The organism is Microbacterium sp. bgisy203, assembly GCF_057706945.1.
The window spans coordinates 617190-674009 of record NZ_JBYIPF010000001.1; the positions used below are offsets into that span (position 1 = coordinate 617190).

General features: G+C 70.8%; 52 protein-coding genes (2 of these 52 running past the window's edge). 23 read left to right on the forward strand and 29 right to left on the reverse strand.

Annotation, left to right across the window (positions count from 1 at the left end):
* The 7 genes in view from hemB to hemE are tightly spaced (at most 10 nt apart) and all read right to left on the reverse strand, a layout consistent with a single transcriptional unit that may run on beyond the window.
* On the reverse strand, positions 1-643 hold the 5' portion of the coding sequence (gene hemB / locus AC3ENQ_RS02990) for a porphobilinogen synthase (protein ID WP_431801521.1). 353 nt of this gene lie to the left of the window's left edge; the window shows 643 of its 996 coding nt (coding positions 1-643); it begins with the start codon at positions 641-643; its stop codon lies beyond the left edge, outside the window.
* Positions 640-1560, reverse strand: coding sequence for a uroporphyrinogen-III synthase (locus tag AC3ENQ_RS02995; RefSeq protein ID WP_431801523.1), 921 nt, complete (start codon positions 1558-1560; stop codon positions 640-642). The genes hemB and AC3ENQ_RS02995 overlap by 4 nt, the downstream gene beginning before the upstream one ends.
* Positions 1557-2513 (reverse strand): hydroxymethylbilane synthase, encoded by a 957-nt coding sequence (gene hemC, locus AC3ENQ_RS03000; protein ID WP_431801525.1) that lies wholly within the window; start codon positions 2511-2513, stop codon positions 1557-1559. The genes AC3ENQ_RS02995 and hemC overlap by 4 nt, the downstream gene beginning before the upstream one ends.
* Complete coding sequence (locus AC3ENQ_RS03005; protein WP_431801527.1) at positions 2510-3757, reverse strand: ferrochelatase; 1248 nt, start codon at positions 3755-3757, stop codon at positions 2510-2512. Before AC3ENQ_RS03005 ends, hemC begins: the two co-directional genes overlap by 4 nt.
* On the reverse strand, positions 3757-4446 hold the full coding sequence (hemQ, locus tag AC3ENQ_RS03010) for a hydrogen peroxide-dependent heme synthase (protein ID WP_431801529.1): 690 nt from the start codon (positions 4444-4446) through the stop codon (positions 3757-3759). The genes AC3ENQ_RS03005 and hemQ overlap by 1 nt, the downstream gene beginning before the upstream one ends.
* Positions 4447-4456: 10 nt before the next feature.
* A complete protein-coding gene (locus tag AC3ENQ_RS03015; protein WP_431801531.1) occupies positions 4457-5905 on the reverse strand; it encodes a protoporphyrinogen/coproporphyrinogen oxidase in 1449 nt (482 codons plus the stop codon).
* Entirely contained in the window at positions 5902-6984 is a 1083-nt protein-coding gene (hemE, locus tag AC3ENQ_RS03020; RefSeq protein ID WP_431801766.1) for a uroporphyrinogen decarboxylase, read from the reverse strand. The genes AC3ENQ_RS03015 and hemE overlap by 4 nt, the downstream gene beginning before the upstream one ends.
* A 145-nt stretch (positions 6985-7129) precedes the next feature.
* Here hemE and AC3ENQ_RS03025 point away from each other — a divergent pair, with 145 nt between their 5' ends.
* Together AC3ENQ_RS03025 and AC3ENQ_RS03030 are read left to right on the forward strand one after the other, a co-directional pair.
* Positions 7130-8419: a glutamyl-tRNA reductase gene (locus AC3ENQ_RS03025; protein ID WP_431801533.1), complete on the forward strand. Its 1290-nt coding sequence runs from the start codon at positions 7130-7132 to the stop codon at positions 8417-8419.
* A gap of 13 nt (positions 8420-8432) precedes the next feature.
* The gene (locus AC3ENQ_RS03030; protein ID WP_431801535.1) at positions 8433-9425 is read left to right on the forward strand and encodes a LacI family DNA-binding transcriptional regulator; all 993 of its coding nucleotides are present in this window, start codon (positions 8433-8435) and stop codon (positions 9423-9425) included.
* 71 nt (positions 9426-9496) lie between these two features.
* Here AC3ENQ_RS03030 and AC3ENQ_RS03035 read toward each other — a convergent pair whose 3' ends face one another.
* From AC3ENQ_RS03035 to AC3ENQ_RS03055, 5 genes are all read right to left on the reverse strand, one after another.
* The gene (locus AC3ENQ_RS03035; protein ID WP_431801537.1) at positions 9497-10009 is read right to left on the reverse strand and encodes an NUDIX hydrolase; all 513 of its coding nucleotides are present in this window, start codon (positions 10007-10009) and stop codon (positions 9497-9499) included.
* A 2-nt stretch (positions 10010-10011) separates the two neighbouring features.
* Complete coding sequence (locus AC3ENQ_RS03040) at positions 10012-10911, reverse strand: TatD family hydrolase (RefSeq protein ID WP_431801539.1); 900 nt, start codon at positions 10909-10911, stop codon at positions 10012-10014.
* 8 nt (positions 10912-10919) lie between these two features.
* Positions 10920-12482: a methionine--tRNA ligase gene (metG, locus tag AC3ENQ_RS03045; RefSeq protein ID WP_431801541.1), complete on the reverse strand. Its 1563-nt coding sequence runs from the start codon at positions 12480-12482 to the stop codon at positions 10920-10922.
* Entirely contained in the window at positions 12479-13012 is a 534-nt protein-coding gene (locus AC3ENQ_RS03050) for an ArsR/SmtB family transcription factor (RefSeq protein WP_431801543.1), read from the reverse strand. Before AC3ENQ_RS03050 ends, metG begins: the two co-directional genes overlap by 4 nt.
* 511 nt (positions 13013-13523) lie before the next feature.
* Positions 13524-14537 carry a LacI family DNA-binding transcriptional regulator gene (locus AC3ENQ_RS03055; RefSeq protein ID WP_431801545.1) on the reverse strand — a complete coding sequence of 338 codons (1014 nt, stop codon included), beginning with the start codon at positions 14535-14537 and terminating at the stop codon, positions 13524-13526.
* 202 nt (positions 14538-14739) lie between these two features.
* Between AC3ENQ_RS03055 and AC3ENQ_RS03060 the strand changes: the two genes are divergently transcribed.
* The 5 genes from AC3ENQ_RS03060 to AC3ENQ_RS03080 all read left to right on the forward strand — a co-directional run bounded on the left by AC3ENQ_RS03060 (position 14740) and on the right by AC3ENQ_RS03080 (position 22258).
* Positions 14740-15984: a sugar ABC transporter substrate-binding protein gene (locus AC3ENQ_RS03060; protein ID WP_431801547.1), complete on the forward strand. Its 1245-nt coding sequence runs from the start codon at positions 14740-14742 to the stop codon at positions 15982-15984.
* Between the two features lie 93 nt (positions 15985-16077).
* Positions 16078-17706 (forward strand): ABC transporter permease subunit, encoded by a 1629-nt coding sequence (locus AC3ENQ_RS03065; RefSeq protein WP_431801549.1) that lies wholly within the window; start codon positions 16078-16080, stop codon positions 17704-17706.
* Between the two features lie 25 nt (positions 17707-17731).
* On the forward strand, positions 17732-18679 hold the full coding sequence (locus tag AC3ENQ_RS03070; protein WP_431801551.1) for a sugar ABC transporter permease: 948 nt from the start codon (positions 17732-17734) through the stop codon (positions 18677-18679).
* 34 nt (positions 18680-18713) lie between these two features.
* Positions 18714-20183: an alpha-amylase gene (locus AC3ENQ_RS03075; RefSeq protein WP_431801553.1), complete on the forward strand. Its 1470-nt coding sequence runs from the start codon at positions 18714-18716 to the stop codon at positions 20181-20183.
* Between the two features lie 110 nt (positions 20184-20293).
* Positions 20294-22258: a glycoside hydrolase family 13 protein gene (locus AC3ENQ_RS03080; protein ID WP_431801555.1), complete on the forward strand. Its 1965-nt coding sequence runs from the start codon at positions 20294-20296 to the stop codon at positions 22256-22258.
* Positions 22259-22289: 31 nt separating this feature from the next.
* On the opposite strand, the gene rsmI is transcribed toward AC3ENQ_RS03080, so the two are convergent.
* Positions 22290-23105, reverse strand: coding sequence for a 16S rRNA (cytidine(1402)-2'-O)-methyltransferase (gene rsmI, locus AC3ENQ_RS03085; RefSeq protein ID WP_431801557.1), 816 nt, complete (start codon positions 23103-23105; stop codon positions 22290-22292).
* A 23-nt stretch (positions 23106-23128) separates the two neighbouring features.
* On the opposite strand from rsmI, the gene AC3ENQ_RS03090 reads away from it, so the two are divergent.
* From AC3ENQ_RS03090 to AC3ENQ_RS03100, 3 genes are all read left to right on the forward strand, one after another.
* Positions 23129-24778: a dolichyl-phosphate-mannose--protein mannosyltransferase gene (locus AC3ENQ_RS03090; protein WP_431801559.1), complete on the forward strand. Its 1650-nt coding sequence runs from the start codon at positions 23129-23131 to the stop codon at positions 24776-24778.
* Between the two features lie 39 nt (positions 24779-24817).
* On the forward strand, positions 24818-28744 hold the full coding sequence (gene hrpA / locus AC3ENQ_RS03095; RefSeq protein WP_431801561.1) for an ATP-dependent RNA helicase HrpA: 3927 nt from the start codon (positions 24818-24820) through the stop codon (positions 28742-28744).
* Between the two features lie 64 nt (positions 28745-28808).
* A complete protein-coding gene (locus AC3ENQ_RS03100) occupies positions 28809-29750 on the forward strand; it encodes a quinone oxidoreductase family protein (protein WP_431801563.1) in 942 nt (313 codons plus the stop codon).
* A gap of 34 nt (positions 29751-29784) precedes the next feature.
* On the opposite strand, the gene AC3ENQ_RS03105 is transcribed toward AC3ENQ_RS03100, so the two are convergent.
* Positions 29785-31134, reverse strand: a complete 1350-nt coding sequence (locus AC3ENQ_RS03105) for a M20/M25/M40 family metallo-hydrolase (RefSeq protein ID WP_431801565.1) — start codon at positions 31132-31134, stop codon at positions 29785-29787.
* A gap of 72 nt (positions 31135-31206) precedes the next feature.
* On the opposite strand from AC3ENQ_RS03105, the gene AC3ENQ_RS03110 reads away from it, so the two are divergent.
* From AC3ENQ_RS03110 to AC3ENQ_RS03125, 4 genes are all read left to right on the forward strand, one after another.
* Positions 31207-32217 carry a Gfo/Idh/MocA family protein gene (locus AC3ENQ_RS03110; protein WP_431801567.1) on the forward strand — a complete coding sequence of 337 codons (1011 nt, stop codon included), beginning with the start codon at positions 31207-31209 and terminating at the stop codon, positions 32215-32217.
* Positions 32218-32219: 2 nt separating this feature from the next.
* Positions 32220-33116, forward strand: coding sequence for an NYN domain-containing protein (locus tag AC3ENQ_RS03115; RefSeq protein ID WP_431801569.1), 897 nt, complete (start codon positions 32220-32222; stop codon positions 33114-33116).
* 151 nt (positions 33117-33267) lie between these two features.
* Entirely contained in the window at positions 33268-34671 is a 1404-nt protein-coding gene (locus AC3ENQ_RS03120) for an MFS transporter (protein ID WP_431801571.1), read from the forward strand.
* 129 nt (positions 34672-34800) lie between these two features.
* Positions 34801-35151, forward strand: a complete 351-nt coding sequence (locus tag AC3ENQ_RS03125) for a helix-turn-helix domain-containing protein (RefSeq protein ID WP_431801573.1) — start codon at positions 34801-34803, stop codon at positions 35149-35151.
* Between the two features lie 54 nt (positions 35152-35205).
* Here AC3ENQ_RS03125 and AC3ENQ_RS03130 read toward each other — a convergent pair whose 3' ends face one another.
* The gene (locus AC3ENQ_RS03130) at positions 35206-35586 is read right to left on the reverse strand and encodes a DoxX family protein (RefSeq protein WP_431801575.1); all 381 of its coding nucleotides are present in this window, start codon (positions 35584-35586) and stop codon (positions 35206-35208) included.
* A gap of 250 nt (positions 35587-35836) precedes the next feature.
* A complete protein-coding gene (locus AC3ENQ_RS03135) occupies positions 35837-37186 on the reverse strand; it encodes an HNH endonuclease (RefSeq protein ID WP_431801577.1) in 1350 nt (449 codons plus the stop codon).
* A gap of 73 nt (positions 37187-37259) precedes the next feature.
* On the opposite strand from AC3ENQ_RS03135, the gene AC3ENQ_RS03140 reads away from it, so the two are divergent.
* The gene (locus AC3ENQ_RS03140) at positions 37260-38588 is read left to right on the forward strand and encodes a DUF4921 family protein (protein WP_431801579.1); all 1329 of its coding nucleotides are present in this window, start codon (positions 37260-37262) and stop codon (positions 38586-38588) included.
* A complete protein-coding gene (locus AC3ENQ_RS03145) occupies positions 38582-39721 on the forward strand; it encodes a class I SAM-dependent methyltransferase (protein ID WP_431801581.1) in 1140 nt (379 codons plus the stop codon). Before AC3ENQ_RS03140 ends, AC3ENQ_RS03145 begins: the two co-directional genes overlap by 7 nt.
* A 22-nt stretch (positions 39722-39743) precedes the next feature.
* Here AC3ENQ_RS03145 and AC3ENQ_RS03150 read toward each other — a convergent pair whose 3' ends face one another.
* From AC3ENQ_RS03150 to nrdH, 7 genes are all read right to left on the reverse strand, one after another.
* On the reverse strand, positions 39744-40130 hold the full coding sequence (locus AC3ENQ_RS03150) for a DoxX family protein (protein WP_431801583.1): 387 nt from the start codon (positions 40128-40130) through the stop codon (positions 39744-39746).
* Positions 40130-40540, reverse strand: a complete 411-nt coding sequence (locus AC3ENQ_RS03155) for a MarR family winged helix-turn-helix transcriptional regulator (protein ID WP_431801585.1) — start codon at positions 40538-40540, stop codon at positions 40130-40132. Before AC3ENQ_RS03155 ends, AC3ENQ_RS03150 begins: the two co-directional genes overlap by 1 nt.
* Positions 40541-40620: 80 nt before the next feature.
* Positions 40621-41085 (reverse strand): DUF3817 domain-containing protein, encoded by a 465-nt coding sequence (locus tag AC3ENQ_RS03160; protein ID WP_431801587.1) that lies wholly within the window; start codon positions 41083-41085, stop codon positions 40621-40623.
* A gap of 116 nt (positions 41086-41201) precedes the next feature.
* Entirely contained in the window at positions 41202-42182 is a 981-nt protein-coding gene (gene nrdF / locus AC3ENQ_RS03165) for a class 1b ribonucleoside-diphosphate reductase subunit beta (protein WP_431801589.1), read from the reverse strand.
* A 70-nt stretch (positions 42183-42252) separates the two neighbouring features.
* Entirely contained in the window at positions 42253-44409 is a 2157-nt protein-coding gene (nrdE, locus tag AC3ENQ_RS03170) for a class 1b ribonucleoside-diphosphate reductase subunit alpha (RefSeq protein WP_431801591.1), read from the reverse strand.
* Positions 44391-44822, reverse strand: a complete 432-nt coding sequence (nrdI, locus tag AC3ENQ_RS03175) for a class Ib ribonucleoside-diphosphate reductase assembly flavoprotein NrdI (RefSeq protein WP_431801593.1) — start codon at positions 44820-44822, stop codon at positions 44391-44393. Before nrdI ends, nrdE begins: the two co-directional genes overlap by 19 nt.
* Before the next feature lies 1 nt (position 44823).
* Positions 44824-45057: a glutaredoxin-like protein NrdH gene (gene nrdH, locus AC3ENQ_RS03180; RefSeq protein WP_005052310.1), complete on the reverse strand. Its 234-nt coding sequence runs from the start codon at positions 45055-45057 to the stop codon at positions 44824-44826.
* 429 nt (positions 45058-45486) lie between these two features.
* Here nrdH and AC3ENQ_RS03185 point away from each other — a divergent pair, with 429 nt between their 5' ends.
* Positions 45487-46728 (forward strand): MFS transporter, encoded by a 1242-nt coding sequence (locus AC3ENQ_RS03185; RefSeq protein WP_431801595.1) that lies wholly within the window; start codon positions 45487-45489, stop codon positions 46726-46728.
* 34 nt (positions 46729-46762) lie between these two features.
* Complete coding sequence (locus AC3ENQ_RS03190; RefSeq protein WP_431801597.1) at positions 46763-47518, forward strand: alpha/beta fold hydrolase; 756 nt, start codon at positions 46763-46765, stop codon at positions 47516-47518.
* A gap of 10 nt (positions 47519-47528) precedes the next feature.
* Here the strand turns inward: AC3ENQ_RS03190 and AC3ENQ_RS03195 are convergent, their stop codons facing one another.
* Positions 47529-47933, reverse strand: a complete 405-nt coding sequence (locus tag AC3ENQ_RS03195; protein WP_431801599.1) for a pilus assembly protein CpaE — start codon at positions 47931-47933, stop codon at positions 47529-47531.
* Positions 47934-47981: 48 nt separating this feature from the next.
* Between AC3ENQ_RS03195 and AC3ENQ_RS03200 the strand changes: the two genes are divergently transcribed.
* Positions 47982-49145, forward strand: coding sequence for an acyl-CoA dehydrogenase family protein (locus AC3ENQ_RS03200; protein WP_431801601.1), 1164 nt, complete (start codon positions 47982-47984; stop codon positions 49143-49145).
* Positions 49146-49508: 363 nt separating this feature from the next.
* Here AC3ENQ_RS03200 and AC3ENQ_RS03205 read toward each other — a convergent pair whose 3' ends face one another.
* Positions 49509-49781 carry a metal-sensitive transcriptional regulator gene (locus AC3ENQ_RS03205; protein ID WP_431801603.1) on the reverse strand — a complete coding sequence of 91 codons (273 nt, stop codon included), beginning with the start codon at positions 49779-49781 and terminating at the stop codon, positions 49509-49511.
* Positions 49782-49813: 32 nt separating this feature from the next.
* On the opposite strand from AC3ENQ_RS03205, the gene AC3ENQ_RS03210 reads away from it, so the two are divergent.
* Genes AC3ENQ_RS03210 through AC3ENQ_RS03225 form a run of 4 tightly spaced genes read left to right on the forward strand, consistent with a single transcriptional unit; the run spans position 49814 to position 52919 of the window.
* Complete coding sequence (locus AC3ENQ_RS03210; protein WP_431801605.1) at positions 49814-51085, forward strand: DUF445 domain-containing protein; 1272 nt, start codon at positions 49814-49816, stop codon at positions 51083-51085.
* A gap of 51 nt (positions 51086-51136) precedes the next feature.
* Entirely contained in the window at positions 51137-51484 is a 348-nt protein-coding gene (locus AC3ENQ_RS03215) for a gamma-glutamylcyclotransferase family protein (protein ID WP_431801607.1), read from the forward strand.
* A complete protein-coding gene (locus tag AC3ENQ_RS03220; protein ID WP_431801609.1) occupies positions 51481-52455 on the forward strand; it encodes an arginase family protein in 975 nt (324 codons plus the stop codon). Before AC3ENQ_RS03215 ends, AC3ENQ_RS03220 begins: the two co-directional genes overlap by 4 nt.
* Positions 52452-52919: a SixA phosphatase family protein gene (locus AC3ENQ_RS03225; RefSeq protein WP_431801611.1), complete on the forward strand. Its 468-nt coding sequence runs from the start codon at positions 52452-52454 to the stop codon at positions 52917-52919. Before AC3ENQ_RS03220 ends, AC3ENQ_RS03225 begins: the two co-directional genes overlap by 4 nt.
* A 37-nt stretch (positions 52920-52956) precedes the next feature.
* On the opposite strand, the gene AC3ENQ_RS03230 is transcribed toward AC3ENQ_RS03225, so the two are convergent.
* The 4 genes from AC3ENQ_RS03230 to hutH form a co-directional block, all read right to left on the reverse strand.
* Complete coding sequence (locus tag AC3ENQ_RS03230) at positions 52957-53403, reverse strand: hypothetical protein (protein WP_431801613.1); 447 nt, start codon at positions 53401-53403, stop codon at positions 52957-52959.
* A gap of 100 nt (positions 53404-53503) precedes the next feature.
* Positions 53504-54775: an imidazolonepropionase gene (gene hutI / locus AC3ENQ_RS03235; protein ID WP_431801615.1), complete on the reverse strand. Its 1272-nt coding sequence runs from the start codon at positions 54773-54775 to the stop codon at positions 53504-53506.
* Positions 54772-56475 (reverse strand): urocanate hydratase, encoded by a 1704-nt coding sequence (gene hutU / locus AC3ENQ_RS03240; RefSeq protein WP_431801617.1) that lies wholly within the window; start codon positions 56473-56475, stop codon positions 54772-54774. Before hutU ends, hutI begins: the two co-directional genes overlap by 4 nt.
* Positions 56472-56820, reverse strand: the 3' end of a protein-coding gene (gene hutH / locus AC3ENQ_RS03245; RefSeq protein ID WP_431801618.1) for a histidine ammonia-lyase. Its footprint extends 1274 nt past the window's final position; the window shows 349 of its 1623 coding nt (coding positions 1275-1623); its start codon lies off the right edge, out of view; its stop codon occupies positions 56472-56474. Before hutH ends, hutU begins: the two co-directional genes overlap by 4 nt.

A 56820-nucleotide genomic window follows, 5' to 3' on the forward strand; every position in this document is an offset into this window, starting at 1 on the left:
GGGTCGACTCGACGGCGTCGCGGAACGGACCGTAGAAGGCCGACGCGTACTTCGCCGAGTACGCGAGGATCACGACGTCGCTGTAGCCCGCGGCATCCAGTGCCGCGCGGCACGCGGCGACCTGGCCGTCCATCATGCCCGACAGGCCCAGGATGTCGGCGCCGGCCCCGGCCTGCGCGAGCGCCATCTGCGCGTAGATCTCGAGGGTCGCGTCGTTGTCGACCGATCCGTCGGCGGCGAGGACACCGCAGTGCCCGTGGTCGGTGAACTCGTCGAGGCAGAGGTCGGCCTGCACCGTGATCCTCCCGGCGGCGGCGTCGGCGGCCACCGCGATGGCGCGGTTCAGGATGCCGCCGGGGTCGGTCGCCCCGCTGCCGGTCGCGTCGCGGACGGCGGGGACGCCGAACAGCATGATGCCCCCGATTCCGACGGCCACGGCCTTCTCGACGAGCCCGGGGAGGGCGCCCAGCGGGTGCTGGTCGACCCCGGGCATGCTCGCGATCGGCTGCGCCGCGTCGATCCCCTCTTTGACGAAGACGGGGAGGACGAGGCGGCGGGCGGTGAGGTCGTTCTCGGCGACGAGGCGGCGGAGCGTCGGGCTCTGGCGCAGGCGTCGCAGGCGGCGGGTGGGGAAGGCGGTCATGACGATGCTTCCTGGTCGGGGCGGGAGTCGGAGGGCGTCTCCGACGTGTGTGGGGAGGGCCGGTGCGGGGAAGACGCGTACGGATGGCGCGGCGAGGCGGTCGGTGCCGCGTCGAGCTCGGCGAGCAGCGCGTCGACGCTCTGGGTGCGGGCGGTGTGCGCGACGGTGTAGCCGATGCGCTCGGCGTCGCGCGTCGTGCCCGGCCCGATCGAGGCTACCCGCACGGAGGCGGGGAGGGGGCCGGCCTGGCGGCGGAGCTCGCGTGCGACGCTGAGGGAGGTGAGGAGGACGACATCGATCTCGCCGCCCGTCAGGTCGTGCAGGACCTCGGGGGCGAGGTCGACGCCGAGGGTGCGGTAGCCGATGCAGACGTCGACCGCGAAGCCGCGCAGGGCGAGCTCATCGCTGAGGACCGCGGCGCCGAGGTCGGAACGGATGACGAGCGTGCGTCCGGTGTCGGTCGGCGTGCGCCTCGCGCTCCCCTGCCCGCCCAGCCACTGCGCGGCAAGAGCTGCCGCCGACGATTCGCCGGTCGGGACGAAGGCGACCTCCGCGCCCGTCGCCGCGACGGCGCGCGCGGTCGCGGCTCCCACGGCGGCGATGCGGGTCGTCGGCGGGATCGTGACGCCCTGGAGGACGAGCTGCTCGACGGTCGCCGCGCTCGTGACGAACACCCACGCGTACTCCCCCGCGGCGAGCGCCGCGAAGTACCGGTCGCGCGCAGCTTCATCGCGCGGGGGCGCCGAGGTGATGAGCGGCGCCACGATCGGCTCGGCACCGCGGCGGGCGACCTCGGCGGCGACGCGCGTCCCCCACGTGCCGCCGCGCGGGATCAGCACGCGCGCGCCGCGGAGGGCGCCACCCGCCGCCGCGCCGGGGGCCGCCGACGCCGGGGTTCCGTCGATCGAGGCCGTCACCGGCCGCTCCCGACGAGGTCGGCGAGCTCTCCCGCCCCGCGGCCGAGGAGTTCCGCGACGACCTCCGCGGCGGCATCCTCGCGCCCACCGTCAGCGGCGACCGCCGCACGCGGCAGAGACCGTTCGACGCGGACGCTCCGCGCTCCGTCGAGCGCGTAGACCTCGGCGACGAGCGTGACGGCGTCGGCGTCGGATGCGTCGGCGTCGAGGCGCGCCGCGATGCCGACGGGGGCTGCGCAGCCGGCCTCGAGGCGGCGCAGGACGGCACGCTCGAGGAGCGCGGTGATCTCGGCATCCGCATCGCTGATCGCGGCGAGGTCGGCGGCGAACGGGTCATCGCTGCGCACTTCGACGGCGAGCGCCCCCTGGCCGGCGGAGGTCGGCCAGCGGCTCGCGTCGAAGACGTCGGTGATGCGATCGGTGCGCCCGATGCGGGTGAGTCCCGCCTCGGCGAGGACGACGGCGTCGTACTCGCCGTCGTCGACCTTCCGCAGGCGGGTGTCGACGTTGCCGCGGATGCCGCGGACGTCGAGGTCGGGCCGCGCGCTCAGCAGCTGCGCCACGCGCCGCGGCGAGCCGCTGCCGACGACGGCGCCATGCGGGAGCGCGTCGAGGGTCAGCCCATCGCGCGCGCACAGGGCGTCGCGCACCGGGGCGCGCGGAGGCACCGCGCCGATCGCGAGCCCCGGCACCGCGGCCGTCGGGAGGTCCTTCATCGAGTGCACGACGAGGTCGCATTCACCCCGCAGCAGCGCGTCGCGGAGCGCCGCGACGAAAACGCCGGTGCCGCCGAGCTGCGCGAGCGGCCCCGTCAGCACGTCGCCGTCGGTCATGATGCGGACGAGCTCGACCTCGCGCCCGGTCGCGGCGCGCAGTGCGTCAGCGACCGTACCCGACTGCGTCGTGGCGAGCAGGCTCGCCCGGGTGCCGAGCCGGAGCGCGGGAAGCGTCATCGTCCCGCCCCGGCGAGCGCCGGCTGGAAGCCCAGGCGCTTGTTCTCGCAGCACCCGGGGCGGCAGACGTCGTACCAGGGCCCCAGGTCGGTCGCGCGCGGGCGGTCTTCGGGCGCGGTTCCGGCGAGGCGTTCCTCAACGAGGTCGACGAGGCCCGCAACATAGCTCGGGTGGACGCCCGGCGTGGGGGTGCGGATCGCCCGGAGTCCGAGCTCCTCGGCGGTCTCCATCGCCTCCGTGTCGAGGTCCCAGAGCACCTCCATGTGGTCGCTCACGAACCCGAGCGGCACGATGACGACGGCGCGGCGGCCGGCGGCTGGGAGCTCCGCCATGGCGTCGTTGATGTCGGGCTCGAGCCACGGCACCTGCGGCGGGCCGGAGCGGCTCTGGAAGACGAGCTGCCACGGGATGCCTGTCTCCAACTGGGCCGTGCCCAACTGCTGCAGGATCGCCTCGGCGACCGCGACGTGCTGCGCGACGTACGCCCCGCCGGGGCCGAAGCCCTCGTGGCCGTCGCCGGCGGGAGGGCCGGAGCGGTCGGCATCCGCGTACGGGATCGAGTGCGTCGAGAACAGCACCTCGATCTCGTCGTCGCCGAAGCCGTCCGCCCGAAGCGTCGCGAGAGCATCGGCGAGCCCCTCGGCGAACGGGGCGACGAAGCCGGGGTGGTCGAAGAACTGGCCGACCTTGTCGATCTCGACCTCGCCGCCCAGGCCCGTCGCTTCGACGGCGTCGGCGAGGTCTTCGCGGTACTGGCGGCACGACGAGTACGACGAGTACGCACTCGTCGCGAGCGCGAGCAGGCGCCGGTTGCCGTCGGCGACGGCGGCGTCGAGCGCGTCGGAGACGTACGGCATCCAGTTGCGGTTGCCCCAGTAGATCGGCAGGTCGAGACCCCGCGCGGCGAGCTCCGCCTCGAGAGCGGCCTTGAGCGTCCGGTTCTGGTCGTTGATGGGCGAGACGCCGCCGAAGTGCCGATAGTGGTGCGCGACCTCTTCGAGGCGCTCGTCGGGGATGCCGCGGCCGTTCGTGACGTTCCGGAGGAACGGGATGACGTCGTCCTGTCCCTCGGGGCCGCCGAAGCCGAGGAGGAGGATTCCCTCGTAGGCGACGGGCTCGGTCGCGAAGGGCGCGCCGGCGCACGTCGCCGCGGTCGCGGCGGGGACGACGCAGCCGTCGGCGACGGGGGGCACGGCGCTCGCGCGCGGGGGCTTCGGACGGAACCCGATGTTCTGCGCGGCCATCAGTCCAGCACCTCCGCGAGCTCGGAGAGCTCGATGCGCCGCCCCGTGTAGAACGGCACCTCCTCGCGCACGTGGCGGCGCGCGCCCGTCGCGCGGAGGTCGCGCATCATGTCGACGAGGTGGATGGGGTCGTCGGATTCGAGCGGCAGCAGCCATTCGTAGTCGCTGAGGCCGAAGGTCGAGACGGTGTTGGCGACGACTTCGGTGAAGCGCGCGCCCTTGCGGCCGTGCTCGGCGAGCATGCCGGCGCGCTCGTCGTCGGGCAGGAGGTACCACTCGTAGCTCCGGACGAATGGGTACAGGCACAGCCAGCCGCGCGCGTGCTCGCCGCGGAGGTAGCCGGGCACGTGGCGCTTGTTGAACTCGGCTTCGCGGTGCACGCCCATCGCGCTCCACACGTTGTCGTACGCGGCGAGGACGCGCGTGCGCCGAAGCGAGCGGAGCGCCGCCTGCAGCGAGGCCGGGTCGTCGGCGGAGCCGGGCGACGTGTGGAGCCAGATCATGAGGTCGGCTTCGGCGCGCATGCCGGTGACGTCGTAGAGACCGCGGAGGGTGACGCCGGTGCCGGCGAGCGCGTCGACGGCATCCTGGACCTCGGCGATCGCCGCCTCATCGGGCGTCGACGTGCGCGGGCGAGGCCCGGCCAGGACGGCGAACAGGGTGTAGCCGAGCGGGGTGGTGTCGGTCATGCGGGGCTCCTCAGTTGTGCTGTGGAAGGGGGGCAGTGGACGAGAGCTGTGCGGACAGCCGCGCGGCGACGGCGCGGGCGTGCGGGATGACGGAGGCGAGGCCCGTGCCCGCCGCGGCGGCGCCGACCTGGTGCACGCCCTCCGGGAGCGTGTTGGGTCCGGCGGGGGCGGCGACGGCATCCGGCCAGTCCTGCACCGCGATCTCGACGACGTCGGCCGCGGTGAGGGGGATGCCGGTGAGCAGGGCGACCTCGCGGGCGATGTCGGCGGCGGTCTCGAGGCCGGGGGCCGCGGTGTCACGTGCCGACAGACGCACGAGGTGACGGTGGGCGGGTGCGTATTCTCCCGCCCAGGGCCACTTGGCGGTGACGTGCGTGAGGGCCTTCGCGGCGGTATCGAGAGCCGGGTCGACGATGACCCCGGAGCCGACCGGGAACGCGTCGAGGCCGGGGTGGTCGATCGCGGCGGCGACGACGCGGACGCCCGCGGCGGGCGAAGGTGCGGATTCCGGGGCGCCGTTATGCGGGTCGTCCGCGGCGGCACCCGCAGATCGGCGCCCGGGAACCGGGGCCGCCCCCGCGAGAAGCCGCGCGGCCTCGGCGGGCGAGGCCGCGACGACGACCCGCCCGGCGCGGAAGGTCCCGGCATCCGTCGTCAGGGTGAAGCCCGTGTCGGCATCACCCTGGATGCCGTCGACGCGCACGCCGGTGCGGATCTCGGCGCCGTGCGCGCGCGCCGCCTCGGCGAGCGCGACCGGCAGGCGCCACATGCCGCCGACGATCCCGCCGACGGCGGCGCCCGCGCGGGTGTTCTGGGCGATGTCGCCGGCGGCATCGGTCAGGTATCCGCGCGAGAGGGCCGCGGCCCACAGGCCCGGGTGGAGTTCCGACAGGCGCGCCGCCGCCGCGGGGCGCGAGTAGACGCTCCGGCACAGCGTGTCGACGAGACGGCCCGCGACCGAGGCGCCGAGGCGCTCGGTGACGAGGTCGGCGAGCGAGGATTCGGCGTCCGCGAGCGCGGCGGCATCGAGCGGCGGGAGGTCGCGTTCCGCCGCGGCGCGTGCGGCACCCTCGGTGCCGATCAGCGCGACGACGTCGTCCGCGAGCGGGTCGGCGGGGATGCCGAGGACGGTGCGCCGCGGGAGCGGCGCACGGACGGGTCCGTCCGGGGTCGCGACGACGAGGTGTGCGCCGCCGGGTCGCGGGGAGGTCGTCTCGAGGACGAGGTCGGCGTCGGCGAGGAGGGCGGAGACGGCATCCGTGCGGGTCGCGAACGACTCGGCACCGAGGTCGAGAGCGAGACCCCCCAGCGTGCCGCGACGGAGGAGTCCGCCGACGCGATCGGATGCCTCGAGCACGGTCACATCCGCGCCGGCGCGGGCGAGGTCGTGCGCGACGACGAGACCGGCGATCCCCGCGCCCACGACGACGACATTCGCCGCCAGGTCGACGTCGCTCACGGCATCCGCCACTCGTGCACCTGTCGGACGACGTCGGTGAGGACGTCGGGGTCGGTGTCCATCGGCACGCCGTGGCCGAGGTTGAAGACGTGCGCGCGGGCGGCCGTGCCGGCCCGGAGGACGGCGTCGACGCCGGCGCGGCGCGCGCCGTCGGGGGCGAACAGGAGGGCGGGGTCGAGGTTCCCCTGCAGCGTCAGGTCCTCCGCGATGCGGGCGCGGGCGACGTCGAGCGGCACCCGGTAGTCGACGCCGAGCGCGTCGACGCCGATGGATGCCATGTCGGCGAGGATCTCTCCGGTGCCGACGCCGAAGTGGATGAGGGGCACATCCGCCACCCCGGAGACAGAGGGAACCCCCGCGATCTCGAGAGCGCGCACCGGTTCGAAGGCCGCAGCGGAGGCGGGGAGGACGGCGCGGCGATAGTCCTCGGGGTTCACGGCTCCCGCCCACGAATCGAAGAGCTGGCCGGCGCTCGCGCCCGCGCGCACCTGCAGCGCGAGGAAGCGCCCGGTCACCTCCGCGAGCCACGCGACGAGGTCCGACCAGGCGGCGGGGTCGGAGTGGATGAGGCTCCGCGCGCCGAGGTGGTCCTTCGACGGGCCGCCCTCGACGAGGTACGCGGCGAGCGTGAACGGCGCTCCGGCGAACCCGATGAGCGGCAGCGCCTCGCCGCGGCGCTCGCCCTCTTCGGCGAGCATCTCGGTCGTCCGCGCGACGGCGGCAGCGACCTGCTCGCCGCGCTCGTCGACGAGCGCCGGGTCGATGCGGACGAGGTCGGCGATCTGCGCCGCGGTGCGGACGGGCTCGGAGAACACCGGACCGCGGCCGGCGACGATCTCGACACCGAGACCCACGAGCTTCAGCGGCACGACGATGTCGCTGAAGAACACCGCGGCATCCACCTGGTGGCGCCGCACCGGCTGCAGCGTAATCTCGCTCGCCATCGCGGGGTCGAGGCACGCCTCGAGCATCGTGCCGCCCGTCGCGCGGAGCGCGCGGTACTCGGGCAGCGACCGCCCGGCCTGGCGCATGAACCACACCGGCGTCACCTCGGGACGGTCGCCGCGCAGCGCCCGAATGAGGCGCGAAGAGGCGGTGCCGTGCTGGACGAGGGGGTGCGTTGCGTGCAAGAGCGAAGCCTTCGGAAGGAGCGGCGGGCAGCGCCGACGACGGCGCGGAGTGCGGCCGGAGCGCGGGCGGAGTTAATCGTTATACTAACCCCTGATGCTCGTCTGTCTCACCGCCCACCAACGCACGACCTCCCTCGAAGACCTCGAGCGGCTGTCGGTCATCGGCGACGCCGCCGCGACCGAGCTCGCCGCCGCGCACGACGCGATCCGCGGCGCCGTCGTCCTCGCGACCTGCAACCGGTTCGAGGCCTATTTCGATGTCGCCGACGCGCCCGACGCCTCGCCGATCCCCGCGATGGATGCCGCGATGGAGCGGATCGCTGGCCTCACCGACCTCCCCTTCCGTCAGGTGCGCGAGACCGTCGACTTCGCCCACGGCAACGGCGTGGCCCAGCACCTGTTCTCCGTCGCGTCGGGTCTCGACTCGGTCGCCGTCGGCGAGGACGAGATCGCCGGCCAGGTCAAGCGCGCCCTCGAGACCGCCCGCCGCGAGGGGGCGACGACCGCGCCTCTCGAGCACCTCTTCCAGCGCGCCACCGAGACCTCCCGCGCCGTCAAGAACTCGACCCGTCTCGGCGAGTCCGGGCGTTCTCTCGTGCGCCTCGCGGTCGAGCTCGCCGGCTCCCGCGTGGGCGAGTGGGAGGATGCCCGGGTCCTCCTCGTCGGCACCGGGCGCTACGCCGCGGCATCCCTCGCCGCCCTGCGCGCCGTCGGCGCGACCGACATCCGGGTGCACTCCCGGTCGGGGCGGAAGAAGTTCGCGCAGCGCGAGAACCTCCGCCCCGTCTCGATCGCCGACTTCGCGGACGAAGCCGCACGCGCCGACGTTATCGTCACCTGCACCACGACGACCGACACGTACGCCCTCACCGCCGAGGAGCACGGCATGGCCCGCCTCGGCGTGGAGTCGTCGCAGCTGGTCATCGACCTCGGCATGCCCCGGAACGTCGACCCCGGCCTCAGGTCGCTCCCCGGCGTCGAAGTGCTCGACCTCGACACGATCCGCGTGCACGCGCCGATCGACGAGTTCGCGACGATCGATGAGGCCCGCCTCATCGTGCAGACCGCCGCTCAGCGCCACGCCGCCGCGCGTCGCGTGCACGAGGTCGCCCCCGCGGTCGTCGATCTGCGCAGGCACGTGCAGTCGGTGCTGGATGCCGAGATCGCCCGCGCCCGCACCCGGGGCGCCGATCCCGCCGAGACCGAGGCGGCGCTCCGGCACTTCTCCGGTGCGTTGCTGCACGGCCTCATCGCACAGGGCCACGCGCTCGCCGCGGCGGGATCGGGACCGCTCTGGTCCGACGCGATCGGGCTCGTCGTGCCGCCTGCCGCCGACACCTCCGCGGCGCCGCGCGAACGCGACGTGGAGCGCGATCTCGGATGAGCGAGGCCGCGCCGTGACCCGGGTGACCCTCCGCGACGTCGCGGAGCGCGCCGGCGTGTCCACCGCGGCCACGAGCCAAGCGCTCAACGACCGCGGCAACCTCCGACCGGAGACGCGCGAGCGCATCAAGGCGATCGCCGCCGAGCTCGGCTACTCCCCCAACAAGCACGCCGCCGCGCTCCGGAGCGGCCGGACGATGTCGATCGGGTTCGTCATGCCCGATACCGAGGACGACGACGGCGCGAAGCGCTGGGCGTTCGACCACAACCGGCAGCTGAACGCGCTCGTGCGGGCGTCTGCGGAGCACGGGTTCACCGTCACGGTGCTTCCGGCATCCCGCCCCGACCTGCTCGAAGCCACCCAGCTCGACGTCCTGTACGTCTCCGACGCTCGCTCCGGGCTCGACGTCGTCCGCGCCGCGGCGACGCGCGGCATCCCCGTCGTCGCCCGCGACCTGTACGTCGACGTCGACCGCTCCCTCAGCGTCCGCACCGGGTACGACGCGGTCCTCCGCGCGAGTCTCGAGCACCTCGCCGCGAGCGGCGCCGAGCGCATCGCGCTCCTCGTCGACGAGGGCGACCACCCGCGCGACGAAATCGCCCGCACGGGTTACCACGGTTGGTCGACCGTCCGCGGCCGGGAGCCCCTCGTCTTCGAGGTCGATCTCGCCCACCGCGCGCTCCCTAGGCGTGTCCGCGAGGCGTTGGATGCCGGGGCCGACGCGATCCTCGCCTTCTGCGAGGACGGCCCGGAGATCTACCTGCAGCTCGAAGCCTCGCCCCTCGTCATCCCGCGCGACGTGCAGCTGCTCGCCCTCTGCGTCACCGACTGTGCGCTCAACGAACGCCTCGGCGTGACCCACGTGTGCGTGCACCCCGAACTCGCCGCGGAAGCGGCGTTCCGCTCGCTCGGCGCACTCACGCATTCGCCGTCGGCGACGCTCGCGGGCGACCCGCTCGTCGCCGATCTCCCGTGGGAGCTCGTCCGCGGCTCGTCGACCCGCTGATCACGCTCCGCGGCCGCTCACCTTCCGCGGCTGCGCTGCCGACGACGCCTGTGCCTGCGCTTGCGGGACGTTCATCCCGCCACGAGCGTTGCGAGCGGGCGTCCGAGTTCGTCGAGCCGCCGCACCCAGGGCCCGGCCATCTCGCCGCGCGCGCATCGGCGGAACGCCTCGTCGAGGCTCACCCATCTGCTTTCCGAGACCTCGGCGGGGTCGAGGGTGACGGCCGGGTCGTCAGCCACACGCGCGACGTAGAGGTCGAAGAGCGCGCGATCCTCCGTCACGCGCCCCGCGAGCCGGAGGTCGGATGCCGCCGCCCGCACGCCGGCCTCCTCCGCGAGCTCGCGGACGGCGCCCTCGGCGCTCGTCTCGCCCGTGAGGATGCTTCCCGCGGGAAACTCCCAGGCGAGCGGCCAGTCCTTCGCGGCCGACCGGCGCGTCATGAGGACGAGCCCGTCGCCGCGCACGACGCACACCGACGCGACCACGTGGAAGGAGCCCTCCGGCACCGGGTCTCCGCGGCGATGCGTCCGGCCGAGGGGCGCGCCGGCGGCATCCGTCAGATCCCAGCGCTCGTCGTCCGACACCGTCAGTCCTCGAACGCGCCGTAGACGGTGAGCGTGTTGGCGGCGAGCTGAGCGCAGAACTCGTCGAGGTCGGCGCCGAGCTCCTCGGCCATGAAGCGCACCGTCACGGGGATGAGGTACGGGGCGTTCGGTCGCCCCCGGAACGGCGTGGGCGTGAGGAACGGCGCGTCGGTCTCGACGAGGATGCGCTCGCGGGGGGTCACGCGCAGCGCGTCGCGCAGGTTTTGCGCGTTCTTGAACGTCACGTTCCCCGCGAAGCTCAGCCAGTAGCCGCGGTCGGCGGCGATGCGCGCCATCTCCTCGTCGCCCGAGAAGCAGTGGAAGACGGTTCGCTCCGGCGCGCCGACGCGCTCGAGGGTCTCCAGCACCGCGTCGTGCGCATCGCGGTCGTGGATCTGCATGGCGAGGTCATGCTTCTTCGCGAGCGCGATGTGCGCTTCGAAGCTCTCGAACTGCGCGGGGAGTCCGTCGCCCTCCGTACGGAAGAAGTCGAGCCCGGTCTCCCCGATCGCGCGGACGCGCGGCTGCGTCGCGAGGTCGTCGATCACGGCGATCGCCTCGTCGAGCATTCCCTGCGCGGCATACGCCGGCGCCTCGTTGGGATGGATCGCCACCGCCGCGAGGACGCGCGGGTGGGATGCCGCAGCCCACGCCGACCATCGACTCGAGTCGATGTCGCCGCCCGCCTGCACGACGCCCAGGACACCCACTTCGCTCGCACGCAGCAGGTGCTCGTCGAGGGACATGCCCCCGGGCTCCGACCCTGACGAGGGGCCGTCTTCGATCTCGAGGTGCGCGTGGTTGTCGTACACCGGCACCGCGAGCGGCTCGGGCGAGATCGGGTACGAGACGTCGCGCGCGCCCTTCTCCCGCTGCCGGACGTAGTTCGACGGATCGGTCATCGCGCGACCTACTGCTCGACGCGGGGGAAGAGCGGCGCGAGCCCGTTGACGCTCGAGCCGGGCGCGAGCTGCCCCCACTCACCCGCCTCGCGCACCGGCTGATCCTGCAGGCGCCCGGGGTGGCCGAGGGCGATCCAGAGCTTCTCGGTCGCCTCCGGCATGAAGGGGCTGAGGAGCACGGCGAGCGCGCGCAGACCCTCGGCCGCCGTGTACAGCACCGTCCCGAGACGCGCGCGCTGCGCGTCGTCCTTCGCGAGCGCCCAGGGCTCGTTGTCGGTGATGTAACCGTTGAGCGCGTCGACGATCGTCCAGATCGACGAGATCGCCTCGTCCGGCCGGAACCGGTCGATGGCCGCGTCGGCGTTCGCCGCGGCAGCCGCGACGATTCTCTGGATCTCGAGGTCGCCGTCGGTGTAGTCGGATGCCGGGGGCACGATCCCCTCGAAGTACTTCTCGATCATCGCGGTCGTCCGGGACGCGAGGTTCCCGAACCCGTTCGCGAGCTCCGCCTGGTAGCGCGCGGAAAGGTCCTCCCACGAGAAGGAGCCGTCCTGACCGAACGCGATCGCGGAGAGGAAGTAGAACCGGTAGGCATCCGATCCGAAGACGTCCGTGATCTCGGTCGGGGCGATGCCGGTGAGCTTGGACTTCGACATCTTCTCGCCGCCGACGAGCAGCCAGCCGTGTGCGAAGACGCCGCGCGGCACGTCGAGGCCCGCGGCCATCAGCATCGCCGGCCAGATGACGGCGTGGAAGCGCAGGATGTCCTTCCCGACGATGTGGAACGCCGGCCAGCGACGCGCGAACTGCTCCGGGTCGGTGCCGTAGCCGATGGCGGTCGCGTAGTTGAGCAGCGCGTCGACCCACACGTAGATGACGTGCGAAGAGTCCCAGGGGACGGTGATGCCCCAATCGAACGCGGAGCGCGAGATCGACAGGTCCTTCAGTCCCGAGCGGACGAACGAGACGACCTCGTTGCGCGCGGACTCGGGCCGAACGAAGTCGGGCTCGGTCTTGTAGAGCTCGAGGAGGCGATCTTGGAACTCGCTCAGCTTGAAGAAGTAGTTCTTCTCCTGAAGGAGCTCGAGCGGCTTCGAGTGGATCGCGCAGACCTTGAGTCCCTCGAACGCGCCGGTGCCGTCAACGATCTCGGACTCGGGCTTGAACTCTTCGCAGCCCACGCAGTAGAGCGCCTCGTACTCGCCCGCATAGATGTACCCGCGGTCGTACAGCGCCTGCACGAACTTCTGCACGCTCTCCTCGTGGCGTGACTGGGTCGTGCGGATGAAGTCGTCGTTTGCGACGCCGAGGGTTTCCAGCAGCGGGAACCACGACTCGGTGACGAGCTTGTCGACCCACTCCTGCGGCGTGACCCCGTTGGCGGCGGCGGCGCGGAGCATCTTCTGCCCGTGCTCGTCGGTGCCGGTGAGCATCCAGGTGTCGTCGCCCGCCTGGCGGTGCCAGCGCGCGAGCGCGTCGACCGCCACCGTCGTGTACCCGTGGCCGATGTGGGGAAGGTCCGAGGGGTAGTAGATCGGGGTCGTGATGTAGAAGGACTGACCGGTGCTCACCCCCCGATTCTAGGCGGGCGGAGGTCCTCGTCCTCGTCTGTGACGGGATCGACCGGCCAGGCGTAGACCGTGCGCACGGGGTACAGGCCGGTCTCGGGCTCGGCAGCGAGCGGCGTCGACGTCTGCCTCCCGCGCATGCCCGGACGAGGATCGCGCGAGGGCCCCTTGCGGCGGACGACCGATCCGAAGGGCGGCTGGTGCAGAGGATCGCGCCATCCCGATCCGAACGGATCCCGCCCCACGCCGCCGAGCATCTTGGTGAACAGCTCGTCCAGACAGTCATCGAGGTGCTGGAACCCCTCCGCCGTGAAGTAGTACCAGCGCCACCGCTCATCGGCGACGACATCGACGAAGCCGGCGTCTCGCAGGATGCGCAGGTGCTTCGACACCGCCGTCCGGCTGATGCGGAACTCCACCCCGATCGCCTCGGCGATGTTGCCGGAGGTGTGCTCGCCGCTCGCGAGGATCTCGACGATCCGCCGGCGGACGGGATCGGCCATGACGGCGAAGGGATGCATCGGCTCAGCCATGCTCGGACCCTACGACCGACCCCCGACATCCCGTCCCCCCGGCCATCCCGTCCCCCGGCCACCCCTCGCCCCACCCTCGGGATTGTCCTCATCGTCGGGATTGTCCTCGTCGTCGCGGTCGCGGTCGCAGTGAGCGCCCGCGCGACTTTTGCACCTTCTCCCAGAACGCCGATGAACTTCCCGCTCACACGACCTCCCGCACCTGGCCCGTCGCCCACCACATCGGCGCGGCACCCTCCCAGAGAACGTCGATGAACCTCCCGCTCACACGACCTTCCGACCTGCCCCGTCGCCCACCGCATCGGCGCCGCATTCACGCCGAAAACCTCGAGTGATGTGTGAACGGGAAGTTCAATGACGTTTTGAGAGAGCATCGAAAGTCGTTCCCCGTTCCCACGCGTCCCGAATCACGAATCCAGAATCACGAGCCGTAGCGGCCGACCGCCAGCCGATCCGCGCGGTCGAGCCACGGGCCTTGGGTCAGGCGGGCCGGTGGTCAGGCGGCGGTGGGTCAGGCGGTCTCGCGGACCACGAGCGTCGTCGGGAGCACGACGTCCTCGCGCGGGATGCCGCGAATGAGGTCGAGCAGCATGTCCACCATCGTCGCGCTGATCTCCGGCCACGGCTGACGGACCGTCGTGAGCGCCGGGCGGTGCGTCTCCGCGAGACCCGAGTCGTCGAACCCGGCGACGGCGACGTCGTCGGGCACGCGCTTGCCGGCCCGGCGCAGAGCAGTGATCGCGCCGACGGCCATGACGTCGCTCGCCGCGAATACCGCGTCGATGTCGGGCGTTCTCTGGAGCAGACGCTCCATCGCGGCATCCCCGCTCGCCGCCTGATAGCTGCCGGTCTCGACGAGCTCGGGGTCGAAGCGGTCGCCGAGTTCCGCACGGAACCCCTCGAGGCGGAGCACTCCGCCCGGCGTGTCGAGGGGGCCGGTGATGAGGCCGATGCGACGGTGTCCACGCTCGGCGAGGTACCGCGTCATCATGCGCGCAGCCCCGACCTCGTCGATCGCGACGTGCGGGACGGCGACGTCGTCGCGCTGCGGGATGCCCGAGCACACCGTCGGGATACCCGCCGCGACGAGAGAGGCGAGCAGCGCGTCCGAGGCGTGGGAGGACACCAGGAGCACCCCGTCCACGTGCCCCGCACGCACGTAGCACTCGACGTTGCGCTGCTCATCGGCCGTGTCGGCGATCAGGAGCACGAGCGTCATCGACCGCTCGGCGAGCGCCGTCGTCGCGCCGCGGAGCAGCAGCGCGAAGGTCGGGTCGGAGAAGAGCAGCTGCTGTGATTCGGTGAGGAGGAACGCGAGCGAGTTGGACCGCCCCGTCGCGAGGCTCCGCGCGGCGTGGTTGGCCGTGTACCCGGTCGTACGGATCGCCTCTTCGACCGCCGCGCGCGCCTCCGTCGACACCCAGTGACCGCCGTTGATCACTCGCGAGACCGTCCCGTGCGACACACCTGCCACCGCCGCGACGTCGCGGATGGTCGGTTTTCGCGTGCTCTCGGTAGATCCCACGAGAGCAGACTCTACCCGGAGAGTCGGCGTGGTATCTTGGTCAGACCACAAATACTGTGACCGGTCACAGTTCGGTAACGAACGCACCACCGATCGGCTCACGGAGCGCAGAATGACACTGCGCGCATTCTGCGCGGTGACAGCACAGGCGACGCGGCCGATGCACCATCGGCCTGCCGCCACTATGAAGAGAGGCACACCGATGAAGGTGAAGAAGAAGGGCATGCTCGCGACGGGCATGGTCGTGGCGGCGAGCATCCTCGCCCTGGCCGGCTGCTCGAGCAGCGGCGGCACGACCTCCCCGACCGACGAAGGGCCCGCGAGCGGCTCGCTGACCGTCTGGGTCGACGCCGACCGCGCCCGCGCGCTCGAAGACGTCGCGAAGACGTTCGAGCAGGAGAAGGGCGTCAAGGTCAACCTCGTCGTCAAGGACTACGGCAAGATCCGTGACGAGTTCACGGCGCAGGTCCCGACCGGCAAGGGCCCCGACATCACGATCGGCGGACACGACTGGATCGGCGCGTTCGTCAAGGACGGCATCGTCGCGCCCGTCGAGCTCGGCGACAAGTCGGCGGACTTCGAGAAGGTCACCGTCGAGGCCGTCACCTACGAGGGCAAGACGTACGGCCTCCCCTACGCGATCGAGAACATCGCGATCCTCCGCAACACGGCGCTCGCCGACTCGACGCCGGCCACCTTCGACGAGATGATCGCGAAGGGCCAGGCCGCAGGCACCGAGTACCCGTTCGTCGTGGGCCTCGACCCCCAGGCATCCGACCCGTACCACCTCTACCCGTTCCAGACCTCCTTCGGGAACTCGGTCTTCGCGCGCAACGACGACGGCTCCTACGACGCGTCGCAGCTGACCATCGGCGACGAGGCGGGCCAAAACTTCGCGACGTGGCTGACGGCGCAGGGTGACACCGGCACGAAGGTGCTGAACCTGAACCTCTCGGGCGACCTCGCCAAGGAAGCCTTCAACGCCGGCAAGTCGCCGTACTTCCTCACCGGTCCGTGGAACGTCGCGGACGCGCAGTCGGCCGGCATCGACGTCTCGGTCGACGCGATCCCGAGCGCGGGCGGCGAGACGGCCGCACCGTTCGCCGGCGTGCAGGCGTTCTTCCTGTCCGCGAAGAGCAACAACGCGCTCATCGCGAACGAGTTCCTCGTGAACTACATCGCGACTGCCGACGTGCAGACGAAGCTGTTCGAGGCCGGCGGCCGTCCGCCGGCACTGACCGAGTCGTTCGAGGCGGCGCAGTCCGACCCGATCATCGCGGGCTTCGCCGCGGTGGGCCAGAACGCCGTCCCGATGCCGAGCATCCCCGAGATGGGTTCGGTGTGGGACGACTGGGGCAAGACCGAGGCCGCGCTCATCAAGGGCTCGTCCGACCCGGCCGGTGATTGGGTCAAGATGGCCGAGTCCATCAAGTCCAAGCTCGGCTGAACCTGACGGGGGCGGCGTCCCTTGCGGACGCCGCCCCCTCTCTTGCACTCTTACCCGCAGAAGCATGAATCCGCCCGACAGGAGTCGACGACGATGACCGGCCCCACGCTCGAGACCGAGCGCACTCACACCACCGCCGAAGAGCGCGCCGCCCGCCGCAAGCGCAAGCGCGCTGAGGCCTGGGCCGAAGCCGCAGGCGCCGGCTGGAAGGTCTGGCTCGTCAAGATCGTCTGCCTCGGCATCATCGACGCGATGGGCATCTACGCGATCCTCGTCCTCATCGGCTCGGGCTTTCTCGTACCGCTCCTGATCGCCGCAGCGATCCTCGCCATCAACGTCATCTACCTGAAGCCGGGCCTCCTCCCCGCCAAGTACCTGACGCCCGGCCTCGTCTTCCTCTTCGTCTTCCAGATTTTCGTGGTGCTCTTCTGCATCTACATCGCCTTCACCAACTACGGGTCCGGGCACATCTCCACGAAGGAGGATGCCGTCAACGCCCTCCTCATCCAGAACCAGCAGCGCGTCGAGGACTCCCCCACCTACCCGCTGTCGATCGTCGAGCAGAACGGCACGTACTTCTTCCTCGTCACCGACCCCGACGGCGATGCGCTCATCGGCGGCGAGGAGCGCCCGCTCGAACCCGCCGCCGACGCCGAGTTCAGCGGCGACAAGGCGGTCTCGCTCCCCGGCTACACGACGCTGGACTTCGGGCAGATCGTCGCCAACCAGGGTGCGATCACGACCCTCGCCGTCCCCTTCTCCGACGATCCGAACGACGGCACGCTGCAGACGCGCGACGGCTCCGTCGCCTACCAGTACATCTCGACCCTCGTGTGGGACGCGGACGCCGGGACCATGACGAACACCGACACGGACGTCGTCTACCACGACAACGGCAACGGGTCGTTCGAATCCGACGACGGGCAGACCCTCGCGACGGGCTGGCAGGTGTGGGTCGGCATGGACAACTTCGTCCGCGCCTTCACGACCGAGTCGATTCGCGGGCCGTTCATCGCCGTCACGATCTGGACGTTCGCCTTCGCGATCCTGTCGGTCGCGACGACCTTCGTCCTGGGCCTGTTCCTCGCGATCGTCTTCAATGACCCGCGGATGAAGAGCAAGAAGTACTACCGGGTGGTGATGATCCTCCCGTACGCGTTCCCGGCGTTCCTGTCGGCGCTCGTGTGGGCGGGCATGTTCAACCAGGACTTCGGATTCATCAACCAGACGCTGCTCGGCGGGGCATCCATCCCCTGGCTGCAAGACCCCTTCCTCGCGAAGGTGTCGATCCTGATCGTCAACCTCTGGCTCGGCTACCCCTACATGTTCCTCGTGACGACCGGTGCGATCCAGTCGATCCCCGAGGACATCCAGGAGGCCGGCAAGGTCGACGGCGCGGGGGTGTGGCAGATCTTCCGCTACATCAAGTTCCCGCTGCTGCTGGTGGCGGTCGCGCCCCTGCTGATCTCGTCGTTCGCGTTCAACTTCAACAACTTCAACCTGATCTACATGCTGACCGGCGGAGGCCCCCGGATCCCCGACGCCTCGATCAACGTCGGACACAGCGACATCCTGATCTCGATGGTCTACAAGGTGGCGTTCGTGGGAGCCGAGCGCGACTACGGGCTCGCGAGTGCGTTCTCGATCATCATCTTCGTGCTGGTCGCTGTCATCTCGTACCTGAGCTTCCGCCAGACCAAGGTCCTCGAGGAGCTGAACTGACATGAGCATCCAAGAAGCTGTCCCCGTGGCACCCGTGACCGCGTCCGCCGGCGACGGCGGCGACGCGGGCAAGAAGAAGTGGGGGGATGCCGGTGTCCCCGGCGCCAAGGAGCCCCGCCGCCCGCTCGGTCGCTGGTTCCGCGAGACCGGGTGGCGCCACCTCGTCGGCATCGTCATGATCGTCTTCTCGGGGTTCCCGCTGGTCTACGTGCTGTCCGCGTCACTCAACCCCGGCGGCACCCTGCTGACGGCGAACAGCCTGTTCTCGAACTTCGACATCGGCAGCTACATCGCCCTCTTCCAGGACCCGCTGCGCCCCTACGGCGCGTGGTTCGTGAACTCGATCTTCATCGGGCTGACGACGTCGTTCTTCACGGTCGTCCTCTGCGCGCTCGCCGCGTACGCGTTCTCGCGCATGCGCTTCCGCGGTCGCCGGGCGGGCCTGCTGACTCTCCTCCTCGTGCAGATGTTCCCGCAGCTGCTCGCGGTCGTCGCGATCTTCCTGCTGATGTCGGCGATCAGCGAGGTGTTCCCTGCGCTCGGGCTCAACTCGCAGATCGGCCTCATCATGGTCTATCTCGGCGGCGCGCTGGGCGTGAACACGTTCCTCATGTACGGGTTCTTCAACACGGTTCCGGCATCCATCGACGAAGCGGCGAAGATCGACGGCGCGGGGCACGCGCGCATCTTCTTCACGATCATCCTGCGCCTGGTCGCCCCCGTGCTCGCGGTCATCGGCCTGCTCTCGTTCATCGGCACGATGAACGACTACCTGATCGCCTCGGTCATCCTCGTCGACCCCGACAAGCAGACCCTCGCGGTCGGGCTCTACCAGTTCGTGTCGCAGGAGACCGCGCGCAACTGGAGCGTCTTCGCCGCCGGCGCCGTCCTCGCCGCGATCCTGCCGATGGCCCTGTTCCTGTCGCTCCAGCGCTTCATCGTCGGCGGCCTGACCGCCGGTTCGGTGAAGTGACCGCTGCACGCCGTCCGGTGCCTGGAGTGACGCGATGAGAGGTACGCGCGCGCTCGCCGCGGCGGGGGTGCTGATCCTCGGCGTCGGCGGGTTCGCGGCGTGCACGCCAGGAGGCGGCGACGCCGCTGCGCCCTCCGCGCCCGACGTCGGGGTGCAGCTGTTCCAGCGGCCGTGGATCTCGATCGCGGAGGACTGCGAGACGACGATCGGCCCCGCGGGGTTCGCGTGGGTGCTGACCTCTCCCCCGCAGGAGCACATCACGGGGGATGCCTGGTGGACGAGCTACCAGCCCGTCTCGTACGACCTCGACTCGCGCCTGGGCACAGAGGCGGAGTTCGCCGACATGGTCGCGCGCTGCGATGCGGCGGGCGTCGACGTCATCGCCGACGCGGTCATCAATCACATGGCCGGCATCGAGTCGGGAACGGGCACGGGCGGCACGGCGTTCACGCACTACTCCTACCCCGGCCTCTACGAGGACGGCGACTTTCACCACTGCGGCCTGACCGCCGACGACGACATCGCCGACTATTCGTCCCGCGAGCAGGTGCAGACGTGCGAGCTGGTGAACCTCGCCGACCTCGACACGTCCTCGGCATCCGTCCGGCAGACGATCGACGGGTACCTGACGCACCTGCTCGACCTCGGCGTCGCGGGCTTCCGCATCGACGCCGCCAAGCACATGGCCGCGGAGGACGTCGAGGCGATCGTGTCGGCACCGCCCGAGGGCACCGTCATCATGAGCGAGGTGATCCGCGGGGCGGGCTCGGAGCCCATTCAGCCCGAGGAGTACACGGGCTTCGGTGAGGTGTTCGAGTTCCAGTACGCGCGCGACCTCGGTCCGGGCCTGAAGGCGGGGGTCGTCACCGATCCGGAGCTCGGCGACGAGCGCCCGCTGCACGTGCCGTCCGAGAGCGCCGTGGTCTTCATCGACAACCACGACACCGAACGCGGCGAGGCATCCCTCACGTACCGCGACGGCGGCCTCTACCTGATTGCGAACGCGCTCATGCTCGCCGACGACTACGGCACTCCCGTCGTCTTTTCGGGCTACGCCTTCACCGACCGCGACGCAGGACCGGCGCAGGATGCCTCGGGGCGCGCGCTCGGGTGGGACTGCGCCGGGGTGAGCGGGCCGAAAGACTCCTACGCCGACGGCGAGGGCATCTGCACCGAGGCGTGGACGGCGATCGCGGGCCTCCTCGAACTTCGCCGCTTTGCCGGCGACGCGCCCCGCCTCGCGGGTGTCTCCGACGGCGACGTGTACGGGTTCGAGCGTGACGGACGGGCGCTTCTGCTCGTGAACCCGTCGGGTGAAGATGCCGACGCCACCATTCCCGCCGGCCTTCCCGACGGCGAGTACTGCGACGTCGTCTCGGGCGGTGCCGGCGCTGCCTCGGCATCCGGCTGCGCGGGCGCGACCGTCACGGTGTCGGGCGGCGAAGTCACGACGACGGTGCCTGCCGACGGCGCGGTCGCCATCCACGTCGGGGCGCGCCGGTGACCGCTCGGCGGTAGACTGGAACCACAACTGAGGGGCTCTGTCACGCGGTCGCGTGCAACCACGTCGCATCTCGCCGACGTCGGAGTCGGCACCTACCCGGAGGTCCTCTCATGATGGATGCCGCACGCCGCCCGCACCACGACGGCTCGCCCCTGTACGTCTCGCATGCCGCACCCGCGATCGGCGACGACGTCGCCGTCCGCCTGCGCGTCCCCGTGTCGCCGCGCGGGGGCTACGGCCCGGTCGAGCGCGTCCTCGTCCGCTCGAACCCCGATCACGAACCGGCGTGGGTCGAGGCGTCCCGCGACGGCGCGGTCGACGGGTGGGAGTGGTGGACGGCACGCATCGTCGTCGCGAACCCCCGGCACGGTTACCGGTTCCACTTGGTCCTCGCCGACGGGCGCGTCGAGATCCTGAACCAGGCCGGCCTCACCGACATCGACGCGCTCGACGGGCAGGACTTCGCCCTCGTCGCCGAGAACGCGCCGCCCGCCTGGATGGAGGACACGATCCTCTACCAGATCTTCCCCGACCGCTTCGCGCGCTCGGCCGCGGCGGATGAGCGGCCCACGCCCGCGTGGGCGATCCCCGCGGCGTGGGACGAGCCGCTCGACCCGGTGCACCCCGGGCGGGGCCACCAGTTCTACGGCGGCGACCTCGACGGCGCCGCCGAGAAGCTCGACCACCTCACCGCTCTCGGGGTCACGGCGCTCTACCACACGCCGATCTTCCCCGCGGAGTCGAACCATCGCTACGACGCCTCGCGCTTCGACGCCATCGACCCCGTCCTCGGCGGCGACGACGCATACCGCCGGCTCATCGAGGCGGCGCACGCCCGGGGCATCCGGATCATCGGCGACCTCACGACGAACCACTCCGGCATCGCGCACGAGTGGTTCCGCGCCGCGCACCGCCATCCCGAAGCTCCCGAGAGCGCGTTCTACTACTTCCACGACGACGCGAACGAGACGTACGAGACGTGGCTCGACGCCGACACGCTGCCGAAGTTCGACTGGTCGAGCGACGAGCTGCGTCGCCGCTTCGTCGACGGTGAGGGCTCGGTCGTCGCCCGGTGGTTGCAGCCGCCGTACGGGATCGACGGGTGGCGCATCGACGTCGCGAACATGACCGGCCGCCTCGGCCGGATCGACCACAACGCCGAGGTCCGTCAGGCGCTCCGGCAGACGATGATCGACGTGAATCCCGAGACGCTGCTGCTCGCGGAGTCGACGAACGATGCGGCATCCGATCTGCAGGGCGACGCGTGGCACGGCGGCATGACGTACCCGGCCTTCACCCGCGGCGTGTGGGCGTGGCTGGCCGACCCGCGGCGCATCCCGCACTACGGCTTCCACGGCGAGCTCAGCGAGGACATGTGGTTCTTCGGGCTGCCGACCGGGATGCCGCGGTACAGCGCACGCCAGTTCGTGGACCAGTTCCGCCGGTTCACGAGCCAGATCCCGTGGCGTGTGCAGCGCGGAACGATGTCGGCCCTCGACACGCACGATACCGCACGCTTCGCGACGTATGCGTCCCCGGGCGCCGTGCCCCTCGCCCTCGGGCTGTCGATGACGCTCCCCGGCATCCCGGTCGTCTACGCGGGAGACGAGTTCGGTCTCGAGGCCGTCGACGGTGAGATGAGCCGGACCCCGATCCCCTGGGAGCGTGCCGGCGAGCCCGAGGTCGCGGAGCGCATCGCGCTGTACCGCGACCTGATCGCGCTGCGACGCGGGCACTCGGCGCTGTCGACGGGAGGCCTCCGGTGGCTCCACGTCGACGATAACGCCGTCGTGTTCGTGCGCGAGAGCGCCGACGAGAGCGTCCTCGTCGTCGCGACGCGGGGCGGGGTGGATGCCGTGATCCCTGCGCCGCTGATCGTGGGCGCGGATGCCGCGCAGTCGCTGTTCGGCGAGGCATCTGTGAGCGTCGAGCCGGACGGCGCCGTGCGCGTGCGTGCCGAGGGCACGGCGTTCGCCGCGTTCGCCCTCCCCGGCGTCTCGGCGCCGCCCGCGTCCACCGCGTCGGAGGACCTCGACCCCGAGGCCTTCACCGCCCTCGGCGCCCCGCCCGAGTGACCCCGCGGACGCCGTCTCGACTCGCCCCCGGTCACCGAGCGGCGAGCGCCGCCTGGTACAGGTCGCGCGAGCTCAACCCGGTCTGTGCGGCGACCTCTGCCGCGGCATCCTTCAACCGCACGCCCGACGCGACGAGCGCTTGCACCTGCACGAGCGCGTCGTCCGCCGACACTGCGCGGGCGACGGCGCCGCCCACGACGACGACGATCTCGCCGCGGACGCCCTCCGCGGCCCACGCCGCGAGCTCTCCGAGCCCGCCGCGGACGACCTCCTCGTGGAGCTTGGTCAGCTCGCGGCAGACGGCGGCGGGCCGCTCGGCGCCGAACGCGTCCGCCATCGCGGTGAGGGTCTCGGCGAGGCGCGACGGCGCCTCGAAGAAGACCATCGTCCGGGGCTCGGCCGCGAGCGCGCCGAGCGCGCGGCGCCGGTCGCCGCCTTTCCGAGGCAGGAAACCCTCGAAGGTGAACCGGTCGGTCGGCAGCCCGGCGATGGCGAGCGCCGTGACGACCGCGCTCGGTCCCGGGATCGCCGTGACCTCGACGCCCTGCGCGATGGCCTCGGTGACGAGCGCGTATCCCGGGTCGGAGACCGTCGGCATCCCCGCGTCGGAGAGGACGAGCAGATCTTCGTCCCGCGCGCGGGCGACGAGTTCCGCCGCACGCTGGCGCTCATTGTGGTCGTGCAGCGCGATGAGGGTCGGCCGATTGGCGATGTCGAGCGCGCGCAGCAGGCGCTGGGTCGTGCGGGTGTCCTCCGCGGCCACCGCCGTCGCCGATTCGAGGGCCGAAACGAGACGGGCCGACGCGTCCCCGAGGTTCCCGATCGGGGTTGCAGCGAGGATGATCACGGCCCCAGCATAGGCTGGTGCCCGTGACGACGACCGCCCCGCCCCTCCTCCCGGCCGCGCGCGGATCGCGCTACGACCGGTGGCGCGCACGGGTCGCCGCCGACCCTCGCCTCGAGCGCCTCTACGCCTGGCTGGCGCCGACACTCATCACGGCGCTCGCCGGCATCCTGCGCTTCTGGAATCTGGGCCACCCCCACGCCCTGGTCTTCGACGAGACGTACTACGTGAAGGATGCCTGGAGCCAGTGGAACCTCGGCTACGCCGCGCAGTGGCCGGCGGGCGCCGACGCACGCTTCGCCGCGGGCGAGACGGACATCTTCCTCACCGATCCGAGCTTCGTCGTGCACCCCCCGCTCGGCAAGTTCCTGATCGGAGCGGGAATGGCGCTGTTCGGCCCGGAGAACTCCTTCGGCTGGCGCTTCTCGGCGGCGCTGTTCGGCACGGCGCTGGTGCTGCTGCTCTTCCTCTTCGCGAGGACGCTGACGCGCTCGACGGTGTTCGCGAGCGTCGCCGCGTTCCTCCTCGCGATCGACGGACTCGGCATCGTCATGAGCCGGGTGTCGCTGCTCGACATCTTTCTGGCGTTCTTCATCCTGCTCGCGTTCTGGTTCACGGCGCTCGACCGACGACAGGCGCTCGACCGATTGGCCGCCGCGACCGTCGCGCGCAGCGCCGACGGCGAGCCTGTGCCGTGGGGGGCGATCGTCTGGAACCGCCCGTGGGTGATCGCCGCGGGAGCCGCGGCGGGTGCGGCGACGGCCGTGAAGTGGTCGGGCGTCTGGGTGCTCGCCGCCATCGGTCTGTACCTCGTCGTCACCGATGCGCTCGAGCGGCGGCGCCTGGGCGTCACGTTCTGGCCCACGGATGCCGTGCGGCAGGGCCTCGTCTCCTTCGTCCTGCTCGTGCCCGTCGCCCTCGTCGTGTACCTCGCGTCGTGGATCGGGTGGCTCACGAGCGATGGCGGCTACGACCGTCACGCGGCCGACGCGAACCCCGCGACGGGCGTGTTCAGCTGGGTGCCGCTGAGCCTGCAGAGCCTCTGGAAGTACCACCAGACGATCTACAACTCGATGACGAGCATGACCTCGCCGCACAGCTACGAGAGTCCCGCCTGGCAGTGGGCGCTGCTGTGGCGGCCGACCTCGATGTACGCCAATGCCACCGAGAACGGCCAGGGTGGGTGCCCGGCGACAGGCCATGGGGGATGCCTCGAGATCCTCTACTCCATGCCCAACCCGCTCCTCTGGTACGCGTCGATCGCGGCGATGATCTACCTCATCTACCGGTTCGTGCTCGACCGGGACTGGCGGAAGGCACTCGTCCTGGTCGGCATCGCGTCGACGTGGTTGCCGTGGTTCGTGTACCCCGAGCGGACGATCTTCCAGTTCTACACGATCGTCATCTGGCCGTTCCTGCTGCTCGCCCTCACGTTCGCGCTGCGGCAGATCGCGTCGCCGCAGCGTCTCGACGACCCGGCGCCGCCGCTGACCGCCGCGGATGCCGCGGCATCCGTCGCCCGCTCGGTGCGCCGTCGCCTCGTCGGCCAGCGGATCGTGATCGTCTTCCTCGCCGTCGCGGTGCTGCTGTCGATCTTCTGGTATCCGCTGTGGTCGGGCATGCAGGTGCCGTACGAGTTCTACCGCCTGCACAACTGGATGCAGGGATGGGTCTGACGACCTGACAGTGACCGCGCGCGGTTACGATGGAGGGCTATGCCTTCCGCCGAACCCGTGATCTCCTACCCGCCGGAGCTGCCCGTCAGCGCGGCCCGCGGCGAGATCGCGCGCGCGATCGAGGGGCATCAGGTCGTGATCGTCGCGGGCGCGACCGGGTCGGGCAAGACGACGCAGCTGCCGAAGATCTGCCTCGAACTCGGCCGCACGAAGATCGCCCACACCCAGCCCCGGCGGATCGCGGCGCGGACGATCGCCGAGCGCATCGCCGAGGAGCTGCAGGTGCCGCTCGGCGGCGCCGTCGGCTACAAAGTGCGCTTCACCGATCAGGTCTCCGCCGACACGAAGATCGCGCTTCTGACCGACGGCATCCTGCTCAACGAGATCCACCGCGACCGGCTGCTGCGCCGTTACGACACGATCATCGTCGACGAGGCGCACGAGCGCTCGCTCAACATCGACTTCCTGCTCGGCTACCTCGCGCGGATCCTCCCCGAACGCCCCGACCTGAAGGTCATCATCACCTCGGCGACGATCGACCCGGAGAGCTTCGCGCGTCACTTCGCGGATGCCGAGGGCACGCCCGCCCCCATCGTCGAGGTCTCGGGCCGGACGTACCCGGTCGAGATCCGCTACCGCTCCCCCGTCGCCGAGGAGGGCTCGGAAGACGACGTCGACACCCTCCTCGCGGCGCTGCGCGAACTCGACCGCGAGGCCGACGGCGACGTGCTCGTCTTCCTGCCGGGCGAGGCGGAGATCCGCGATGCGATGGATGCCGTCCGCGGCATGTACGCGAAGGACACCCGCCCGACCGAGGTCCTCCCCCTGTACGGACGGCTCTCGGCGGCCGAGCAGCACCGGGTGTTCGAGCCGTCGCGCGTCGCGGGAGTGCGCCGTCGCGTGATCCTCGCGACGAACGTCGCCGAGACGAGCCTGACGGTCGCCGGCATCCGCTACGTGGTGGATGCCGGCACCGCCCGCATCTCGCGGTACAGCGTGCGCTCCAAGGTGCAGCGACTGCCGATCGAGGCGATCTCGCAGGCATCCGCCCAGCAGCGCTCGGGGCGCGCGGGCCGCACCTCCGACGGCATCGCGATCCGGCTGTACTCCGAGGAGGATTTCGCCTCGCGGCCCGAGTACACCGAGCCGGAGATCCTGCGCACCTCGCTCGCCTCGGTCATCTTGCAGATGCTCGCCCTCGGATTCGGCGACATCGAGGAGTTCCCCTTCCTCACGAAGCCCGACAGCCGGGGCGTCAAAGCGGCCTTCGAGCTGCTGACGGAGCTCCGCGCCGTCACCGGCGCGGGCGTGAAGACGGGCACGCGCGAGCGGCGCCTCACGAAGATCGGGCGCGAGATCGCGCGCCTCCCGATCGACCCGCGCTTCGCCCGCATGCTGCTCGAGGCGCGCCGCCTCGACGTCCTCGCGCCCGTCCTCGCGATCGTGGCGGGACTGTCGATCCAGGATGTCCGCGAGCGGCCGTCCGCCGAGGACGGCGCGGCGCGCGAGCAGGCCGACCGGGCGCACGCGCGGTTCGCCGACCCCACGAGCGACTTCCTCACGCTGCTGAACCTCTGGAACCACCTGCAGGAGCAGCAGCGCGATCTCGGCTCGAGCGCGTTCCGGCGCCTGTGCCGCGCCGAGTTCCTGAACTACGTGCGCGTGCGCGAATGGTTCGACGTGCACCGTCAGCTGCGCCAGCTGCTCGGTGTGAAGGGCGCGCCGAGCGAGGTCACCGCCGACCCCGCCCTCGTGCACCGCGCGATCCTCGCGGGGCTCCTCTCCCACATCGGCGTCCTCGACACGCGCTCGACCTCCAAGACCAAGCCCGGTGACAAGCGCAAACCCCTCGCCGCCTACCGCGGCGCACGCGGAGCGAACTTTGCGATCTTCCCCGGATCGGCCCTGCGCAAAGCGTCCCCTGACGCCGTCATGGCCGCCGAGCTCGTGGAGACCTCGCGCCTGTACGGCCGCACGGTCGCCGCGATCGACCCCGCGTGGGCGGAGGAACCCGCAGGAGACCTCGCGCACCGCACGCTCAGCGACCCGCACTGGTCGAAGGATGCCGGCGCCGCCGTCGCCGCGGAGAAGGTCACGCTCTTCGGCGTCGAGATCATCCCGCGCCGGCGCGTGCAGCTCGCCCGCATCGACCGCGATCAGGCGCGCGAGCTGTTCCTCCGCCACGCGCTCGTCGACGGCGAGTGGAACGTCCAGTACCTCGACAAGAAGCTGACGGCGTTCGAGCGGCGGAACCTGGAGCTGCGCCGACGCCTCGAGAAGGTCGAGGAACGCGAGCGTCGGCGCGACATCCTCGTCGGCGACGAGGCCGTCTTCCGCTTCTACGACGCGCGCATCCCGCCGGACGTCGTCGACGTGCGCTCCTTCGAGGCGTGGTGGCGAGAGGCATCCGCGCGCACCCCGCGCCTGCTGGACATGTCGGAGGCCGATCTGCTCGACGCCTCGTCGCGCACCGACGAGAGCGCCTTCCCGGGACGCTGGGAGCAGGGCGACCAGACGCTCTCGCTCGCCTACCGCTTCGAGCCGGGCGACCCGGAAGACGGCGTCAGCGTCGTCGTGCCGCTGCCGCTTCTCGCGGCGCTCCGCCCCGACGGGTTCGACTGGCAGGTGCCCGGGCTCCGCGCGGAACTGATCACGGCGCTCCTGCGCGCGCTGCCGAAGAGCATCCGGCGGCACGTCGTCCCCGCCGCGGACTGGGCCGCGAAGCTCGGCGACGAGCTCGCCGGCGATGGTCCCGAGCACCACCGGGGCCTCCCCACGCAGTCGCTGACCGCAGCCCTCGCCGCGCGCATCCAGCGCGTCGCCAATCAGCCCGTGACCGCCGCCGACTTCGAGCTCGAACGGGTACCGCCGCACCTGCTCGTGACCTTCCGCGCCGTCGACCACCGCGGGCGCACGGCCGGCACTTCGCGCGACCTCGCCGACCTGCAGGCCCGGCTCGCGGGCCGGGCGCGCGAGCCGGTCGCCCGCACGCTCACGCGCGAGCCGCGACCGACCGACCGGGTCGCGGCGGCGCGCACGCCGGGCAGCAGCCCCGCTCCCGTCAACCCCGCCGGCCCGGCGCTGACCGAACGCACCGGTCTCACGACGTGGGACCTCACCGCGCTGCCCGAGGAACTGCCGGCCGTCATCGACACGAAGGTCGCCGGCGGCGTCGTCCGCGGCTACCCGGCGCTCGTCGACGAGAAGGATGCCGTCGCCCTCCGCATCGAGGCGACGCCCGAGCGTGCCGCGCGCCTCACCCACGCGGGCGTGCGACGGCTGCTCCTGCTCGCCGTGCCCTCGCCGGCCGCGTACGTCCTCGATCACCTCACGGCGGCCGAGAAGCTGTCGCTCGCGGCATCCCCCTATCCGTCGGCGAAGGCGCTCATCGAAGACGCGCGCGTCGCCGTCGCCGACGCCGTGCTCGCGCGCGTCGCACCGGACGGCGTGCGCACGGCCGCGCAGTTCGCCGCGGCGCGCGACGCGTTCTCAGCCTCCGTCGTCGACGACCTCTTCCAGGCCGTGTCGCTCACGGCCCGCATCCTCACGGCACAGCGCGACGTCGAACGGGCGATCAAGGGTCAGAACTCGATGACCCTCCTCGCCGCGCTCGGCGACACCAAGTCCCAGCTCGCGGGACTCATCCACCCCGGATTCGTCTCGCAGACGGGCCTCGCCCGCCTCGCGCATCTCCCCCGCTACCTGCAGGGCGCGCTCCTGCGCGTGCAGACACTCGCCGATGCCCCCGGACGCGACCGGCAGCGGCTGACGGAATACGAACGCGCCGCCGCAGCGTACACGGATGCCGGCGGCACGATCCCCGCCGGCTCCGATGCCGCGCCCGGCCTCGCCCACGCGCGGTGGCTTCTCGAGGAGTACCGCGTGAGCCTGTTCGCCCAGCAGCTCGGCACCGCCGAACCCGTCTCGCTGCCGCGCATCGTGAAGGCGCTCGCCGAAGCGCGCTGACCTACCCACCCCACTGGTCGGCACTGCCCGGGAAGAATCCCGAGTCCGTAGTGTTGACCCCACTATGAGCACCGCGATCACCTACACCGCCGTCGGAGGACCCGAGGTCCTCACCGCCACCGAGATCGACACCCCTGCCGCCGGCGCGGGCGAGGTCGCCGTTCGCATCGAGGCCGTCGGCGTCAACCCGATCGACGCGAAGCTCCGCTCCGGAAAGCGCCCGTCGCCGCCCATCACCGCACCGCGCGGCGTCGGTTCGGATGCCGCGGGCGTCGTGACCGCCGTCGGCGAGGGCGTCGAAGGCTTCCGCGTGGGAGATACCGTCGTCGTCTTCGGCGCGACCGGCGCCTACGCGACCGACCTCGTCACCACCCCCGAGCACCTCGAGCCGCGTCCGCCGCAGGTGTCCGCGGCTCAGGGCGCGGCCCTCGGCGTTCCCGTCGGCACGGCCTACCAGACCGTCCGCTCGCTCGCTGTCGGCGCCCACGACACGGTGCTCGTCCACGGCGGGTCGGGGTCGGTCGGCCAGGCCGTCATCCAGTTCGCCGTCCTCGCCGGAGCACGCGTCATCGCAACGACGAGCGACCGCCGCGCCGCGCGCGTCGCCGAGCTCGGTGCGACGCCGATCCCCTACGGCGACGGCGTCGTCGCGCGCGTGCGAGAGCTCGCGCCCGACAGTGTCACGGTCGCGATCGACCTCGCGGGCACCGACGAGGCGCTCGCTCAGTCGATCGAGCTCGTCGCCGACAAGACCCGCATCGCGACCCTCGTGCGCGGCGCCGATGCGGCGGGTCTCGGCATCCGCGCCTTCATGGGCGGCAGTCCCGTGCCCCTCACCGCGGCGGAGCAGGCGTGGCGAGCCGAGGCGATGCCCGTGACCATCGCCCTGATGGCGGCCGGCGCCTTCTCGGTCGACCTCGGCCCGGAGCTGCCTCTCACCGACGCCGCCGAGGCGCATCGCCTCGTCGAGGCGGGCACCGACGGGAAGATCGTTCTCGTCCCCTGAGCGGCGCCGGGTGTCGACGCCGGGTGTCCGCGGGTCAGCTCGCCCGCACGAGATCGCGGTAGAACCCGATCCCGGCGAGCCACGAGTCGACGCGGATGCGCTCGTTGTGCGCGTGCAGCGCCTCGCGCTCGGACGGCGTCAGGTGGAACGGCGTGAAGCGGTAGACGTGCGATGAGATCGCCGTGAACCAGCGACTGTCGCTCGCGCCCAGCTGGATGTACGGGGTGGTCACGACGTCGCCTCCGAGGGAGCTCGCCACCGCTCCTGCGATCCGGCGCCACGGTTCGCCGCGCCACGGCGACACGGGCGACGGGTCGGATCCGTGCCGCACCTCGATCTCCACCTCGGGGTCGGCGATCACGCGGCGGACGCGCGCCGCGGCGCCGTCGACCGTGTCGCCGGTCAGCAGCCGGATGTTGAGCGAGGCCTGCGCCCGCGTGGCGAGGACGTTCTCGCCGGGCGCGCCGGAGAGCTCCGTCGCCACGACCGTCGTCCGCACCATCGCGTTCATCTCGGGCCCGAGGAACGGGAACACCTTCGCGAGGAGGGGCCCAGTGAGCCGGAGGTTCCCGAACACCCACCCGAGGGCCCCGTCCGTGTGCGGGGCGACGGTCGCGAAGAGGGCGCGGACCGGCGGAGTGATCCGCGTGGGGAACGGATGCCTCCGCAGCCGATCGATGGCCCGTGCGAGCCGGGCGGTCGCGGGCATGGCGGGCGGCGTCGAGGCGTGCCCCCCGGCCTCACGGGCCGTGAGGATGATCGTCATGACGCCGCGTTCGGCAACGCCCACCATGGCGGTCTGAGTCGCAACGCCCGGCACGGCGCCGTCGACGACCGCGCCGCCCTCGTCGAGGACGAGCCCGGGTGTCACGCCGCGCTGCGCCAGCGCCGCGACGATCGCCCGCGCGCCGCCGCCGGCGGTCTCCTCGTTGTGCCCGAAAGACAGGTAGACGTCGCGCGCAGGGGTGAAACCCTCGGCGACGAGATGCTCGATCGCCTCCATGATCGCGACGAGTGACCCCTTGTCGTCGATCGCGCCGCGCGCATGGATTGCGGCATCCGCCCCCGCGCCGACGATCTCGGCGGCGAACGGGTCGTACTCCCACTCCTCGGGCTTCACCGGCACGACGTCCAGATGCGCCATGAGGACAAGCGGGTCGGCCTGTGACAGCCCTTCCCAGCGGTACAGGAGCGAGTGCCCGTCGATCACCTCGCGCGTGAGCACCTCGTGGGTGCGGGGGTAGAGCCGCTCGAGCGCCGTGCGGAACTGCTCGTAGGCCTGCCAGTCGATGATCGACTCATCGGCGTGCGACACGGTGGGAATCCGGAGGAGTTCACGGAAACGATCGAGGGCGGCACGATCTTCGTCGGCGGGAGTGCTCACGCATCGAGACTAGGCGCTCGACGGCACGGGTCCGAACGGCACCGCGACGGCACTGCTCGGTAGGCTCGAGGCATGAGCGACAGCGGCACACACAGCATCCGATGGGGCATCCTCGCGACGGGCGGCATCGCCCACGCGTTCACGCAAGACCTGCGCACCGCGGGCCTCGACATCGCGGCGGTGGGCTCGCGCCGCGCCGACTCCGCACGGGAGTTCGCGGAGCAGTACGGCATCCCGCGCGCGCACGGCTCCTACGAAGACCTCGTCGCCGATCCGGACGTCGACATCGTCTACGTCGCCTCCCCGCACAGCCACCACGCGGCGCACGCCCTGCTCGCCCTCGAGGCGGGCAAGAACGTCCTCATCGAGAAGGCCGTGACGCTGGATGCCGCGGAGGCGATCGCGATCCGCGATGCCGCCGCCGAGCGCGGACTCCTCGCGATGGAGGCGATGTGGACGCGCTACCTGCCGCACATGGTGCGGATCCGCGAACTCGTCGCCTCCGGGGCGCTCGGCGAGGTGCGCACGGTCATCGCCGATCACACCCAGCGGATCACCGACGACCCGAACCACCGCCTGAACGCGCTCGAGCTCGGCGGCGGCGCGCTGCTCGACCTCGGCATCTATCCGGTGTCGTTCGCGGTCGACATCCTCGGCCCCGCGACCGACGCGCGGGCGCTCGGGCGTCTGGGTGAGACGGGAGCCGACACCGAGGCGTCGATCGCGCTCCGCCACCCCTCGGGCGCGGTCTCCTCGATCGCGACGAGCTCGCGCGCAGCGGGGCCGAACACCGCACACGTCGTCGGCACCGAGGCTCGCATCGACATCGACCGGGTCTGGTACACGCCGACCTCGTTCCGCCTCGTCGGGCCGGACGGCGATGTCCGCGAGGAGTACATCTCCCGCATCGAGGGGCGCGGCATGCAGTTCCAGGCGCTCTACGCCGAAGAGCTGCTGCGCGCCGGGCGCACCGACGGCGACATCCTGCCCTTCGCGGAGTCGGTCGCGATCATGCAGACCCTCGACGACATCCGCGCGCAGCTCGGCGTCGTCTACCCGAACGCATCCGACAGGAGCCAGTGACCGTGCCCGACCTGCAGAACCCCCGCGTCGCCGTCTACCTCGACTTCGACAACATCGTGATGAGCTGGTACGACCGGGTGCACGGACGGAACGCCTACGCCGGTGACCGGCAGAAGATCATCGCCGACCCCGACGAGCCCGAGATCGCCCGGAAGCTCAAGGAGGCGACGATCGACGTCGGCGCGATCATCGACTACGCCGCGTCGTTCGGCACGCTGGTCCTCACACGCGCCTACGCCGACTGGTCCTCGCCCGTGAACGCGTTCTACCGCTCGCAGCTCGTCGCGCGCGCCGTCGACCTCGTCCAGCTCTTCCCCGCCGCCGCCTACGCGAAGAACGGCGCCGACATCCGCCTCGCGGTCGACACTGTCGAGGACATGTTCCGCCTGCCCGACCTCACGCACGTCGTGATCGTCGCCGGAGACAGCGACTACGTCCCGCTCGCGCAGCGCTGCAAGCGGCTCGGCCGGGTCGTCGTGGGCGTCGGGGTCGCCGGGTCCACGGCGAAGTCGCTCGCCGCGGCGTGCGACCAGTTCGACTCCTACGACTCGCTCCCCGGCGTGGTGCCGCCGGCATCCACCGCCCCGAAGAAGGCGGATGCCGCGGCATCCGCACCCGCCTCCGGGGCGCGCCGGCGCAAGAAGGCCGAAGATCCCTCGGCCGACCTCCTCCGTCGCGCGCTCATCCTCGAGCGCGAGCGCACCGACGAGGAGTGGGTGCACCTGTCGGCAGTGAAGAACCTGCTCAAGCGCATGGACCCGTCCTTCAGCGAGAAGGCGCTCGGACACCGATCGTTCTCCGATTTCGTGAAGGCCCACCCCGACGTCGCCGACATCGACGAGTCGACGAACATCGTCCGCGTGCGCCTGCACACCGACACGCCCGCGACCTCCTCCTGACTCCCGCGGGGCGCTCGTCTCGGTCTCTCCTGTGCGCGCCCGCACAGGGAGTGTGCAGGCGTGGGTCTTGTACCTGAATCACGTTTCAGGTACCGTCACTCATCGGCACTCCCCCTGTGCCACTTCGCGCTCTACAAGGAGGTATCAGCGCATGGCTACAGCCACACCCCCCGACAGCGTTTACGCAGAGTACAAAGAGTCGAGTCTGCGTCGCGTCGTCACCGCGGCGATGGCCGGGACGATCGTCGAATGGTACGAGTTCTTCCTCTACGCCACCGCCGCAACCCTGGTCTTCGGCCTCATCATGTTCCCGCCGTCCGACGACCCCTACGCCGGCATCATCGCGGCGTTCGTCACCTACGCGGTCGGCTTCGTCGCGCGCCCGCTCGGCGGCATCGTGTTCGGCCACTTCGGCGACAAGTACGGACGCAAGAAGCTCCTGCAGGTCGCGATCGTGCTCGTCGGCGTCGCGACGTTCCTCATGGGATGCCTCCCGACGTTCCAGCAGGTCGGCTACCTCGCGCCCATCCTCCTCGTCGTCCTCCGCTTCGCGCAGGGCTTCGCGGTCGGCGGCGAGTGGGGCGGGGGCGTGCTGCTGGTCGCCGAGCACTCCCCCGACAAGTCGCGCGGCTTCTGGTCGTCGTTCCCCCAGGCGGCGGTACCGATCGGCAACCTGATCGCGACGATCGTGCTGCTCGTGCTGAACTGGTCGCTCCCGGCCGACGCCTTCCTCGCCTGGGGCTGGCGCGTCGCGTTCTGGCTCTCGGTCGTGATCGTCGCGATCGGGTACTACATCCGCACGAAGGTCTCCGACGCCCCGATCTTCCTCGAGGCGCAGGAGGAGGTGCAGGCCAAGGAGCACGTCAGCTACGGCGTGTTCGAGGTCATCAAGCGCTACCCCCGCGGTGTCGTGACGGCGATGGGCCTGCGCTTCGCGGAGAACATCATGTACTACCTCGTGGTGACGTTCTCGATCGTGTACCTGCAGAAGTACCTCGAGATGGACACGGCCTCCGTGCTCGCGATGATCGCGATCGCCCACGTCGTGCACATGATCGTGATCCCGATCGTCGGTCGCCTCGCGGATGTCGTGGGACGCAAGCCGGTCTACACGATCGGCACGATCGGCGCGGCTGCGTGGGGCTTCATCGCCTTCCCGATGTTCAACACGAAGGAACCGGTCATCATCATCCTGGCGATCTGCCTGGGCCTGGTGATCCACTCCTTCATGTACGCGCCGCAGCCGGCGATCATGGCCGAGATGTTCCCGACGCGCATGCGCTACTCGGGCGTCTCGATCGGCTACCAGGTCACGTCGATCGTCGCGGGCTCGCTCGCACCGATCATCGCGACGGCGCTCCTGTCGGCGTACGCGAGCTACGTACCAATCGCCGTGTATCTGGCGATCGCCGCGGCCATCACCCTCGTCGCCGTGATCTCCATGCGGGAGACGAAGGGCATCTCGCTGCGCGAGCTCGACCGGGTCGACCGCGAGCGTCTCGCCGCCGAGACCGGCACCGTCACGGTCGACGCGAAGGCCGAGGCGAAGAGCTGACCGCTCGGCGCTGACACCCGCACAGAGGGGACCGGATGCCTCGGCATCCGGTCCCCTTCTCAGGTCCGCTCGCCGTGCCCGCCGGTGTATCGGGCGGGGCGGTCGTCAGGCCATGAACGGGGGTACCTGATGAAGCCGTTCGAGAAGCGCGAGCTCGTCGAGCGGCTCGACCGGTACGTGCGGTTCCGGAACCTCGTGAGCGGCGACCACGCGCTGCGGCAGGGCGACGTGGACCGCGCTCTCGCCGTGCTGGCAGACGCCGCGCGGGCGAGCGTATCGCGCTCGGTGACCGAACAGGTCGTCCTCGACGCGCTCGGCGACGACGAGGCGTCGTCGACGGAGATCGCCGACCGCGCCGGGGTGTCGCGGGCGACCGCACAGCGTCACCTCTCGGCGCTCGCCACCCGCGGACAGGTCGAGGTGCGCCTCCGGTACGGCTCGACCGGCCGCCCGGAGCACCTCTACGCGGCGGTGCGCTGACGCCCGCCATGCCGCCATGTGGGCGGGATCGGCGTCACTCGCGTGGTGGGCAGATCAGTCGCGGGTCGACCAGAGCGCCCACGCGACCAGCAGCGGTTGGAAGAAGAGGCGCACGATCCGCTTCTGGTCGGTGTCGAGACCGAACGCCGAGCGATGCTTCACCGCCTGCTCGATGTTGCCCGGGAAGACGGCGACGAAGAACGCCGCGAGGATGTTCCCGATCCGGCGTCGCTCTTTCGGCAGAGCGACGAGAGCCGCACCGAGCATGATCTCGACGGCCCCCGACGCGACGACGACGCCGTCGGTGTCGATCGGCAGGAGGTCGGTCACGGCGTCGGGCACCTGCGCCTGGAAGTCCTTCCGCGCCCAGAAGAGGTGACTCAGGCCGGCGAATACCATGGCGCCGCCGAGCAGCCACCGCGCGAATGTCTTCATGTGTCCAGTGTGCCCGTGCTGACCCCTCGGCGTCTCCCCCTTGCGCGCCGCCTCGGCGGCACTAACCGCTCCGCTTCAGGCGCACCCGCACGCGCCCCGGCGCCCCCACTGCACGGCACGCGCCCCGCGCACGAACCCGCACCCCGTGCCCCCGTGCCCCGGCGCCCCCACTGCACGGCACGCGCCCCGCGCACGAACCCGCACCCCGTGCCCCCGTACCCCCGCGCCCCGCGCACGAACCCGCCCGCCCTCACGCTGCCGCTTCGGGCATCCGCGCCGACGTCGCCGCCGCAGGTCGTGGCGTGCGCGCGGCATCCACGTGCGGGGGTGGGATGAGCCACACCGCCGCCGCGATCCCTGGCCCGTCGATCCGAATCTCCCAGCCCTGATCGTGGATCAGATGATGACACGCGTCGCAGAGCAGGCATCCGTTCGCGGCGTCTGTTCGTCCGCCGTGCGACCACCAGTCGATGTGGTGCACCCGCGATCTTCCCGGCGGGGCGCCGCACCCGATGCATCCGCCGTCGCGTGTCGTGATCGCGCGCTTCTGCGCCGTCGTGAACAGCCTCTTCTCCCGCCCCCAGTCGAGGATCTCCGACTCACCGCCGAGGACCGCGGGAATGACGCCGCCGCCCGCCGCCATCCGCCGCACCGTCGAGATACACACCGGCTGGTCGATGCCGTCGATCAGCCCGACACCCGCGCCGGACTGGAGGTCGTCGAAGGCGACGCGCACCACGACGGTCGCGCCGGGCAACGTCTGATTCGTTGCCGTGCACCCCGAGTAGTGCGCGCAGATCGCGATCAAGGCGTCGGCCTGCATCTCCGGGATGGGACGCGGCGGGAGACCGTTGCCCCTCGTCTCGGCATCGCGCTGTCGATGGAGTTCGGCCGTGACCATCGCGTCGACGAGGTTCAGCACCACCGCGCCGCGACTCGGGTCGAAGAATCCCTTCAACGTCACGCCGCCCGAGGCATCCTGCCGCGCGGAGAGGAACGTGCGGGCGCGCAGATCCTCCTCCTTCGGCGCGACGCCGTCGGGATCGAGGTGCGCCTCCATGCGCACGAGCAATCGCTGCAGCGACGGCAGATCCAAGCCCGGAGCTTGCGCGGCGAGATGCTCCTCGGCCTCGTCGAGGCGCGAAGAGCCCACCCGTTGCTCGACTCCATCGAGCATGCGGATGATCGCCGCGGCCGCATCGCGCCCGATCCGCCCGGACGCGACCCCGGCGCCGACGTGCGGATGCCGGGCTGGCGCGGCCTCGCCGGAGAGGCGCAACTGTGGCACGGTCGCCGCGCCGACGTCGATGAGCTTCGACGCCTCTCCCGTCGTGGTGCCGAGCGTCGTGGCGAGCATCACGGTCGCGTTGCGATGCCCCTGCCGCTTGGCGAGGGAATCGGCTCCCAGTTCGGGTCGTGACTGCCGCGAGATCTCCGAGGCCACCTGCACAGCGGCGGCATCCACCAGGCGCCGCACCTGCCCGACCAGCCGGTTCATCTCGACGAGTCTGCCCGCCTCGCACCCCTCGACATGCTCATCGGGCCACACGCCCGCGAGAGCGGCGACCGCGTCGGTCAGCGCATCGACAGGGGAACTCATGTTCCCATATTAGGGGCTATGTGCGGCTCTGGCTAGTATCTTTCTTCGCAGAAATCATCGATAGAGTGAAGGAGTGAGTACCGGTGCACCTCCCCCGATCCGACGGCTGCCGGATGGCACCGTCAAACAGCTCGGCCCCCTCACGGGCACCCGGGTATGGACGGTTCCGGGCCGCGCGAACCGCCCGCTCGCCGCGGCGCGCACCGAGCCGCGGCACCTCGCGCCGGGCGAGTCGGACCGGCTCTGTGCGTTCTGCGTCGATCGCCAGCTCGAGACGACCCCCGAAAAGGTCCGCCTGGTCGGGCCGGATTTCACCCCCATCACCCATGTGCCGCCCGCACGGCTGCGCGACACGACCCCCGAGTTCCGGCGGTTCGGCAACCTCTTCGAGATCGTCTCGGCCGAGTATTGGCGTGAGAACCACGGCTTCCGTCAGCCGTCGACGATCGTCGAATGGGCGCGCGAATACCTGTCGACCGCCGAGGGTCGCGCGCACATCGCGGCGCTCGCCGACATCCGCGCCGCCGCCTCGGGAGTGGCGGTGTCGCTCGAGGAGGCGGCTCTCGATCTCCTCGGCGGCTCGCACGACGTCATCGTCGCCCGGAGGCACGTGCTCGACGGTGCCACGACCGACGATCAGCTCGCCTCGTCGGGCACGCTCACCCCCGACGAGCACGCCGCCTACACCGCCTTCACGGTGCGCTCCCTCGCCGAGATCCAAGCGGCACAGCCCCACGCGGCGTACGTCGCGGTGTTCCAGAACTGGCTGCGCCCGGCGGGTGCATCGTTCGAGCACCTGCACAAGCAGCTCGTCGCGATCGACGAACACGGGCCCCAGGTCGACCACGAACTGCGCCTGCTGAGCCACGACCGGCTCCTCTACCAGCATGAGATCGCCGATCTCGCGGTCGCCGAGGGGCTCGTCGTCGCGGCGACCGACGGCGCGGTCGCCTTCGCGGGCGTCGGCCACCGATATCCCACGCTCGAGGTCTACTCGACCTCGACGGCGAACCTGCCCCAAGAGCACTCGCCCGCCGGCATCCGCGCCGTCTCCGACCTCGTCCACGCGCTGCACGCCGCCACAGGCCCCCTCGTGCCGACGAACGAGGAGTGGCACTACCGCCCGCCCGGTGCCCCATGGCCGATGCCGTGGCGCATCATGCTGAAGTGGCGCGTCTCGACACCTGCCGGCTTCGAGGGCGGCACGAAGATCTACGTCAACACGATCGACCCGTGGGAGCTGCGCCGCCGCACCGTCGCCGAGCTCGAACGCCTGCAGGCCGAGGGACTCATCGCCCCCGGCATCCGCGTCGGCGACGCGTGCACGCCCGAAGACGCTCACCTGCGCTACGCCGAATCCGACGACGGCGCCGCGCCCGACGACCCGGACGGGGAATGGTGACCTTCCCCTTCGAACGCCTCCGCCGCTTCCCCGACATCGAGGGCGCGGGGCTCGTCGCATCGGATGCCGCAGATCGTCTCATCCTCGACGAGTCGGCCGCCGCACGCGCAGGCATTCGCGCGGGAGACACCGTGGTCATCAGCGACGCGTACGGCGCCCTTGCTCTCGGCGCCGCCTGGGACGCCGGGGCCGGCGACGGCGCGGAACGGATCCGCGTACATCAGGACGCGCTCACGGGCGAGCGCGCGCTCGCAGAGAACGCGGCCCGCCTCGATCTGGAGGGCCGTGTGGTCTCGCTCGCGGAGCTCGACGCCTCGCTCCTCCGGGGCGCGCGGCTCGTCCTCCTCCGCCTGCCGCGCTCGCTCGACACGCTGCGCGACATCGCCGGCCTCATCGCCGCGCACGCCGACCGCGACGTCGTCGTCTACGCCGGCGGTCGCATCAAGCACATGAGCGTCGCCATGAACGACGTGCTCGCCGAGGCGTTCGACCGTGTGGACGTCACGCACGCCCGCCAGAAGTCCCGCGTGCTCGTCGCCCGCACACCTCGCGTGGGGTGGGAGCCGGTGCCGGCGGCAGGCCGCGACGAGGGCGTCGAACTGCGCGCATTCGGCGGTACCTTCGGCGGGGCCCGGCTCGATCACGGCACCCGGCTCCTCCTTGCACACCTTCCCGCCGACCTTGCGGGAGGCGCGGCCGACGACCCGCTCGTCGACCTGGCGTGCGGCAACGGCTCCGTCGGCGCGTGGCTTGCGCTGCGGCATCCTGCCGCCGAGATCTGGTCCAGCGACCAGTCGGCATCCGCCGTCGCGTCCGCGCGGGCGACCGCCGACGCGAACGGTGTGGGCGACCGGATGCGCGTCGTGCGCGACGACCTGCTCACGCTCCGCCCCGACGCGTCGGCGTCGTTCGTCGCGCTGAACCCGCCGTTCCACTCCGGCGCCGCGGTGACCGACCAGATCGCCCCGCGGATGTTCGCCGACATCGCCCGCGTGCTCCGCCCGGGCGGTGAGCTCTGGTGCGTGTGGAACTCGCCGCTCCGCTACCGGCCCGCACTGGAGCGCATCATCGGCCCGACGCGACAGGTCGCCCGCGACGCTCGATTCACCGTGACGGTGTCGACGCGCCGCTGACGGCGGCGCCGGCGGCTGCGGATCAGTCGCCCGACGTCGACCAGACCGCCCACGCGACGAGCACCGGCTGCAGGAACAGGCGCACGAGGCGCTTCGTGTCGGTGTCGAGCCCCGGGGCGTCACGCTTCTGCTGCCACTGGTAGACGTTGCCGGGGAACACCGCGACGAAGAAGGCCGCGACGGCGAAGCCGATCCGGCGCTTCTCCTTCGGCAACAGCACGAGCCCGAGCGCGAGCATGATCTCGACGACACCCGAGGCGACGACGATCGTGTCCTTGTCGGTGCGCAGCAGCGTCGTCGCCCACGGCGGGACGACGATACGGAAGCCGCGGCGGCCCGACGGCGTGAGGTGACCGACGCCGGCAGCGCCGAGCAGGAGCGCCAGCAGCCATCGCGCGACGGCGCGCATCAGACGATCCCCGCACGGATGCCGTCGAGTGACGCGGCGACGTTCGGCAACCGCTGCGAGAGCGCCCCGTCGAGTTCGAACAGACGGTCGCGCGCCGTCTGGAGCACCAGCGCGCCCTTGGGCGTCACGTGGAGGTCGCTCGCCGCCCCGGCGTGGGCCGTCGCGTCTTCGACGAGCCCGTCGTCGACCAGCGTCCGGACGGCGGTGTGCGCGGACTGCACCGTGATGTGCGAACGGCGCGCCAGCTCGGAGAACGAGATACCCGGCTCGGCGTAGATGTGTCCGAGCAGTCCGAACTTGCGTGTCGTGATGCCAAGGTCACGCAGGATCGCCGACAGCTCGCCCTCCCACATCGCCGACACTGCGAGAAGCGCAATGACGGGGCTGAAGCGCGGGGCATCCTGACTCATGCGCCAATGCTAGTGGGGCCGCGCCGGTGTCGGAGGCGCGGCGTACCGTGATTCGGCGAGCGGCGGCACTCTGTCCCCGCTCAGCTCTTCGGCACCGGCGGTCCGATGATGAGCAGGACCGCGAAGATCGCGACGATCACGACGAGAAGGGCGAGGAAGAGCACCCACGGCCGTCGCAGCAGCCACGCGAGCGGGCGGTCGTACCAGCGCGCATCCGGGGCGTCGGAAGCAGGCTTCGTGCGCCAGGCGCCCTCGAGAAGACCGCGGCGATGCAGCCAGACCTCTGCCGGAACGGTCGCATAGGGGATGACCGCGCTCACGAGCGCCACGATCGTCGGACCGGCCTTCCACCGGTTGTTGAGCGCGACGAGCACGACCGTCGCCCCGTAGGAGAGGAAGACGAACCCGTGGATGCCTCCCCCGATCGTGACGGCCGGCGCCCACCCCGTGGTCGAGCGGACGACGAGCCCCGCGATCAGGAGCGTCCACGACACCGCCTCGGCGAAGGCGAGCGTGCGGAACAGGGTCAGCGGGGAACGGAACATACCTTCAGCATATCTGAAGGATGACGGACGCCCGTCGCCCGGGCGCCGGAAACGACGGATGCCGCGGAGGCGAACCCCCGCGGCATCCGATCGCGTCCGTCACGAAAGACGACGGCTCAGAACTCCCAGTCCTCGTCTTCGGTGGCGACGGCCTTGCCGATGACGTACGACGAGCCCGACCCCGAGAAGAAGTCGTGGTTCTCGTCCGCGTTCGGCGAGAGGGCCGACAGGATCGCCGGGTTCACGTTCGTCACGGTGGAGGGGAACATCGCCTCGTAACCGAGGTTCATGAGCGCCTTGTTCGCGTTGTAGTGCAGGAACTTCTTGACGTCCTCGGTCAGGCCGATGCCGTCGTAGAGGTCCTGCGTGTACTGGATCTCGTTGTCGTAGAGCTCGTACAGCAGCGAGAACGTGTAGTCCTTCAGCTCGTCGCGCTCGGCCTGCGAGAGCTTCTCGAGACCCTTCTGGAACTTGTACCCGATGTAGTAGCCGTGCACGGCCTCGTCGCGGATGATCAGGCGGATGATGTCGGCCGTGTTCGTCAGCTTCGCCTTCGACGACCAGTACAGCGGCAGGTAGAAGCCCGAGTAGAAGAGGAACGACTCCAGCAGGGTCGAGGCGACCTTGCGCTTGAGCGGTTCGTCGCCACGGTAGTAATCCATGACGATGTGGGCCTTCTTCTGCAGGTTCGGGTTCTCGACCGACCAGCGGAACGCGTCGTCGATCTCGGGCGTCGAGGCGAGCGTCGAGAAGATCGACGAGTAGCTCTTCGCGTGCACCGACTCCATGAACGCGATGTTCGTGTAGACGGCCTCTTCGTGCGGCGTGATCGCGTCGGGGATGAGCGACACGGCGCCCACGGTGCCCTGGATCGTGTCGAGGAGGGTCAGGCCCGTGAACACGCGCATCGTGGCGGTCTGCTCCTCGGGAGAGAGCGTCGCCCACGACTGGATGTCGTTCGACAGCGGCACCTTCTCGGGCAGCCAGAAGTTGTTCACGAGGCGGTTCCAGACCTCGAGGTCCTTCTCGTCCTGAATGCGGTTCCAGTTGATCGCCTGCACGTGGTCGACGAGCTTGAGCGGTTCGGGAGGGGTCATGATTCTTCCTCAATCACAGAGATCGGTCGTTGAGCGAGCGAAGCGAGTCGAAACGCAGAGTCGAAGCGGCTCACAGCATGCACGAGACGCACTCGGTCATGTCGGTGCCCTCGAGCGCCAGCTGGCGCAGCCGGATGTAGTAGATCGTCTTGATGCCCTTGCGCCACGCGTAGATCTGCGCCTTGTTGATGTCGCGCGTGGTGGCGGTGTCCTTGAAGAACAGCGTCAGCGACAGGCCCTGGTCGACGTGCTGAGTCGCGGCGGCGTACGTGTCGATGACCTTCTCGTAGCCGATCTCGTACGCATCCTCGTAGTACTCGAGGTTGTCGTTCGTCATGAACGGCGCCGGGTAGTAGACGCGGCCGATCTTGCCTTCCTTGCGGATCTCGATCTTCGAGGCGATCGGGTGGATCGACGACGTCGAGTTGTTGATGTACGAGATGGAGCCCGTCGGCGGCACGGCCTGCAAGTTCTGGTTGTAGATGCCGTGCTCCTGAATGGATGCCTTCAGCGCACGCCAGTCATCCTGCGTGGGGATGTGGATGCCGGCGAACAGCTCCTCCACCCGCTCCGTCTGGGGCACCCACTCCTGCTCGAGGTACTTGTCGAAGAACTCCCCCGACGCGTAGGTCGAGTCGGCGAAGCCGTCGAAGGCCGTGCCGCGCTCGATCGCGATCTGGTTCGATGCGCGGAGGGCGTGAAACAGCACGGTGTAGAAGTAGATGTTCGTGAAGTCGAGGCCCTCTTCCGACCCGTAGAACACGTGCTCGCGGGCGAGGTAGCCGTGCAGGTTCATCTGGCCGAGGCCGATCGCGTGCGAACGGTCGTTGCCGTCCTCGATGGAGCGCACGGAGCGGATGTGGCTCTGGTCGCTCACGGCGGTCAGTGCACGGATCGAGGTCTCGACGGTGCCGGCGAGGTCCTTGCCGTCCATCGCGAGCGCGATGTTCATCGACCCGAGGTTGCAGGAGATGTCCTTGCCGATCTGCTGGTACGAGAGGTCCTCGTTGTAGGTGGTCGGCGTGTTCACCTGCAGGATCTCGCTGCAGAGGTTGGACATGTTGATGCGGCCCTTGATCGGGTTCGCCTTGTTCACCGTGTCCTCGAACATGATGTACGGGTAGCCCGACTCGAACTGGATCTCGGCGAGTGTCTGGAAGAACTCGCGCGCGTTGATCTTCGTCTTCTTGATGCGCGCGTCGTCGACCATCTCGTGGTACTTCTCGGTGACGGAGATGTCGCCGAAGGGCACACCGTAGACCTTCTCCACGTCGTAGGGCGAGAAGAGGTACATGTCCTCACCCTTGCGGGCGAGCTCGAACGTGACGTCGGGAATGACGACGCCGAGCGACAGCGTCTTGATGCGGATCTTCTCGTCGGCGTTCTCGCGCTTCGTGTCGAGGAACTTCAGGATGTCGGGGTGGTGCGCCGAGAGGTACACGGCACCGGCGCCCTGACGCGCACCGAGCTGGTTGGCGTAGCTGAAGCTGTCTTCGAGCAGCTTCATGACGGGGATGATGCCCGACGACTGGTTCTCGATCTGCTTGATCGGGGCGCCCGCCTCGCGGATGTTCGAGAGGAGGAGGGCGACGCCGCCGCCGCGCTTGGAGAGCTGGAGCGCGGAGTTGATGCCGCGGGCGATCGACTCCATGTTGTCCTCGATGCGCAGCAGGAAGCAGCTCACCAGCTCGCCGCGCTGCGCCTTGCCGGTGTTGAGGAACGTGGGGGTCGCCGGCTGGAAGCGGCCGGAGATGATCTCGTCAACGAGCTGTTCGGCGAGGCGCTGGTCACCGTCGGCGAGGCCCAGGGCGGTCATGACGACGCGGTCCTCGAAGCGCTCGAGGTAGCGCTTGCCGTCGAAGGTCTTCAGCGTGTAGCTCGTGTAGTACTTGAACGCGCCGAGGAAGGTCTCGAACCGGAACTTCGCACCGTAGGCGCGGTCGTTGAGGGCCTGGATGAACTCGAACGGGTACTTCTCCAGCACCGCACCCTCGTAGTACTCCTTCTCGACGAGGTAGTCGAGGCGCTCCTTGAGGGAGTGGAAGAAGACGGTGTTCTGGTTGACGTGCTGCAGGAAGTACTCGCGCGCAGCGCGCTTGTCGGCGTCGAACTGGATCTTCCCGTCCGCACCGTAGAGGTTGAGCATCGCGTTGAGGGAGTGGTAGTCCATCCCCTCGAAACGCGTGTCCGTCTTGAACGTCGTCTCGGTCACTGCAGCTTCCACCATCGTTCCAATCCGTCGCTCACCCGGGCGACATCGTCTGGCGTGCCGAAAAGTTCGAGCCGGTACAAGTGCGGCACGGTGCACTTGCGGCTGATGATGTCGCCGGCGACGCAGAAGTGCTCGCCGAAGTTCGTGTTTCCCGCGGAGATCACTCCGCGCAGGAGGTCCCGGTGCTTCTCGACGTTGAGAAACCGGATCACCTGTTTGGGAACGGCGCCCTTCTCGACGCCGCGCCCCTGCCCTCCCCCGTACGTCGGGGTGACGAGCACGAACGGCTCGTCGACCTCGACATCGGGATCGGCAGCGGTGAGGGGGATCCGGCGGGCCGGCATCCCCAACTTCTCGATGAAGCGCGCGGTGTTCCCCGACACGCTCGAGAAGTAGACGAGCAGCGGGGCGCTCGTCAGTACCTGCATCTCAGGCCAGACGGCTCGCGAGCTCGTCGATCTTGTCGGGACGGAAGCCCGACCAGTGGTCCTCGTCGGTGACGACGACCGGCGCCTGCAGGTAGCCGAGCGACTTGACGTGCTCGAGCGCGGCAGGGTCTTCGGACAGGTCGAGGACCTCGTAATCGATGCCCTTCGAGTCCAGTGCCCGGTACGTCGCGTTGCACTGCACGCACGACGGCTTCGTGTAAACCGTGATCGCCATATCGATTGCTCCCCTCACTTCACCCAGTGATTCAGTCCCGCTGTTCCAACCCCGTGACCGGCTGTGCGCCGTCGGGAGTCCAATACTACATATGGGTGCCGACATTGGGGGGCACCACAAGGGGTAGTAGTTACATCCGTGTAGTTTTGCACCGCTCTCCCCAGGTACAACACATCTTGTCCACCGTTTCATCCACAGACCGGGCATGGATTCCGAGCCACGGAAACACCGCGATCACGGCGCTTTTCCGAACGGATGCCGGCATCCATCCACAGCGCCGACGCTACGCCGGGCCTCCGACATCGATTTGCCTGTGGATACGTCGCCTCGGCGTGTCGCGGTACACCGCCGGCGTGTCGCGCACGGCCTCGCCGATTGCCCCGGCCCGCGCGGCGGCACCGACCCTGTCGCGACCGTTACCGTAGAAGGGTGGCGGGATATCGGGACTTGCTGCGCACCCCCGGGGTCGCGCGCATCATCGCGGCACAGCTGACCGCACGCTTCCCCAACGGGATGACGAGCCTCGCGATCCTCCTGCACGTCGAGCAGCAGACCGGGTCGTACGGCGCCGCCGGGCTCGTGCTGGCCGCGGCATCCATCGGTCAGGCCACCTCCGGACCCGTCACGAGCCGGTGGATGGGCATCTGGGGCATCCGCCGCGTCATCACGCTGACGACCGCCGTGTGCGCCGCCGCGCTCGTCGTCATCGCGCTCGTGCCGATGAACGTCGTCGGCTACATGGTCTTCGGACTCCTGGCGGGACTGTCGACCCCGCCCGTCCAGTCGGCGGTCCGCACGATCTACCCGAAGCTCGTCAACGCCCGCCAGCTCACGCCGCTCTTCTCCCTCGACGCCAGCTTGCAGGAGATCATCTGGATCCTCGCGCCGGTGGTCATCACGCTCGTCGCGACGCAGATCGGCACGACGGTCGCGCTCATCCTGATCGTCGCGATCCTGGTGCTCGGCGGGGCGTGGTTCGTCCTCTCCCCCGAGGTCGGGCGCGTGCGCATCCCGCGCAGCCGCCGCGGATTCGGACGCGTGCTCGGCAAGCCTGTCGTCCTCCTCGCGACGGTCATCGGCTTCCTCCTCATCGGCGCATGCGCCGCTGTCGAGGCCGCGGTCGTCGCGACCTTCGGCCACGGCGCGGACGGCGGGCACGGCGGCCTCGAGGCGGGCCTCGTCCTCGCGGTGTTCTCCGTCGGCTCGCTCGCCGGCGGTCTCGCGTTCGGTCATCTCCCGATGGGGCCCTGGGCGATGGCGCGGCGCCTCACCGTCGTCGCGGTCGGACTCACGGCGGCGGTCTTCTTCGTCGGCGAAGTCGGCCCCGCGACGCCGTGGTGGGTGGGGGCGTGCCTCATCGTCGCGGGCATCGGCGTCGCACCGGCTCTCGCGGTGATGTTCGCGACGACCTCGGCATCCGTCAAGTTCAGCGAGACCGCCGAGGCGTACGGCTGGATCGGCACGGGGCAGCTCATCGGCGCGGCCCTCGGCTCCGCGATCGCGGGGTTCATGATCGACGGCGTCGGCCCCGTCGGTGCATACGCGGTGGCCGCGGGTTTCGCGATCGTCGGCGCACTCGTGGCGACCGTCTTCGCGAGCGGATTCCCCGACCTCCGCGGCCGCGACGCCGCCCCGATCCCCGACACCGTGCCGGTCGACGTCATCACCTGACACGCCTCACCCGCGACACTCCTAGGCTGGGATCATGCCCGCTCCCCTCACCCTCCCGCGCCTGTCGTGGGGCTCCACGACCGCGCCGCGCCGCGCACTCCTCGTCCACGGCCTCGGATCCAACGGCGCGCTGATGTGGCGCTACGGCACGTTCTTGGCGGATGCCGGGTGGCACGCGACCGCCGTCGACCTCCGCGGCCACGGCACGGCTCCGCGCGCGCTCGACTACACGATCGCCGCGTACGCCGCCGACCTCGCCCACACCGGCGCGCACGACGACGCCCCCTGGGACCTCGTCGTCGGCCACTCGCTCGGCGGAGCGGCGTCGACCGTCGCGAGCGCCGACGCCCCGGCCTGGACCCGCCGGCTCGTGCTCGTCGACCCGGCGATCCACCTCGGCGACCACGACCGCCAGGTGGTGCGCAACAGCCAGGAGCGCTCGTTCGCCGACACCTCCATCGCCGCCGTCCGCGCCGAGCACCCGACATGGCATGAGAACGACATCGAACTGAAGGCGCTCTCGGCGCAGCAGGCGAGCCGCTGGGCGGTCGAAGAGACGAACCGGCAGAACACCCCGTGGGACGTCCGCGCGGCCGCGGCCCGCCTGAGCGTCCCGACGCACGTCATCGCGAGCGACCCGAAGGTCTACTCGATCTTCAAGGGAGCGCTCGTCGACGAGGTGCGGCAGAACCCCGTCGTCACGGTCTCGGTCGTCACGGGCGCCGGCCACTCCCCGCACCGCGACCTTCCCGACGACACGATGCGACACCTCGCGGATGCGCTGGCCTGACGACGCCTGACTACGAGATGCGCCGCAAGAGCTCGAGGACGGCGAGCGCATAGGCATCCGCCGGCTCGGGATGCTCGAACGACAGGTCGGCCTCGCCGATCCGGATGTCGACGCGGTGCGCGTCGGGCAGGCGCACGAGCGCCCGGAACGCGCCGCGCAGGAGCTCGCGCAGCTGGTCCTCGCGCGGCAGCCACAGCGCGTCTTCGAGGGCGACCGAATCGAGCGCCCACTCGGTCGTGCCGTTGAAGGCGAGAATCGTGCCCGTCGGGTAGCGGCGCGGCTCGATCGTCATCTCGCTCACCGTGAAGACATCGGCCTCGAACTCCGGCTCGTCGAGCTGGAACCGGTCGCCCGAGGCGGGATGCCACACGAGCCCCGCATCGCGCAGAGCCACGGCGAGGTCGGTCGAGATCATGGCATCCATCCTGCCCCTCCCGGCGGCGCCCCGGGGCAGGATGGAGGGATGAGCGCCTTCGACCCCGCCGCGTACCTTTCCGACGATCTGCTCGAGCGCATCCGGTCGCGCGCCGCGCAGGTGGATGCCGAGAACCGCTTCCCCGACGAAGACCTCGCCGAGCTGAAGGATGCCGGCTACCTCGCGATCCTCGTCCCCGAGGAGCTCGGCGGTGCCGGGCTCGCGCTCGCCGAGGCATCCCTTCTGCAGCAGCGGCTCGCCTCTGCCTCCCCTGCGACGGCGCTCGCGATCAACATGCACCTCGTGTGGACGGGCGTCGCGAAGGTATTCTCCGACCGCGCGATCCCGGGGCTCGAGTTCGTGCAGACGGGGGCGGCGGCCGGCGAGGTGTTCGCCTTCGGGATCAGCGAGGCCGGGAACGACCTCGTCCTCTTCGGCAGCGACACCGCGGCCGTTCCCCAGGGCGATGGCTCGTACGCGTTCACGGGGACGAAGATCTTCACGTCGCTCGCCCCGGTCTGGACGCAGCTCGGCCTCCACGGACTCGACGAGACCTCGCCCGACGCCCCGAAGATGGTGTTCGCGTTCGTCCCGCGGACGGATGCCGTGATCACCCGCGACGACGGGGACACCGTCGGCATGCGCGGCACCCAGTCGCGGACGACGGAGCTCCACGGTGCCGTCGCGCCGGAAGATCGCGTGGTCCGCCGCGTCGCGCCGGGCCCGAACCCCGACCCGATCGTCTTCGGTATCTTCAGCGTCTTCGAGATCCTCCTGGCCTCGGTGTACACCGGGGTCGCGCGCCGCGCGCTCGACCTCGCGGTCGAGACGGCGAAGAAGCGCACCTCGAAGAAAACGGGTCTCGCATACAGCGACGACCCCGACATCCGCTGGCGCATCGCCGAGATGGCGCTCGCCTACGACGCCCTCCTCCCCCAGATCGCCGCGCTCGCCGCGGACGTCGACGCCGCCGCCGACCACGGGGCGCTGTGGTTCGCGAAGCTCTCGGGCCTCAAGCACCGCGCCGTCGTCGCCGCGAAGCAGATCGTCGACGAGGCGATGCTCGTCGCGGGCGGGTCGTCGTACTTCACCCGTAACGAGTTGTCGCGCCTGTACCGCGACGTCCTCGCGGGGATGTTCCACCCGTCCGATCCCGAGTCGGCGCACTCCACGGTCGCCGCGGCGTGGCTCGGGCCGGTCTCGGGCTCGTAGGCGGGGCGCAGCAACGGGCGCCATTTCCCTGCATGCTCCGGAACTCGGGCGCCACTTTGCCCCACGCTCCGGAACTCGGGCGCCGCTTCTCTGCAGGCTCCGAAACTCGGGCGCCACATTCCTGTTCGGGCGCCATTTCCCTGCACGCTCCGGAACTCGGGCGCCACATCCCTGTTCGGGCGCCACAGTTTTCTAGCGCCCGAACAGATTCCTGGCGCCCGAACCGGACGGGCGTAGCGGCGGCGCGCCCGCCACGACCGCGACCCGCCCGACCCGCAGCGAACCCGACCGCCGGCACGCCCGCAACCCACCCGACGGACGACCCACCCGACGCCCCCCCTCCGCGCGACAGGATGCCGAAACTCAGCCCGCCTCGAGGTCGTATGCCTTCAGCAGCTCGGCGACGGCCTGGTCGCGCTCGGCGCCGCCTTCGGCGAACATGTGCGCCACGTGCGTGCGCAGGTGGTTCTCGATGAGCAGCTTGTCGAGCGAGGTGAGCGCCTTCTGGATCGCGCGGGACTGCGCGATCATGTCCATGCAGTAGTCCTCGTTCTCGATCATCTTCGCGAGCCCTCGGATCTGCCCCTCGATGATGGCGGTGCGGTGCAGGGCGCGCTTCTTGATGTCGTCGATCACGCGGCAAGGATACGCCGTGCGAGACTGACGGCATGCCCCGCACGCCCACCGAACTGCTGAGCCCCGCCGACCAGGAGCGTCGTCGGTCGCTGCGGTTCATGAAGGGTGTCGCGCTCGGCGCGCTCGTCTTCATGGCGATCCTGTTCATCGTCGCGTTCGCACTGGAGCCCCGCTATCCCGCAATGGGGTACGTCCGCGCCGCCGCCGAGGGCGGCATGGTCGGCGCCTTGGCCGACTGGTTCGCGGTCACGGCGCTGTTCCGGCATCCGCTCGGCATCCCCATCCCGCACACGGCGATCATCCCGAACCGCAAAGACGAAATCGGCAAGAGCCTCGGGGAGTTCATCGAGACGAACTTCCTCGCCGGCGACGTCGTGCGCGACAAGCTCCGGTCGACGCCGATCGCCGCAACGGCGGGCGCGTGGCTGCGCGAGAGCGAGCACGCCGAGATCGTGGGGCGCGAGGCGGCGACGATGGCCTCCGGCATCCTCACCGCACTCAGCGACGACGAGGTGCAGGACCTCATCAGCGACCTCGCGCGCGAGCACTTCCTCGACCCCGAGTGGGGCCCCACCGTCGGCGGATGGCTGGGGCATGTCGTGGATGCCGGGGCGCACCGCGGCGCCGTAAATCTCGGCATCGACAGCATCGCCGCCTGGCTCGCCGCGAACCGCTCGTCGTTCTCCGGTCTCGTCTCGCGGCGCCTGCCCTCGTGGGTGCCGTCGGTCGCGATGCGCCTCGTCGACGACACGGTCTACCACGAGGCCATGAAGTTCGTCGCGGCGGTCCAGGCCGACCCCGACCATCCGGCGCGGCACGCGATCGACCGCTATCTCGAACGCCTCGCCGAGAACCTGCAGCACGATCCCGCGACGATCGCGAAGCTCGAAGACGCCAAGAGCGCCGTGTTCGACAGCCCGCGGGTGCGCGAGCTCGCCGCCGACGCCTGGAACACCGCGAAGGCGGGGCTCCTCACCGCGCTGAACGACCCCGAGAGCCCCCTGCGACACCGCCTCGGTGCGGCGCTCGTCGAGATCGGCGACCGCCTCGCGACCGACACCGCCCTGCAGGAGCGCGTCGACGGCCGCGTCGCGGATGCCGCGGTCTTCCTCGTCGACCGCTACCGCCACGACATCGCCTCGATCATCACGGACACGGTCGAGAAGTGGGATGCCGACGAGACCACCGAGAAGATCGAGCTACTGGTCGGCCGCGACCTGCAGTACATCCGCTTGAACGGCACGTTCGTCGGCGCGCTCGCGGGCCTGCTCATCTACACGATCGCGCACGCGCTCATCCGCTGAGCTGCGGCTCGCAGCCTTTCCCGCTCGAGGGGCGAGCGCTAGCGTGGAAGGGTGAGCGACGCCGCGCCCGACCAGCTGCTGTTCACCTACGGCACCCTGCAGCACGCCGAGGTGCAGCTCGACACGTTCGGGCGTCTCGTCGCGGGCGAGCCCGACAGTCTGCCCGGCTACACGGTCGACTACGCCGAGATCGAGGACCAGCGCGTCGTCGACGTCTCGGGACTCTCGGTCCACCCGATCCTCCGCGAGACCGGGAATCCGCTCGACAAGGTGACCGGCGTCGTCCTGCATGTCACGCAGGGGGAGGTGGATGCCGCCGACGAGTACGAGGTCGCCCTCTACCGGCGCATCGCGGTGACCCTGACGAGCGGTCGCACCGCGTGGGTCTACGTCGGATGACCCCTCTGTCGCACGGCGCCTCTTTGGCGCACGACCCCCTCTTGGCCCACGACCCACTCTGGCCCCGCGCGGGCTCGTGGCCGTCCGCCGACGACGCGGCGCCGGATGCCGGCCGGTGGGATGCCGTGATCCTCGGCGCCCCCGCGGCGCGCACCTCCCTCTCCCCCACCGGTGCCGACGCGACGCCCGCGGCCGTCCGCGAGGCTCTCCGCCGCTACAGCCCGACCCTTCTCGGGCCCCCGCCCGTCGATCTCGCCGAAGCCCTGCGCATCGCCGACGCGGGAGACGTCGCCGACCCCGACGGGCCGGACGGCGAGCGCCGCCTTCGGGAGCGGACGGCCGGACTCGCCGCGCGCAGCGACCTCGTCGTCGCCCTGGGCGGGGACAACTCGATCACACTCTCCGTCGCCCAGGGCGCCGGAGCCTCGGGGCTCGTCACGCTCGACGCCCACCTCGACCTGCGCGACGGCGAGTCGAACGGATCGCCGGTGCGCCGCCTCATCGAAGGCGGCCTCGATCCGGCACGCATCGTGCAGATCGGCATCGCCGACTTCGCGAACTCGGTCGCGTATGCCCAGCGGGCCGCCGATCTCGGCATCCGCGTCGTCACGCTCGACGAACTCCGCCGCCGCGGAATCGCGGATGTCGTCGCCGAGGCGCGCGAGGTGGCGGGGGCGGGTGCCGGCGCTACCGGTGGCGCGCATGCCTCCAGCATCCACCTCGACATCGATGTCGACGTCTGCGACCGCGCGGTCGCGCCGGGCTGCCCCGCGTCGGTGCCCGGAGGTTTCGCGGCGTGGGAGCTGCGTGCACTCGTCCGCGCGATCGCCGCCGACCCGCGCGTCGGCTCGGCCGACATCGTCGAGGTCGACGCGACCGCCGATGCCCCCGACGGGCGCACCGTGCGCCTTGCCGCGCTCTGCGTGCTGGAACTGCTCGCGGGGCTGTACGCGCGAAAGGAGTCTTCATGACCACGCTCGTCCTCGTGCGGCACGCGAAGAGCGATTGGGGAAGCCCCCTCCTCGCCGACCACGACCGTCCCCTCAACGCGCGCGGGCTGCGCGATGCGCCGGCGCAGGCCGAGAAGCTCGCGGCCACGGGGCTCGAGATCGACGCGCTGCTGTCGTCGACGGCGCTGCGCGCACGGACGACCGCGAGCCTCTTCGGCGCCGCGCTGGGGGTCGCGCCCGAACTCGATCCGGAGCTCTACGGCGCACCGGCGCGGCTGCTGCTCGAGACGGCCGCCGCGCGCGGCGTCGACCGGGTCCTCGTCGTCGCGCACGACCCGGGCATGACGATCCTCGCTGAGCATCTCTCCGGCGGCGGCATCGGGCACATGCCCACGTGCGCCGTCGCGACGTTCCGCTGGGAGACGGACGACTGGGATGTCGCCACCGCGACCGACCCCGATAGCTGGGCGTTCGACGCGCCCTGATCCGCGGCGCGCGCTGATCCCCGACGCGGCTCGGTTCTCACACGAGATCGTCCGGCGGAATGACCCGCACCCCGCGATCGCTGAGCAGGCACTGCGCGCGGACCGGGGTGCCGTGCGCACGGAACAGCCGGTGCAACTCGCGCGCCCAGACGCGGGTCTCGTCATCGAGACGCGCAGAGCCGCACCGCTCCCACACCAGGACGAGCGCGGCGAAGTCGAACTCCTCGTGCACGCGGGCGAAGCATTCGGCGATCGATTCCCCTGCGGTGCGGTCGTCGCCCGACTTCGCTGCGCCCGGGTAGAGCGCGTAGGGGCTGCGCGGCAGGTCATCCGAGGGCATGAGCGGCCCGCTGAGGATGTCGCGGTCGTCGAGGAACAGGATCCACAGCTGGCGCCGCACGACGGGCGCGAGGAGGACCGACAGACCGCGCTCGAGAGTGTCGTCGTCGGTGAGCGGGAGGGTGTGCAGGTCGGAAGGTGTCATGCCGGCCAGCCTGCAGGCCGATGCAGGCGCGGAGGTGCGGTTTCGCCCATCTGTGGATGGATCGCGAGGTTTCGTCGCCTGTGGAGGAGACGATGATCGCTCAGCGCGCCGGCATCCCCCCGCGATATACCGCGTGGATCAGCGGCACGCCGGGGCGGTAAGCCAGGTGGGTGCGCGTCGGCGCCTCGAGCACGATCACGTCGCCGCGCGCGCCCGGGCCGAGGTGGCCGACATCCGTTCGGCGCAGCGCGCGCGCTCCCCCGGCGGTGGCCGCCCAGACCGCTTCGGCGACGGTCATGCCCATCTCACGGACGGCGAGGGCGATCATGAGCGGCATCGAGGTGGTGAAGCTCGTGCCCGGGTTGGCGTCGCTTGCGAGGGCGACGGTGACGCCCGCGTCGATCAGGCGCCGCGCGTCGGGATACGGATGCCGCGTCGAGAACTCGACCCCCGGTAGCAGCGTCGCGACGGTGTCGCTCGCGGCGAGCGCCGCGACATCGTCATCGGAGAGATACGTGCAGTGGTCGACGGATGCCGCGCCGTGCGCGACGGCGATCCGCACGCCCTCGCCCTCGCCGAGCTGGTTGCCGTGCAGGCGCACGCCGAGGCCGGCCGCCGCGCCGGCGGCGAGGATCCGCTCGGTCTCGGCCGGGGTGAAAGCACCCGTCTCGCAGAAGACGTCGATCCATCGCGCGTGCGGGCGGACGGCGTCGAGCATCTCGCCGCAGACGAGGTCGACGTACGCGTCGCGGTCGTCGGCATACTTGGCCGGCACCACGTGCGCGCCGAGATAGGTGACTTCGCCCGTGACCTCGCGGGCGAGGCGCGCCAGACGCTCCTCGCCCGCGACCGTGAGGTCGTACCCGGTCTTGATCTCGAACGTCGTCGTGCCCTGGGCGCGCAGTTCGGCGACGAACCCGGCAAGCCGCGCGCGCAGCTCGTCCTCGGTCGCCGCGCGCGTCGCGGCGACCGTCCGCCGGATGCCGCCGGCGGCATACGGCATCCCGGCCATCCGCGCCTCGAACTCGTCCGCCCGATCCCCGCCGAACACGAGGTGGGTGTGCGCGTCGACGAACCCCGGCATGACCGCGCGCCCTCCGGCATCCACAACCTCGCTCCCCTCCCCCACCCATGACCGCGAGACTGCATCTGCGCGACCAAACAGCGGGTAGTGACCGCTGTCTCGACCTGCAGATGCAGTCTCGCGGCCGGTGGTGGGGTGAGTGGGGGTGTGGGTGAGGGTGGGGGGCGGGAGTGGGGGGAGGCGGAGGACGGCGTCGCGGATGAGGCCGGTCGGGTCGTCGGGGTCGTCGCCCGCCCCGAGGACGTTGGTCGTCAGCTCGCCGATGTTCGTGATGACGACACCGGTCACGACGCGCCCCGCTCCGCGCTCGGGGCACGCTCGCTCAGCATCGGCACCTGCAGCCCCCGCTCGCGCGCGACCTCGCGGGCGCGCTCGTACCCGGCATCCACGTGTCGCATGACACCCGTTCCCGGGTCGTTCGTCAGCACGCGCTCGAGCTTCTCGGCCGCGAGCGCCGTTCCGTCGGCGACGGTCACCTGCCCGGCGTGGATCGACCGCCCGATGCCGACGCCGCCGCCGTGGTGGATCGACACCCACGACGCCCCCGACGCGGTGTTGAGGAGCGCGTTCAGCAGCGGCCAGTCGGCGATCGCGTCCGACCCGTCGGCCATCGCCTCGGTCTCGCGGTAGGGACTCGCGACCGATCCCGCGTCGAGGTGGTCGCGGCCGATCACGATCGGGCCCTTCAGCTCGCCCGAGGCGACCATCTCGTTGAAGCGCAGGCCCGCGAGGTGGCGCTCCTTGTAGCCGAGCCAGCAGATGCGCGCCGGCAGCCCCTCGAAGTGCACGGCCTCGCCGGCCTTCTCGAGCCACCGGCCGAGGGCCGCGTCCTCGGGGAAGAGCTCGCGGACGGCGCGGTCGGTCTTCGCGATGTCCTCGGGATCGCCCGAGAGCGCGACCCAGCGGAAGGGCCCGCGCCCCTCCGCGAACAGCGGCCGGATGTACGCCGGGACGAACCCGGGGAACGCGAACGCGCGGTCGTACCCGCCGAGCTCCGCTTCGCGCCGGATCGAGTTGCCGTAGTCGAAGACCGCCGCCCCGGCATCCTGGAACCCCACCATAGCCGCGACATGCTGCGCCATCGAGGCGCGCGCACGATCGGTGAAGGAGGCGGGGTCGGATGCCGCGGCATCCTTCCACTCCGCGACGGACACGCCGATCGGGAGGTACGCCAGCGGGTCGTGCGCACTCGTCTGGTCGGTGACGATGTCGATGCGCACCGTGCCCGCGAGGTGGCGGCGGAGCACCTCGGGGAAGACCTCGGCGGCGTTCCCCACGACACCCACCGACAGCGCCTCCCCCGCCGCCTGCGCCGAGGTCACGCGCGCGAGAGCCGCGTCGAGGTCGGTCGTGTACTCGTCGAGGTAGCCGTGCGCGACGCGACGCTCGAGGCGGGACGCGTCGACGTCGACGATCAGCACCGCGCCGCCGTTGAGGGTCACCGCGAGCGGTTGCGCGCCGCCCATCCCGCCCGCCCCTGCGGTGAGGGTCAGGGTCCCGGCGAGAGAGTCGTGCCCCTCGCGGTGCGGCAGCGATCGCGCGACCGCGGCGAACGTCTCGTACGTCCCCTGGAGGATCCCCTGCGTACCGATGTAGATCCACGACCCCGCGGTCATCTGCCCGTACATCGTGAGGCCGAGCTCCTCCAGTCGGCGGAACTCGGGCCAGGTCGCCCAGTCGCCGACGAGGTTCGCGTTCGCGATCAGCACCCGCGGCGCCCACTCGTGGGTGCGGAAGACGCCGACCGGCTTCCCCGACTGCACGAGAAGCGTCTCATCGGGCTCCAGTGCGTCGAGGGTGCGGACGATCGCGTCGTACGCCTCCCACGAGCGCGCGGCACGCCCCGTGCCGCCGTAGACGACGAGATCCTCGGGGTGCTCGGCGACCTCGGGGTCGAGGTTGTTCATCAGCATGCGCTTGGCGGCTTCGGCCCCCCAGCTCTTCGCGGTGCGCTGGGCGCCGCGCGGCGCCCGAATCGGTTCCCTCATCGCCGTCCTCCTCGTGCGTCCTCCGACGCCGTCGCGGATGCCGCGGCGCACGCGATCTCCCCCGCGAGCACCAGAGCGGTCACCGTCTCGATGTTCGGGCTCACGAACCGGTCGGGACCGGGCCCGTCGACGCCGGCGGCGCGGACGAGGTCACGGACGGCCGCCGTCGCGGACGCGGGCGCGAGCGGGGCGCGGAGCTCCAGCGCGCGGCATCCCGTCACGATTTCGATCGCGAGCACGCGCGCGAGGCCGTCGACACCGCGGCGGAGCTTCCGGGCCGCTGCCCAACCCATCGAGACGTGATCCTCCTGCATCGCCGATGACGGGATCGAATCGACCGAGGCC

What these genes read in the sequence shown, in the direction of transcription:
- hemC (WP_431801525.1), bottom strand. Translation starts at nt 2,513, where the DNA reads ATGACGCTTCCCGCGCTCCGGCTCGGCACCCGGGCGAGCCTGCTCGCC.
- AC3ENQ_RS03005 (WP_431801527.1), bottom strand. Translation starts at nt 3,757, where the DNA reads ATGGCCGCGCAGAACATCGGGTTCCGTCCGAAGCCCCCGCGCGCGAGC.
- hemQ (WP_431801529.1), bottom strand. Translation starts at nt 4,446, where the DNA reads ATGACCGACACCACCCCGCTCGGCTACACCCTGTTCGCCGTCCTGGCC.
- AC3ENQ_RS03025 (WP_431801533.1), top strand. Translation starts at nt 7,130, where the DNA reads ATGCTCGTCTGTCTCACCGCCCACCAACGCACGACCTCCCTCGAAGAC.
- AC3ENQ_RS03040 (WP_431801539.1), bottom strand. Translation starts at nt 10,911, where the DNA reads ATGACCGATCCGTCGAACTACGTCCGGCAGCGGGAGAAGGGCGCGCGC.
- AC3ENQ_RS03050 (WP_431801543.1), bottom strand. Translation starts at nt 13,012, where the DNA reads ATGGCTGAGCCGATGCATCCCTTCGCCGTCATGGCCGATCCCGTCCGC.
- AC3ENQ_RS03060 (WP_431801547.1), top strand. Translation starts at nt 14,740, where the DNA reads ATGAAGGTGAAGAAGAAGGGCATGCTCGCGACGGGCATGGTCGTGGCG.
- AC3ENQ_RS03065 (WP_431801549.1), top strand. Translation starts at nt 16,078, where the DNA reads ATGACCGGCCCCACGCTCGAGACCGAGCGCACTCACACCACCGCCGAA.
- AC3ENQ_RS03075 (WP_431801553.1), top strand. Translation starts at nt 18,714, where the DNA reads ATGAGAGGTACGCGCGCGCTCGCCGCGGCGGGGGTGCTGATCCTCGGC.
- AC3ENQ_RS03080 (WP_431801555.1), top strand. Translation starts at nt 20,294, where the DNA reads ATGATGGATGCCGCACGCCGCCCGCACCACGACGGCTCGCCCCTGTAC.
- hrpA (WP_431801561.1), top strand. Translation starts at nt 24,818, where the DNA reads ATGCCTTCCGCCGAACCCGTGATCTCCTACCCGCCGGAGCTGCCCGTC.
- AC3ENQ_RS03100 (WP_431801563.1), top strand. Translation starts at nt 28,809, where the DNA reads ATGAGCACCGCGATCACCTACACCGCCGTCGGAGGACCCGAGGTCCTC.
- AC3ENQ_RS03110 (WP_431801567.1), top strand. Translation starts at nt 31,207, where the DNA reads ATGAGCGACAGCGGCACACACAGCATCCGATGGGGCATCCTCGCGACG.
- AC3ENQ_RS03120 (WP_431801571.1), top strand. Translation starts at nt 33,268, where the DNA reads ATGGCTACAGCCACACCCCCCGACAGCGTTTACGCAGAGTACAAAGAG.
- AC3ENQ_RS03125 (WP_431801573.1), top strand. Translation starts at nt 34,801, where the DNA reads ATGAAGCCGTTCGAGAAGCGCGAGCTCGTCGAGCGGCTCGACCGGTAC.
- AC3ENQ_RS03130 (WP_431801575.1), bottom strand. Translation starts at nt 35,586, where the DNA reads ATGAAGACATTCGCGCGGTGGCTGCTCGGCGGCGCCATGGTATTCGCC.
- AC3ENQ_RS03135 (WP_431801577.1), bottom strand. Translation starts at nt 37,186, where the DNA reads ATGAGTTCCCCTGTCGATGCGCTGACCGACGCGGTCGCCGCTCTCGCG.
- AC3ENQ_RS03145 (WP_431801581.1), top strand. Translation starts at nt 38,582, where the DNA reads ATGGTGACCTTCCCCTTCGAACGCCTCCGCCGCTTCCCCGACATCGAG.
- AC3ENQ_RS03150 (WP_431801583.1), bottom strand. Translation starts at nt 40,130, where the DNA reads ATGCGCGCCGTCGCGCGATGGCTGCTGGCGCTCCTGCTCGGCGCTGCC.
- AC3ENQ_RS03155 (WP_431801585.1), bottom strand. Translation starts at nt 40,540, where the DNA reads ATGAGTCAGGATGCCCCGCGCTTCAGCCCCGTCATTGCGCTTCTCGCA.
- AC3ENQ_RS03160 (WP_431801587.1), bottom strand. Translation starts at nt 41,085, where the DNA reads ATGTTCCGTTCCCCGCTGACCCTGTTCCGCACGCTCGCCTTCGCCGAG.
- nrdF (WP_431801589.1), bottom strand. Translation starts at nt 42,182, where the DNA reads ATGACCCCTCCCGAACCGCTCAAGCTCGTCGACCACGTGCAGGCGATC.
- nrdE (WP_431801591.1), bottom strand. Translation starts at nt 44,409, where the DNA reads ATGGTGGAAGCTGCAGTGACCGAGACGACGTTCAAGACGGACACGCGT.
- nrdI (WP_431801593.1), bottom strand. Translation starts at nt 44,822, where the DNA reads ATGCAGGTACTGACGAGCGCCCCGCTGCTCGTCTACTTCTCGAGCGTG.
- nrdH (WP_005052310.1), bottom strand. Translation starts at nt 45,057, where the DNA reads ATGGCGATCACGGTTTACACGAAGCCGTCGTGCGTGCAGTGCAACGCG.
- AC3ENQ_RS03190 (WP_431801597.1), top strand. Translation starts at nt 46,763, where the DNA reads ATGCCCGCTCCCCTCACCCTCCCGCGCCTGTCGTGGGGCTCCACGACC.
- AC3ENQ_RS03195 (WP_431801599.1), bottom strand. Translation starts at nt 47,933, where the DNA reads ATGATCTCGACCGACCTCGCCGTGGCTCTGCGCGATGCGGGGCTCGTG.
- AC3ENQ_RS03200 (WP_431801601.1), top strand. Translation starts at nt 47,982, where the DNA reads ATGAGCGCCTTCGACCCCGCCGCGTACCTTTCCGACGATCTGCTCGAG.
- AC3ENQ_RS03210 (WP_431801605.1), top strand. Translation starts at nt 49,814, where the DNA reads ATGCCCCGCACGCCCACCGAACTGCTGAGCCCCGCCGACCAGGAGCGT.
- AC3ENQ_RS03220 (WP_431801609.1), top strand. Translation starts at nt 51,481, where the DNA reads ATGACCCCTCTGTCGCACGGCGCCTCTTTGGCGCACGACCCCCTCTTG.
- AC3ENQ_RS03225 (WP_431801611.1), top strand. Translation starts at nt 52,452, where the DNA reads ATGACCACGCTCGTCCTCGTGCGGCACGCGAAGAGCGATTGGGGAAGC.
- AC3ENQ_RS03230 (WP_431801613.1), bottom strand. Translation starts at nt 53,403, where the DNA reads ATGACACCTTCCGACCTGCACACCCTCCCGCTCACCGACGACGACACT.
- hutU (WP_431801617.1), bottom strand. Translation starts at nt 56,475, where the DNA reads ATGAGGGAACCGATTCGGGCGCCGCGCGGCGCCCAGCGCACCGCGAAG.